Origin of the sequence: Roseococcus sp., from assembly GCF_965227005.1 — a bacterium.
Lineage (GTDB): Bacteria > Pseudomonadota > Alphaproteobacteria > Acetobacterales > Acetobacteraceae > Roseococcus.
Map to the genome: position 1 here is coordinate 57,672 of NZ_CBDDFJ010000020.1, position 54,596 is coordinate 112,267.

At 68.5% G+C, this 54,596-nt stretch carries 56 protein-coding genes, 1 tRNA gene and 1 pseudogene (2 of these 58 cut by a window edge); 37 read left to right on the forward strand and 21 right to left on the reverse strand.

What is annotated here, in order from left to right; genetic code table 11:
• Positions 1–563, forward strand: the end of a protein-coding gene (locus tag ACO057_RS10530; protein ID WP_421991389.1) for an acetyl/propionyl/methylcrotonyl-CoA carboxylase subunit alpha. Its footprint begins 1,450 nt before the window's first position; only the last 563 of its 2,013 coding nucleotides appear in the window; its start codon lies beyond the left edge, outside the window; the stop codon is at positions 561–563.
• Positions 564–654: 91 nt separating this feature from the next.
• The gene (locus ACO057_RS10535; protein ID WP_421991391.1) at positions 655–1,602 is read left to right on the forward strand and encodes a Bug family tripartite tricarboxylate transporter substrate binding protein; all 948 of its coding nucleotides are present in this window, start codon (positions 655–657) and stop codon (positions 1,600–1,602) included.
• Positions 1,603–1,612: 10 nt separating this feature from the next.
• Here the strand turns inward: ACO057_RS10535 and ACO057_RS10540 are convergent, their stop codons facing one another.
• Together ACO057_RS10540 and ACO057_RS10545 are read right to left on the reverse strand one after the other, a co-directional pair.
• Complete coding sequence (locus ACO057_RS10540) at positions 1,613–2,383, reverse strand: ABC transporter permease (RefSeq protein ID WP_421991393.1); 771 nt, start codon at positions 2,381–2,383, stop codon at positions 1,613–1,615.
• Positions 2,383–3,306 carry an ABC transporter ATP-binding protein gene (locus ACO057_RS10545; RefSeq protein WP_421991395.1) on the reverse strand — a complete coding sequence of 308 codons (924 nt, stop codon included), beginning with the start codon at positions 3,304–3,306 and terminating at the stop codon, positions 2,383–2,385. The genes ACO057_RS10540 and ACO057_RS10545 overlap by 1 nt, the downstream gene beginning before the upstream one ends.
• A 176-nt stretch (positions 3,307–3,482) precedes the next feature.
• On the opposite strand from ACO057_RS10545, the gene ACO057_RS10550 reads away from it, so the two are divergent.
• From ACO057_RS10550 to ACO057_RS10585, 8 genes are all read left to right on the forward strand, one after another.
• Positions 3,483–4,367: an alpha/beta fold hydrolase gene (locus ACO057_RS10550; RefSeq protein ID WP_421991397.1), complete on the forward strand. Its 885-nt coding sequence runs from the start codon at positions 3,483–3,485 to the stop codon at positions 4,365–4,367.
• 89 nt (positions 4,368–4,456) lie between these two features.
• Positions 4,457–5,584 carry an ABC transporter substrate-binding protein gene (locus ACO057_RS10555; RefSeq protein WP_421991399.1) on the forward strand — a complete coding sequence of 376 codons (1,128 nt, stop codon included), beginning with the start codon at positions 4,457–4,459 and terminating at the stop codon, positions 5,582–5,584.
• A gap of 45 nt (positions 5,585–5,629) precedes the next feature.
• A complete protein-coding gene (locus tag ACO057_RS10560) occupies positions 5,630–7,450 on the forward strand; it encodes an ABC transporter permease (RefSeq protein WP_421991401.1) in 1,821 nt (606 codons plus the stop codon).
• Positions 7,450–8,280: an ABC transporter ATP-binding protein gene (locus ACO057_RS10565; RefSeq protein ID WP_421991403.1), complete on the forward strand. Its 831-nt coding sequence runs from the start codon at positions 7,450–7,452 to the stop codon at positions 8,278–8,280. Before ACO057_RS10560 ends, ACO057_RS10565 begins: the two co-directional genes overlap by 1 nt.
• The gene (locus tag ACO057_RS10570) at positions 8,273–9,016 is read left to right on the forward strand and encodes an ABC transporter ATP-binding protein (RefSeq protein ID WP_421991405.1); all 744 of its coding nucleotides are present in this window, start codon (positions 8,273–8,275) and stop codon (positions 9,014–9,016) included. The genes ACO057_RS10565 and ACO057_RS10570 overlap by 8 nt, the downstream gene beginning before the upstream one ends.
• A 9-nt stretch (positions 9,017–9,025) precedes the next feature.
• Entirely contained in the window at positions 9,026–10,039 is a 1,014-nt protein-coding gene (locus tag ACO057_RS10575) for a putative FMN-dependent luciferase-like monooxygenase (protein ID WP_421991407.1), read from the forward strand.
• A gap of 28 nt (positions 10,040–10,067) precedes the next feature.
• A complete protein-coding gene (locus tag ACO057_RS10580; protein ID WP_421991409.1) occupies positions 10,068–10,649 on the forward strand; it encodes a CMD domain protein in 582 nt (193 codons plus the stop codon).
• Positions 10,650–10,660: 11 nt separating this feature from the next.
• A complete protein-coding gene (locus ACO057_RS10585) occupies positions 10,661–11,257 on the forward strand; it encodes an alkylhydroperoxidase domain protein (protein WP_421991411.1) in 597 nt (198 codons plus the stop codon).
• Between the two features lie 120 nt (positions 11,258–11,377).
• On the opposite strand, the gene ACO057_RS10590 is transcribed toward ACO057_RS10585, so the two are convergent.
• From ACO057_RS10590 to ACO057_RS10605, 4 genes are read right to left on the reverse strand one after another with little or no spacing between them, the layout of a single operon-like run.
• A complete protein-coding gene (locus tag ACO057_RS10590) occupies positions 11,378–11,740 on the reverse strand; it encodes a DUF2155 domain-containing protein (protein ID WP_421991413.1) in 363 nt (120 codons plus the stop codon).
• Positions 11,737–11,949 (reverse strand): hypothetical protein, encoded by a 213-nt coding sequence (locus tag ACO057_RS10595; protein WP_421991415.1) that lies wholly within the window; start codon positions 11,947–11,949, stop codon positions 11,737–11,739. The genes ACO057_RS10590 and ACO057_RS10595 overlap by 4 nt, the downstream gene beginning before the upstream one ends.
• On the reverse strand, positions 11,946–12,488 hold the full coding sequence (mlaD, locus tag ACO057_RS10600; RefSeq protein ID WP_421991417.1) for an outer membrane lipid asymmetry maintenance protein MlaD: 543 nt from the start codon (positions 12,486–12,488) through the stop codon (positions 11,946–11,948). Before mlaD ends, ACO057_RS10595 begins: the two co-directional genes overlap by 4 nt.
• A gap of 52 nt (positions 12,489–12,540) precedes the next feature.
• Positions 12,541–12,894 carry an NADH-ubiquinone oxidoreductase subunit NDUFA12 family protein gene (locus tag ACO057_RS10605; protein ID WP_421991419.1) on the reverse strand — a complete coding sequence of 118 codons (354 nt, stop codon included), beginning with the start codon at positions 12,892–12,894 and terminating at the stop codon, positions 12,541–12,543.
• 137 nt (positions 12,895–13,031) lie between these two features.
• On the opposite strand from ACO057_RS10605, the gene ACO057_RS10610 reads away from it, so the two are divergent.
• The 7 genes and pseudogenes from ACO057_RS10610 (at position 13,032) to ACO057_RS10640 (ending at position 19,793) form a co-directional block, all read left to right on the forward strand.
• On the forward strand, positions 13,032–14,543 hold the full coding sequence (locus ACO057_RS10610; protein ID WP_421991421.1) for a TSCPD domain-containing protein: 1,512 nt from the start codon (positions 13,032–13,034) through the stop codon (positions 14,541–14,543).
• Positions 14,544–14,556: 13 nt separating this feature from the next.
• A pseudogene (locus ACO057_RS10615) lies at positions 14,557–14,733 on the forward strand (RidA family protein); the annotation flags it as partial.
• 97 nt (positions 14,734–14,830) lie between these two features.
• Positions 14,831–15,022 (forward strand): RidA family protein, encoded by a 192-nt coding sequence (locus ACO057_RS10620; protein WP_421991423.1) that lies wholly within the window; start codon positions 14,831–14,833, stop codon positions 15,020–15,022.
• A 37-nt stretch (positions 15,023–15,059) separates the two neighbouring features.
• On the forward strand, positions 15,060–16,208 hold the full coding sequence (locus ACO057_RS10625; protein WP_421991425.1) for a GNAT family N-acetyltransferase: 1,149 nt from the start codon (positions 15,060–15,062) through the stop codon (positions 16,206–16,208).
• Between the two features lie 42 nt (positions 16,209–16,250).
• Positions 16,251–17,090 carry a DMT family transporter gene (locus ACO057_RS10630; RefSeq protein WP_421991427.1) on the forward strand — a complete coding sequence of 280 codons (840 nt, stop codon included), beginning with the start codon at positions 16,251–16,253 and terminating at the stop codon, positions 17,088–17,090.
• Positions 17,087–19,147, forward strand: coding sequence for a DNA/RNA helicase domain-containing protein (locus ACO057_RS10635; protein WP_421991429.1), 2,061 nt, complete (start codon positions 17,087–17,089; stop codon positions 19,145–19,147). Before ACO057_RS10630 ends, ACO057_RS10635 begins: the two co-directional genes overlap by 4 nt.
• A gap of 106 nt (positions 19,148–19,253) precedes the next feature.
• Entirely contained in the window at positions 19,254–19,793 is a 540-nt protein-coding gene (locus ACO057_RS10640; protein ID WP_421991431.1) for a hypothetical protein, read from the forward strand.
• A gap of 1 nt (position 19,794) precedes the next feature.
• On the opposite strand, the gene ACO057_RS10645 is transcribed toward ACO057_RS10640, so the two are convergent.
• The 4 genes from ACO057_RS10645 to ACO057_RS10660 all read right to left on the reverse strand — a co-directional run bounded on the left by ACO057_RS10645 (position 19,795) and on the right by ACO057_RS10660 (position 25,054).
• Positions 19,795–20,319 carry a GNAT family N-acetyltransferase gene (locus tag ACO057_RS10645; RefSeq protein ID WP_421991433.1) on the reverse strand — a complete coding sequence of 175 codons (525 nt, stop codon included), beginning with the start codon at positions 20,317–20,319 and terminating at the stop codon, positions 19,795–19,797.
• A gap of 15 nt (positions 20,320–20,334) precedes the next feature.
• Positions 20,335–22,014 (reverse strand): energy-dependent translational throttle protein EttA, encoded by a 1,680-nt coding sequence (gene ettA, locus ACO057_RS10650; RefSeq protein ID WP_421991435.1) that lies wholly within the window; start codon positions 22,012–22,014, stop codon positions 20,335–20,337.
• A 198-nt stretch (positions 22,015–22,212) separates the two neighbouring features.
• Positions 22,213–22,836, reverse strand: a complete 624-nt coding sequence (locus ACO057_RS10655) for a redoxin domain-containing protein (protein WP_421991437.1) — start codon at positions 22,834–22,836, stop codon at positions 22,213–22,215.
• 160 nt (positions 22,837–22,996) lie between these two features.
• Positions 22,997–25,054 (reverse strand): protein-disulfide reductase DsbD family protein, encoded by a 2,058-nt coding sequence (locus ACO057_RS10660; RefSeq protein ID WP_421991439.1) that lies wholly within the window; start codon positions 25,052–25,054, stop codon positions 22,997–22,999.
• A 175-nt stretch (positions 25,055–25,229) separates the two neighbouring features.
• Between ACO057_RS10660 and ACO057_RS10665 the strand changes: the two genes are divergently transcribed.
• Positions 25,230–26,384, forward strand: a complete 1,155-nt coding sequence (locus ACO057_RS10665; protein ID WP_421991441.1) for an OmpA family protein — start codon at positions 25,230–25,232, stop codon at positions 26,382–26,384.
• A 117-nt stretch (positions 26,385–26,501) separates the two neighbouring features.
• On the opposite strand, the gene ACO057_RS10670 is transcribed toward ACO057_RS10665, so the two are convergent.
• Entirely contained in the window at positions 26,502–28,619 is a 2,118-nt protein-coding gene (locus ACO057_RS10670; RefSeq protein ID WP_421991443.1) for a sodium-translocating pyrophosphatase, read from the reverse strand.
• Between the two features lie 174 nt (positions 28,620–28,793).
• Here ACO057_RS10670 and ppa point away from each other — a divergent pair, with 174 nt between their 5' ends.
• The 4 genes from ppa (at position 28,794) to ACO057_RS10690 (ending at position 30,086) form a co-directional block, all read left to right on the forward strand.
• Positions 28,794–29,327: an inorganic diphosphatase gene (ppa, locus tag ACO057_RS10675; RefSeq protein WP_421991445.1), complete on the forward strand. Its 534-nt coding sequence runs from the start codon at positions 28,794–28,796 to the stop codon at positions 29,325–29,327.
• A 69-nt stretch (positions 29,328–29,396) separates the two neighbouring features.
• A tRNA-Ile gene (locus ACO057_RS10680) sits at positions 29,397–29,470 on the forward strand.
• Between the two features lie 111 nt (positions 29,471–29,581).
• Entirely contained in the window at positions 29,582–29,767 is a 186-nt protein-coding gene (locus ACO057_RS10685; RefSeq protein ID WP_421991447.1) for a hypothetical protein, read from the forward strand.
• A 175-nt stretch (positions 29,768–29,942) separates the two neighbouring features.
• The gene (locus tag ACO057_RS10690; protein ID WP_421991449.1) at positions 29,943–30,086 is read left to right on the forward strand and encodes a hypothetical protein; all 144 of its coding nucleotides are present in this window, start codon (positions 29,943–29,945) and stop codon (positions 30,084–30,086) included.
• Positions 30,087–30,101: 15 nt separating this feature from the next.
• Here the strand turns inward: ACO057_RS10690 and ACO057_RS10695 are convergent, their stop codons facing one another.
• The 3 genes from ACO057_RS10695 to dnaG are packed head-to-tail and all read right to left on the reverse strand — an operon-like array spanning position 30,102 to position 34,439.
• Positions 30,102–30,683 (reverse strand): GNAT family N-acetyltransferase, encoded by a 582-nt coding sequence (locus tag ACO057_RS10695; protein WP_421991451.1) that lies wholly within the window; start codon positions 30,681–30,683, stop codon positions 30,102–30,104.
• A complete protein-coding gene (rpoD, locus tag ACO057_RS10700) occupies positions 30,680–32,596 on the reverse strand; it encodes an RNA polymerase sigma factor RpoD (RefSeq protein WP_421991453.1) in 1,917 nt (638 codons plus the stop codon). The genes ACO057_RS10695 and rpoD overlap by 4 nt, the downstream gene beginning before the upstream one ends.
• A gap of 55 nt (positions 32,597–32,651) precedes the next feature.
• On the reverse strand, positions 32,652–34,439 hold the full coding sequence (gene dnaG / locus ACO057_RS10705; RefSeq protein ID WP_421991455.1) for a DNA primase: 1,788 nt from the start codon (positions 34,437–34,439) through the stop codon (positions 32,652–32,654).
• 124 nt (positions 34,440–34,563) lie between these two features.
• Between dnaG and ACO057_RS10710 the strand changes: the two genes are divergently transcribed.
• From ACO057_RS10710 to ACO057_RS10725, 4 genes are read left to right on the forward strand one after another with little or no spacing between them, the layout of a single operon-like run.
• Positions 34,564–35,154: a GbsR/MarR family transcriptional regulator gene (locus ACO057_RS10710; RefSeq protein WP_421991457.1), complete on the forward strand. Its 591-nt coding sequence runs from the start codon at positions 34,564–34,566 to the stop codon at positions 35,152–35,154.
• A 3-nt stretch (positions 35,155–35,157) separates the two neighbouring features.
• Positions 35,158–36,504, forward strand: coding sequence for a cytochrome ubiquinol oxidase subunit I (locus ACO057_RS10715; protein ID WP_421991459.1), 1,347 nt, complete (start codon positions 35,158–35,160; stop codon positions 36,502–36,504).
• A 5-nt stretch (positions 36,505–36,509) separates the two neighbouring features.
• The gene (locus ACO057_RS10720; RefSeq protein WP_421991461.1) at positions 36,510–37,520 is read left to right on the forward strand and encodes a cytochrome d ubiquinol oxidase subunit II; all 1,011 of its coding nucleotides are present in this window, start codon (positions 36,510–36,512) and stop codon (positions 37,518–37,520) included.
• The gene (locus ACO057_RS10725) at positions 37,517–38,152 is read left to right on the forward strand and encodes a DUF2459 domain-containing protein (protein ID WP_421991463.1); all 636 of its coding nucleotides are present in this window, start codon (positions 37,517–37,519) and stop codon (positions 38,150–38,152) included. Before ACO057_RS10720 ends, ACO057_RS10725 begins: the two co-directional genes overlap by 4 nt.
• A gap of 13 nt (positions 38,153–38,165) precedes the next feature.
• Here ACO057_RS10725 and ACO057_RS10730 read toward each other — a convergent pair whose 3' ends face one another.
• Positions 38,166–38,309 (reverse strand): hypothetical protein, encoded by a 144-nt coding sequence (locus ACO057_RS10730; protein ID WP_421991465.1) that lies wholly within the window; start codon positions 38,307–38,309, stop codon positions 38,166–38,168.
• Positions 38,310–38,432: 123 nt separating this feature from the next.
• On the opposite strand from ACO057_RS10730, the gene ACO057_RS10735 reads away from it, so the two are divergent.
• Positions 38,433–38,651: a DUF3126 family protein gene (locus ACO057_RS10735; protein ID WP_421991467.1), complete on the forward strand. Its 219-nt coding sequence runs from the start codon at positions 38,433–38,435 to the stop codon at positions 38,649–38,651.
• Positions 38,652–38,760: 109 nt separating this feature from the next.
• Here the strand turns inward: ACO057_RS10735 and ACO057_RS10740 are convergent, their stop codons facing one another.
• Positions 38,761–39,213: a GatB/YqeY domain-containing protein gene (locus ACO057_RS10740; RefSeq protein WP_421991469.1), complete on the reverse strand. Its 453-nt coding sequence runs from the start codon at positions 39,211–39,213 to the stop codon at positions 38,761–38,763.
• Between the two features lie 98 nt (positions 39,214–39,311).
• On the opposite strand from ACO057_RS10740, the gene carA reads away from it, so the two are divergent.
• From carA to ACO057_RS10780, 8 genes are all read left to right on the forward strand, one after another.
• Positions 39,312–40,685, forward strand: a complete 1,374-nt coding sequence (gene carA, locus ACO057_RS10745) for a glutamine-hydrolyzing carbamoyl-phosphate synthase small subunit (protein ID WP_421991471.1) — start codon at positions 39,312–39,314, stop codon at positions 40,683–40,685.
• Positions 40,686–40,705: 20 nt separating this feature from the next.
• A complete protein-coding gene (locus ACO057_RS10750; RefSeq protein WP_421991473.1) occupies positions 40,706–41,455 on the forward strand; it encodes an SDR family NAD(P)-dependent oxidoreductase in 750 nt (249 codons plus the stop codon).
• A 2-nt stretch (positions 41,456–41,457) separates the two neighbouring features.
• Positions 41,458–42,087, forward strand: coding sequence for a LysE family translocator (locus ACO057_RS10755; protein WP_421991475.1), 630 nt, complete (start codon positions 41,458–41,460; stop codon positions 42,085–42,087).
• Complete coding sequence (locus ACO057_RS10760) at positions 42,087–42,734, forward strand: LysE family translocator (RefSeq protein WP_421991477.1); 648 nt, start codon at positions 42,087–42,089, stop codon at positions 42,732–42,734. Before ACO057_RS10755 ends, ACO057_RS10760 begins: the two co-directional genes overlap by 1 nt.
• On the forward strand, positions 42,734–42,991 hold the full coding sequence (locus ACO057_RS10765) for a hypothetical protein (protein ID WP_421991479.1): 258 nt from the start codon (positions 42,734–42,736) through the stop codon (positions 42,989–42,991). Before ACO057_RS10760 ends, ACO057_RS10765 begins: the two co-directional genes overlap by 1 nt.
• A gap of 71 nt (positions 42,992–43,062) precedes the next feature.
• Entirely contained in the window at positions 43,063–46,308 is a 3,246-nt protein-coding gene (gene carB, locus ACO057_RS10770; protein WP_421991481.1) for a carbamoyl-phosphate synthase large subunit, read from the forward strand.
• A 108-nt stretch (positions 46,309–46,416) separates the two neighbouring features.
• Entirely contained in the window at positions 46,417–46,887 is a 471-nt protein-coding gene (greA, locus tag ACO057_RS10775) for a transcription elongation factor GreA (RefSeq protein WP_421991616.1), read from the forward strand.
• Positions 46,888–46,891: 4 nt separating this feature from the next.
• Positions 46,892–48,094: a threonine ammonia-lyase gene (locus ACO057_RS10780; RefSeq protein WP_421991483.1), complete on the forward strand. Its 1,203-nt coding sequence runs from the start codon at positions 46,892–46,894 to the stop codon at positions 48,092–48,094.
• A gap of 86 nt (positions 48,095–48,180) precedes the next feature.
• Here ACO057_RS10780 and ACO057_RS10785 read toward each other — a convergent pair whose 3' ends face one another.
• The 4 genes from ACO057_RS10785 to ACO057_RS10800 form a co-directional block, all read right to left on the reverse strand.
• Positions 48,181–49,500, reverse strand: coding sequence for a TRAP transporter large permease (locus tag ACO057_RS10785; protein WP_421991485.1), 1,320 nt, complete (start codon positions 49,498–49,500; stop codon positions 48,181–48,183).
• On the reverse strand, positions 49,500–50,006 hold the full coding sequence (locus ACO057_RS10790) for a TRAP transporter small permease (protein ID WP_421991487.1): 507 nt from the start codon (positions 50,004–50,006) through the stop codon (positions 49,500–49,502). Before ACO057_RS10790 ends, ACO057_RS10785 begins: the two co-directional genes overlap by 1 nt.
• A 77-nt stretch (positions 50,007–50,083) precedes the next feature.
• The gene (locus ACO057_RS10795; RefSeq protein WP_421991489.1) at positions 50,084–51,034 is read right to left on the reverse strand and encodes a TRAP transporter substrate-binding protein; all 951 of its coding nucleotides are present in this window, start codon (positions 51,032–51,034) and stop codon (positions 50,084–50,086) included.
• Between the two features lie 141 nt (positions 51,035–51,175).
• The gene (locus tag ACO057_RS10800; protein WP_421991491.1) at positions 51,176–51,634 is read right to left on the reverse strand and encodes an Lrp/AsnC family transcriptional regulator; all 459 of its coding nucleotides are present in this window, start codon (positions 51,632–51,634) and stop codon (positions 51,176–51,178) included.
• A 158-nt stretch (positions 51,635–51,792) separates the two neighbouring features.
• Here ACO057_RS10800 and trxB point away from each other — a divergent pair, with 158 nt between their 5' ends.
• Together trxB and ACO057_RS10810 are read left to right on the forward strand one after the other, a co-directional pair.
• Positions 51,793–52,764 carry a thioredoxin-disulfide reductase gene (gene trxB, locus ACO057_RS10805; RefSeq protein ID WP_421991493.1) on the forward strand — a complete coding sequence of 324 codons (972 nt, stop codon included), beginning with the start codon at positions 51,793–51,795 and terminating at the stop codon, positions 52,762–52,764.
• Positions 52,764–53,657: a LysR family transcriptional regulator gene (locus tag ACO057_RS10810; protein WP_421991495.1), complete on the forward strand. Its 894-nt coding sequence runs from the start codon at positions 52,764–52,766 to the stop codon at positions 53,655–53,657. Before trxB ends, ACO057_RS10810 begins: the two co-directional genes overlap by 1 nt.
• A gap of 349 nt (positions 53,658–54,006) precedes the next feature.
• Here the strand turns inward: ACO057_RS10810 and ACO057_RS10815 are convergent, their stop codons facing one another.
• On the reverse strand, positions 54,007–54,596 hold the 3' portion of the coding sequence (locus tag ACO057_RS10815; protein WP_421991497.1) for a heterodisulfide reductase-related iron-sulfur binding cluster. The gene runs 256 nt beyond the window's last position; only the last 590 of its 846 coding nucleotides appear in the window; its start codon lies off the right edge, out of view; it ends in the stop codon at positions 54,007–54,009.

The window sequence follows — 54,596 nt, forward strand, 5'->3', positions numbered from 1 at the left end:
CGCGCGCCTCCGCCGACCCCTGGTCGCCCTGGGCGATGAACGATGCCTGGCGCCTCAACGGCGAAAGCTGCCAGGACTTGCGCCTGCGCCATGGCAGCGCCGCCGTCACGCTTCGGGCACACCCTCTGCGCGACGGCGGCTTCCGCATCGACCTGCCGGACGGCGCCGTGCAGGCGCGTCTGATCGAGGATGAGGGGGGCGCGCGGCTTCTGCTGGACGGCGTTTCTCGTCGGCTCGGCCTGGCGCGGAACGGCGCGGAGCTGACGGTCTTCCTGGCCGGACGCGGCCATGCGGTGACGCGCGAGGATCCCCTCGCCCCGCCGCGCGCCGAGGCCGTGGGCGGCGGGCGGCTGACCGCCCCGATCCCGGCCCGCGTCACACGGGTGATGGTCGTGGAGGGCGAGGAGGTGAAGAAGAACGCGGCGCTGCTGGTGCTCGAGGCCATGAAGATGGAGATCGTCCTGCGCGCGCCCGTGGATGGCACCGTCGCGCGGATTCACCATGCCGAGGGCGAGATGGTGGAGGAGGGTTCCGAGCTGGTGGCATTCACGCCTCACGCCTGATCGGCGGGCCCTTCGCCCGGCCCACTACAATGCGATAGCGTGGCGCGAAGCGGTCGCGAATGACGGCACGGACACGGGAAGGAAACCGACGATGACGATGAAGAGGCGCGTGTTCATGGCCGGCGCGGCGGCGGGCCTGGCGGCGCCGGCGGCCTTGGCGAACACCTGGCCGAACCGGCCGATCCGGCTCGTCATTCCCTTTCCCCCCGGCGGCGGCACGGATATCTGCGGGCGCATCCTCGGTGCGAAACTGGGCGAGGTCCTCGGCCAGCCGGTGGTCGTGGACAACCGCCCCGGGGCGGGCAGCATCATCGGCGTGCGGGCCGTCGGGCAATCGCCGGCGGATGGCTATACGCTGCTGTTCAACGGCACGGCCTCCATCGTCAAGGACGGCTTCGATCCGCGCACGGCGATCCATCACGTCGCGCGGGCCGCGATCACGCACAATATCCTGGTGGTCAACCGGACCGTGCCGTCCACGACCGTGCCGGAGTTCATCGCCTATCTTCGTGCGCGGCCAGGACAGGTGAATCATGGAACGGCCGGGCCGCTCACCTCGCAGCATCTCTCGGCGGTGATGTTCGACCTGATGGCCGGCACGCAGATGGAGAACGTGCATTATCGCGGCACCGGCCCCTCGATCGCCGGCATCCTGGGCAATGAGGTGCAGGTGATGTTCGCCTCGCTCAGCGCCGTGCTCGCGCTGGTGCAGGACGGGCAGGTCAGGCCCCTGGCCACGGCTTCGTCGCGCAAATCGGCCACCCTGCCGGACCTGCCGACGATGAGCGAGTTCCTGCCCGACTACGCGGCGGAGTTGAGCTATTCCTTTTCCACGCCGCTCGGGACTCCCGCTCCCGTCGAGCGGACCCTGGCTCAGGCCGTCCAGCGCGTCCTGTCGGACCCGGCGACGCTGACCGCCATGGCCTCCAACGGCTTCGAACCCTATTTCGCGAGCGGCGCGCCGCTCACCGCCGCGATCGAGCGTGACATGGCGCTCTGGGCCGACGTGCTGCGGCGCGCGGGCATCAAGCTCGATTAACGCCCGGCGGTCAGGACTTCAGCCGGTAACCCGTGCGGAAGATCCACCACAGCACGGCGAGGCACAGCGCCATGAAGCCCGCCGTGAAGCCGAGGCTCGCGGCCACGCTGACATCGCCGGTCCCGAAGAAGCTCCAGCGAAAGCCGCTGACCAGATAGACGACCGGGTTGAACAGGCTGATGGTCCGCCAGGGCTGCGGCAGCATGTCGATCGAATAGAAGGCCCCGCCCAGGAAGGTCAGCGGCGTGACCACCAGCGAGGGGATGATAGCGAGCTGCTCGAAGTTCCGCGCCCAGATGCCGATGATAAATCCGAAAAGGCTGAAGGTGATGCAGGTGATCAGCAGGAAGGCGACCATCCAGAAGGGATGCAGGATCTCGACCTTCACGAAGAAGGTCGCGGTCAGCAGGATGATCAGCCCGATCACGACCGATTTCGTCGCGGCCGCCCCGACATAGGCGACCACCGCCTCCAGGCCCGAAAGCGGCGCGGAGAGGATCTCGAAGATGGTGCCGGTGAATTTCGGGAAATAGATGGCGATGGAGGCGTTGGAGATGCTCTGGGTGAGGATCGTCAGCATGATCAGCCCGGGCACGATGAAGGCGCCGTAGTCCACGCCACCGACCTGCTGCATATGCGAGCCGATCGCCCCGCCGAAGACCACGAAATACAGCGCCGTCGTGATCACCGGCGTCGCGATGCTCTGCCAGACGGTCCGCAGGGCCCGCGCCATCTCGGTGCGGTAGATCGCCCAGATGCCGTTGCGATTGATCAGCGGCATCACGCGCGCCCCACCAGGCTGACGAAGACATCCTCGAGCGAGCTGCGCTCCGTCTCCAGGTCCTTGAAGTCGATGCCCAGTTCGCCGAGGCGGCGCAGCAGACCCGGTATACCGGTGCCCTCGCCCTCGGCGTCGAAGGTATAAAGGAGCTGATGGCCATCGGCCTGGATTTCGAGTGGCCATTCCGCGAGCTCGGGGGGCAGGCTCGTCATGGGCTTCCGCAGGGCGAGGCGCAGCCGGCGCTGGCCGAACTTGCGCATCAGGGCTGCCGTGTCCTCCACCAGGAGAAGGCGTCCCTTGTCGATGACGCCGACGCGATCGGCCATTTCCTCGGCCTCCTCGATATAATGAGTGGTCAGCACGATGGTGACGCCCTTGTCGCGCAGCTTGCGGACCAGCACCCACATGTCGCGACGGAGATTGACGTCGACGCCCGCGGTCGGCTCGTCAAGGAACAGCAGATCGGGCTCGTGGCTCAAGGCCTTGGCGATCATCACACGGCGCTTCATGCCGCCCGAGAGCTCGATGGTGCGGCTGTCGCGCTTTTCCCAGAGCGACAGGTCGCGCAGCAGCTGCTCCAGATAGGCGGGATCGGGCGCGCGGCCGAAAAGGCCCCGGCTGAATCGGACGGTGTTCCAGACGGTCGCGAAGATATCGAGCGAGATCTCCTGCGGCACCAAGCCGATGGTGGCACGGGCCGCGCGGTAGTCCCGCACCACGTCATGGCCGCCGACGCTCACGGAGCCCGCGCTCATCGTGACCGTCCCGCAAACGACGCTGATCAAGGTGGTCTTGCCGGCGCCGTTGGGACCGAGCAGCGCGAAGATCTCGCCGCGTTGGACCTCGAGATCGATGCCGCCGAGCGCGGTCAGGCCCGTCGGATAGCGCTTCTCGGCGCCGCAAATGGAGAGAATGGGGGGCATGAACGCGATCCTGGTGGAACCGCCGACCGGATGGGCGACGCTGCCAGAACTGGGGAGGATCGGCGTGGCCGCAACCCGTCCTCGAAGGCGCTCCCCCTTTCTGGACCTCGCCTTCGCCCTGTATCCTGCACGGGACCCGTAGCAGAAGAAGGCGGCCGAGGCCGAAGTTCGACACGATGCCCCATGCGACCACCGATGACGGCGTGAAGCTCTATTTCGAGGAGACGGGCAGCGGCACGCCCGTGATCTTCGTCCATGAATTCGCCGGCGACATGCGCAGCTGGGAGCCGCAGATGCGGCATTTCGGCCAGCGCTACCGCGCCATCTGCTACAATGCCCGCGGCTATCCGCCCTCCGACGTGCCGGCGCAGTCCTCCAGCTATTCCCAGGCCCGGGCGGCGGACGACATCCTCGCCGTGCTGGACCATCTGGGCATCGAGAAGGCGCATGTCGTCGGCCTTTCGATGGGCGGCTTCGCCACGCTGCATTTCGGCTTCCGCCATCCCACGCGCGCGCTGTCGCTCACCGTCTCGGGCTGCGGCTACGGCGCCGAGCTCGACCAGCAGGAAAAGTTCAAGGGCGAGGCCCAGGCCAGCGCGAGGATGCTGATGGAGGGCGGCATGGAGAAGTTCGCCCATCATTACGGCTATGGCCCGACCCGCGTGCAGTACCAGAACAAGGACCCGCGCGGCTTCGCCGAATTCGTGACCATGCTCGCCGAGCATTCCGCCCTCGGCTCGGCCAATACGCAGCTCGGCGTGCAGGGCTCCCGCCCCTCGCTCTACACGCTGGTCGATCAGATGCGCGCGCTGACCGTGCCGACCCTGGTGCTGACCGGTGACGAGGACTGGCCCTGCCTGCAGCCCGCGCTGCTGATGAAGCAGAACATCCCCTCGGCGGCGCTCTCGGTCATGCCGAATTGCGGGCACACCATCAACATCGAGGATCCCGACGAGTTCAACCGCCTGGTCGGCGCCTTCGTGGTGCAGGTGGATTGCGGCCGCTGGCCGATGCGCGACCCCCGGGCGGTTTCGGGCTCCATCACCGGGATGAAGAGCTGATATTTGGCGCTTGGCGGAACGATGGTTCCGGCTTCATGATGACCGCTCTGCGAAGGCGCTACACGGCCACCTGCCTGTAGGAGAGCATCATGACGTTGCATCGTCGGTCCGTCCTTTCCGCCGCTTTGGCCTCCGCCGCGCTGTCCCGCGCGGCGGAGGCCGCGCCGCCCGCCTTCGTCGGCGTCAGCGGCCCGCTCACCGGCCCGAACGCGCAATATGGCGCGCAATGGAAGGACTCCTTCGACCTCGCGCTGGAGGAGCTGAACCCGACGGCGCAGATCCCGATCCAATACGTCTTCGAGGACAGCCAGAGCGATCCGCGGCAATCCGTCGCCATCGCGCAGAAGTTCGTGAACGACCCACGCATCATCATGGAGCTGGGCGACTTCTCCTCGCCCGCCTCGATGGCGGCCTCGCCCATCTATCAGCGCGCGCGCCTGGTGCAATTCGGCTTCACCAACTCGCATCCCGATTTCACCAAGGGCGGCGACTACATGTGGAGCAGCTCCATCAGCCAGGCGGAGGAGCAGCCCAACCTCGCCGACTACGCCGTCAGCGGGTTGGGCAAGCGGCGGCTGGGCCTGATCCACCTCAACACCGATTGGGGCGTCACCAGCCGCAACCTCTTCCAGGCGGCCGCGACCCAGAAGGGCGCGGTGGTCACGCAGGCCGAGGGCTTCCTGCCCAATGAGCGCGACTTCCGCTCCACGCTGGTCCGCATCCGCGACAGCAATCCGGACTGCATCGTCATCATCGCCTATTACGCCGACGCGGCGACCATCGTGCGGCAGATCCGCACCCTCGGCCTGCCGCAGCCCATCGTGGCGGTCAGCTCGGTCTATTCGCCCAAGCTGATCGAGCTCGGCGGCGAGGCGGTGAACGGCGTGCACGTCATCACCACCTTTTTCCCCGAGGAGCCGCGGGCCGAGGTGCAGCGCTTCGTCTCCGCCTTCAAGGCCAAGTTCAACCGCGACCCGGACACCTTCAACGCCACCGCCTATGACACGATGGTCCTCGTCTCGACGCTGGTGAATCGCTACGGCGTCACGCGCCCGGCGATCCGCCAGGGCATCGCCCAGATCCGCGACGTTCCCAGCGTGATCTTCGGGACCATCCGGTTCGACACCGAGACCCGCCGCGTCGCGGGCGCGCGCTACAAGCGGCTGGTCGTGCGCGATGGGCGCTTCCAGCTCTTCGAGGGCGGTGCACCCGCCTGATGCCGCGCCCCGCAGCGGGGATGGCCCCCGCATGAGCGCCCCTTCATGAGCGCCTGGTTCGACTACACGGTGAACGGGTTCGTCATCGGCAATATCTACGCGCTTCTCGCGGTCGGCCTCGCGCTGATCTACGGCGTGTCGAACCTGGTGAACTTCGCGCATGGCTCGGTCTATGTGGTCGGCGCCTATGTGGGCTGGGCGGCCATCACCTATCTGGGCACGCCGCTGCCCCTCACCTTGTTGTGCGTCGTCCTCGTCTGCGGCGGGCTCGGCGTCGCGATCGAGCGGATCGGGCTGCGGCCCTTGCAAGGTGCCTCGCGCATCGCCCCGCTGCTCTCCACCATCGGCATCGGGCTGGTGCTCGACCAGTTGGTGCAGCTCGTCTTCTCGCCCGATCCGCGCGCGGTGCCGATGCAGGTGCCGGAATGGCGCATCCAGGTCGGCGGCGGGACCATCGGCGCGTTGGACCTGCTGATCGCCGGCATCGGCATCGTCTCGGCGGCGGTGCTTTACGGCTTCCTGCGCTTCACGAAGCTCGGCTGGGCGGTGCGCGCGACGGCGCAGGATTCCGACGCGGCGCTGCAGATGGGCGTGGACATCAACAAGGTGAACATGGCGGTCTTCGCCATCGCCTCGGCGCTCGGCGGGGTGAGCGGCCTGCTGGTCGGCATGTATTACAACCAGATCAATCCCGCGATGAGCTTCGAGGCGACGCTGAAAGGCATCGTGGCGCTGATCATCGGCGGCCTGGGCAATGTGCCCGGCGCCATCGGCGGCTCGCTGATCCTGGGGCTGACCGAGAGCTACGGCATCGCCATCTTCGGCACCTCCTACCGCAACCTCTTCGCCTTCGTGCTGCTGATCGCGATGCTGCTGTGGCGGCCGAACGGGCTGTTCTCCGGCCGCCGCGCCACACCGCCTGAGCCGATGACCGGCACCTTCATCGCCCGCTCCAAGCCCATCCGCGTGCCGAAATGGGCCGTGGCGGCGGTGATCCTGCTGGCGGCGCTGCTGCCGCTGACGGGGCATCCCTACCTGCTTCAGGTCGGGGCGAATTCCTTCCTCTACGCCATGCTGGCGCTCAGCCTGACGCTGGTGGCGGGCACCGTCGGCCAGGTCTCGCTCGGCCATGCCGCGCTGCTGGCGATCGGCGGCTATGCCTCGGGACTGCTGGCGCTGGATGCGGGCTGGCCCGTCGCGCTGGCGATCCCGATGGCGGGGCTGATCACCGCCGCGCTCGGCACCGCGCTGGTCTTCCCCGCCTTCCGGCTGACGGGCCACTACGTCTCCATCGCCACGCTGGGCATCGGCGAGATCGTCTCGCTGGTCATCCTGAACTGGAACGGGCTGACGCATGGCGCCATCGGCCTCGGCGGCATTCCGCCGCTGGAGATTTTCGGCCACGACCTCGGCTCGGTGGAAAGCACCTATTGGATCTCGCTCGGCGTGCTGGTGCTCCTGGCGATGCTCCAGGCGCGGCTGCTGAACTCGCATCTCGGGCGAAGCTGGCGCGCCATCCGCGACGACAGCGTGGCCGCGCGTTCCTACGGCGTGAGCGGCGATCGCTACAAGGCGCTGGCCTTCGCCTATGGCGGCTTCGCGGCCGGCATCAGCGGGGCCATCACCGCCCATGTCTATTCCTACATCAACCACGAGACCTTCGGCGCCAGCATCTCCATTCTCGCGCTGACCATGGTGATCCTGGGCGGCATGGGGAATGTCATCGGCGCGGTGCTCGGCGCGACGCTGCTCATCGCGCTGCCGGAGGCGTTCCGTGGCCTCGCCGAATACCGCATCCTGATCTACGGCGTGGTGCTGCTCCTGCTGATCCGCTTCCGCCCCCAGGGCCTGATGGGGACGGTGTGATGCTGCAGGTCCGCGGCCTCCAGAAAAGCTTCGGCGGCGTGCATGCCGTGAAGGATGCCGTGCTCGATCTGCGCGAGGGCGAGCTTCTCTCCATCATCGGCCCCAACGGCGCGGGCAAGACGACGCTGTTCAACCTCATCAGCGGGCTCGACCCGCCGGATGCGGGATCGGTGACGTTTCTCGGCCAGGACATCACCGGCGCGGCGCCGGAGAAGCTCGCCGGAATGGGCCTGGCGCGGACCTTTCAGCACGGGCGCGTCTTCGGCAATCTCTCCGTCCTCGACAATGTGCTGGTCGGCGCGCACACGCGTCTTGCCGCCGTGCGCCCCACCACGCCCCTCCTCGGCCCGCTGCTGGAATTCGCGCTTGCCGCCATCCGCCCCAAATCGGTGCGCGACGAGGAGGAGGCGCTGCGCGAGGAAGCCAAGGCGATCCTCACCCGCTTCGGCGAGCGCCTGACGCCGCGGCTGGACCACCCCGCCTTCAGCCTCTCCTACGCCAATCGCCGCCGCACGGAGATCGCCCGCGCTTTGGCCCTGCGCCCGAGGCTGCTGATGCTCGACGAGCCCACCGCGGGAATGAACCAGACCGAGACGGCCGAGATGCAGGAGATCATCCACGACCTCAAGCGCGGCGGCCTGACCATCCTGCTCATCGAGCACAAGCTGGAGATGGTGATGCGCCTGTCCGACCGGATCATCGTCATGGACAACGGCGCGCGCATTGCCGAGGGCCTGCCGCAGGAGGTCCGCAACGACCCCGCCGTCATCGAGGCCTATCTCGGCCATCGCGAGACCGGCACCCGTATCGAGGCCGCGCCCGATGCCTGATCCCCTGCCCAAGCTGCCCCTCCTCAAGCTGGATGGCATCAACTCCTTCTACGGCCCGGTGCAGGTGCATTTCGACCTGACGCTCACGGTGGAGCGCGGCCATATCGTCTGCCTGCTCGGCGGCAATGCCAGCGGCAAGTCGACGACGATGAAGACCATCCTCGGTCTCCTGCGCCCGCGCTCGGGGAAGGTCTGGTTCGACGGCGCGGATATCACCGGCCTGCCCACGCCGCAGATCATCCGGCGCGGCATCGGTTCCGTGCCCGAGGCGCGGCGGCTCTTCGGCGCGATGACCGTCCGCGAGAACCTGCTGATGGGCGCCTATACCCGCAGCGACAAGCCGGGAATCGCCCAGGACGAGGAGCGCGTACTCACCCTCTTCCCCCGCCTGCGCGAGCGGCTGAAGCAACGCGCCGGCACCATGTCCGGCGGCGAGCAGCAGATGCTGGCCATGGCCCGCGCCATGATGGGCCGCCCCAAGCTGATCGTGATGGACGAGCCCACCATGGGCCTCTCGCCACTCTTCGTGGACCGCGTGCTGGAGCTGATCCAGACCATCAACCGCGAGGGCGTGACCATCTTCATGGTGGAGCAGAATGCCAGCCTCGCCCTCGGCATCGCCCATTACGGCTATGTGCTGCAGACCGGCCAGATCGCGCTCCAGGGGCCCGCTAGCGAGCTGCTGCGCGACCCGCGCATCCGCGACGCCTATCTCGGCGGCGCGTCCGTGGCTTAGGATGCCTCCATGACCCGTCCCCTGCGCCTCGGCTTCTTCACGCGCCTGCTCGATGTCACCAGCGCGGCCGAGCGCTACCGCCTCGCGGCGGAGCAGATCCTGCATGCCGAGCGCTGCGGCTTCGATTCCGCCTGGATCGCCCAGCACCATTTCCATGAGGACGAGGGCGGGCTGCCCGCGCCCTTCGTCTTCCTGGGCAATCTCGCCGCGCGAACCTCGCGGATCCGCCTGGGCACCGGAATCGTCACCTTGCCGCTGGAGCTGCCGCTGCGCGTGGCCGAGGACGCCGCCGTGCTCGATCTGATGAGCGGGGGACGGCTGGAGCTCGGAATCGGGCCGGGCGGAAACTTCGCCGCCTTCAAGGCCTTCGGGCTGGACAGCGAAGAGCGCGGCCGGATCTTCGCCGAGAACACCCGCGCCATGATGGACGCCCTCGCCGGCCGGGCGCTGCCGGGCGGCGACACGCTCTATCCGCCCGCCCCGTCCAGCCTCATCGACCGCATCTGGCAGGCGACCTTCACGGTGGAGGGCGCCCGCCGCGCGGGGGCGGCCGGCGACGGGCTGCTGCTCTCGCGCACGCAGCCGCGCCCGGAGGGCCAGTCCCTGTCCGACGTCCAGAATCCGATGATCGACGCCTATCTGGAGGCGCTGCCGCCCGACCGCGCGCCGCGCATCCTGGCCTCGCGCTCGGTCTTCGTGACCGACGACCGGGCCGAGGCCCACCGCCTCGCCGATATCGGCCTCCAGCGTTTTCTCGCCCGGCTGGCGCGCCAGGGACGCGCCACCGGCACGGAGACGACCAAGGAGCTCATCGCCAGCATGGACGTGCATCTCGGCACGGCCGAGGATGTCGTCGCCTCGCTGAAGTCGGACAGCGCCCTCGCGCGCTCGACCGACCTCGCGGTGCAGATCCATTCGATCGATCCGCCGCACGCCTTCATTCTGCGGTCGATCGAGCTGGTGGCGGAGAAGGTGGCGCCGGAATTCGGCTGGCACCGCGAAGGCATGCGCCACGTCGCCTGACGCGGCGGGATTTGGGGAGAGAACGAACATGACCCTCGACGTGATCGACCAGCTCGTCGGCATCGCGCCGGGCTCGGCGATGGATGCGATCCGCGCCCAGCGGCCCGAGGCCCGCACCCATGCGCAGAAGAGCTATGACGCGCTCTTCACCCCCTCCGACCTGGCCGGTGCCACCGCCGCCGAGCGATTCGCTCTGGCCTGCTACGTCGTGGGCCTGCATGGCGAGGCCGAGACGCTCGCCTTCTACACCGCGCGCCTGACCGACGCCGCGCTGCGCGCCGCCGTCGAGTCGGCCGTCGCGCAGACCATCACCCAGGGGCCCTACGGCGCCTTCCCGGCAGGACCGCTGAGCCGCGAGGATGCCGCCGGCCCCGTCTATTCCGTGGATGCCGCGACCAAGGCCGCCCTCGGCCCGCGCCTCGCCGCCGCCTTCCCGCATGTGCACATGCTGGTCTTCCACCCCCGCGACGCCTCGGCCGAGTCGCTGGCCGGGGTGCTCGCCGGCGGGTGGACGACGACCGATCTCGTCACCCTGTCGCAGATCGTCGCCTTCCTGTCCTTCCAGATCCGGGTGGTCGCGGGCTTCCGCGTGCTGCTCCGCGCGTCCTGAGGAGTCCGAGCATGACCGACACCACCCTCACCCCGCCCGAGCACACGGCCCCCGTGGTCTTCACCCGCGCGCAGGTGGACTGGCTGCCCTGGCTGGAGCCGCTGGCCCCCGAGGACATGACCGAGCGCCACATCGCGGCCCTGGTCGATGCGAACCGGGTGAAATCACCCTATTTCCGGCTGCTGGCACGCGACCCCGACACGCTCGAGGCCCGCACCCGCGCCGACAAGGACATCTTCTACAACACCAAGGCCGGGCTTCCCCGCGCCGAGCGCGAACTCGCCGCCACGGCGGTGTCGCGCCTCAATGGCTGCATCTATTGCGCCTCGGTCCACGCGCGCTTCTCGGCCACCTATTCCAAGCGCGACGTCGACGTGGATCAGCTTCTGGCCGAGGGCGTGGAGACCGAATTGGGGAACAGCTGGAATGCGGTGGTCGAAGCCTCGGTCGCGCTGACGCGCACGCCGCTGGCCTTCGGACCTGAGCATATCGAACGGCTGCGCGCCGATGGGCTGGACGACCTCGCCATCGCCGACCTCATCCAGTCGGCCGCCTTCTTCAACTGGGCGAACCGTCTGATGCTCTCGCTGGGGGAGCCGGCGATCTAGAGCATCACCCGATCAGACGGAATCGTCTGGTCGGGTAAAGATGCTCGAAAAAAACAAAGAGCTAGAGACTTCGAAGTGAGCCCTGGCGAACGAAGAAGGCTCTAGAAGCGAGCCGCCGCCTCAGCGGCAGCTCAGGATCCGCAGGTCATAGACCGGATGCTCGAACATGTTCACGGCCGGGGCATCGGCGAACATCCAGCCTCGGAAGACCGGGCCGGCGCCGGCCGGGCTGCGCTCGTCGGTGATTTCCAGGAAGGCCGCGGCATCGGGCACCTCGTCGGCCGGGCGAGCATGGCAGGCGCGGACCAGGATGGTCAGCGTGCCGAAGCGCGCCGGCTCGCCGACCGTGGCGCGCAGGGTCAGGATGCGGGCATTCACCTTGTCCAGGGCCTGGATCTCGGCATTGCGGCGCGGCACCCATTCCTGGGCCGAGGCGAGTCCGGGGAAAGCCAGAAGCGCGGCCAGCAGGAGGGCGCGGATCATCGGCGCTTCGGGCTCGGCAGGCCGGCCACCATCTCGGTGAGAATGCGCCGCATCGCGGCCTCGTCCACGCCCATCAGGATCGCATCCTCGAAGGCATCCTTCAGCACCTGTTCCGCCTCCGCGTGATTCTCCGTCAGGACCTTCACCTTCTCGCGGCAGGAGACCGGCTCCCCATCGGCACCCGGCCAAAGGGCAGGCGCCGCGCTCATTGCGGGGCGGCCGGTGCCGTCGCGGGAGGCGGAGCGGCCGGCGGCGCGGCAGGATGGCTGCCCTCGGCGGCGGCGGCATTGGCCGCATTCACCTGCGTGACCGAGAAGATGAAGCGGCCGAGCAGGCTCTCCAGGCTCACCGAGCCCTGGGTCTCGGTGATGCGCCCACCATCGGCCAGCAGGCGGTCCGCGCCGCCGGGCACGATGGAGACGTATTTGCCGCCCAGCAGTCCTTCCGAGGTGATCTCGGCCGAGCTGTCATTGGGCAGGCGCAGATCGGAACGCACCCGCATCGCGACCTCGGCCTGGAAGGTCCGGGGGTCGATTCGCAGGTCGGTCACGGAGCCGATCTTCACGCCGCCGATACGAACATCGGCGCCCGAATTCAGCCCGTCGATGCGGTCGAACTGCGCGGTGAGCGCGATTCCGCTGGTCTGCGGCGACCGCCCGCTCTGCAGAACCGCATAGACGAGAAAAATGCCGGCCGCGGCCAGCACGATCGCGCCGGTTGCGACCTCAGCGATGCTGCGGCCCTTCATGCGATGCACATCCTCATGAGCTCATCCCTGCCATGGCCGGGGAGATGGCGCTTCAGGCGCCCGGCGTCCAGGCTTCGTAGTCGCCACCGGTCACGCGGCGCTGACCGCCGGCATAGTCATGCCCCTGCGGACGCCACGCCATCGGCGTTCCCGTCAGATTGGGCTGGTGGGGCTTCTGCCAGGCGTATTTCGGCGGATCGAGCGGCGCATCCGTCGTGTGATGCAGCCAGGCATGCCACTCGGGCGGCACGATCGAGCTGTCCAACCCACGCGCCAGAGCGACCGTGCGGCGCGTGCGGCCGTAGATCGGATCCGGCCGCTTGCTCTCGTAATAGGTGTTGCCGATGGCATCGCGCCCGACCTTGCGGGCGGTCAGCCTAGTGGAGAGGAGCTGAAGGAAGGACATGCCCCAGCATCGCATAAAACCGCGCCGCGGCAAAGCCGGAGCGGCCCGGAGTTTTCCACAAGATGTTGTGGGAGGTTCCGCATATGGCCACATCATACGGCTTCACCTGGAGGCAACCTCTCGCTAGGCTCCCCTCCATGGCACGTCTCGACGGAACCTTGTGGGAAGGGGTGGCGCTTCGGCGCACCCGCATCGGCGCGGACCCCGACGCGCCGCCTCGCGCCTTGGCGCTGCCCCTGAGCTGGGAGGAGGACGCCGCCGCCGCGCTGGCCGCTCTCGTTCCCGGAACCGGGCCGGCCACCTTGCCGCGCGTCGTCGAGGCCTGGATCGCCAGGGCGCTGGAGCGCGGCCAGAAGGCCGGGCTGCTCACGCCGGAAGAGGCGCCGCAGCTCGCCGAGGGCTGGCGCGCGCTGATCCTCACCCGTCGCGGCTCGCCCGGCGCCGAGGTCTGGCGCGGCGACGCCCGGGCCGAGCCCCGCTTCGTGCTGAATCTCCCCGCCTTCCTCGAGCCCGAGGGCGGCTTCGACCTGGAGGGCTATGGCGAGGCCTGCGCGCTCGCCGTGATGTTCCTGGACGCCATGTCCAGCGGCAAGGCGACTCGGCTGCGGCTGGGCTTCGCCGATCTCGCCGGGCTACTGGCCACGCTGAACCTCGCCTACGACAGCGCCGAGGCCCGGCAGGTCGCGGCCGGCATCGCCGCCCTGACCCGCGGCGCCGCCGAGTCCCAGAGCGGCCGCCTGGCCGCCCGTCTGGGCGCGCGCGAGCCGGTGGCGCTGATCTGGCCCACCCCGCCCGAGTCGACCCCCCTGCCCGGCCTCGCCGCCGCGGCCCGCGCCGCGCTCGACTCGGCCGCCGCCGCGCCCGGAATGCGCCATGCGGCCCTGGTGGCGCTGGCGCCGGCGGATGCCACCGAAGCATTGCTGGGGGCCGAGTCCGCCGGCATCGCCCCCGCCCCCGGCGCCACCCGTGCCGTCGAGACCGAGACGGGCATCGTGGACGTGCCGACCCGCGCGGCGATGCGCGCCCCGCCGGCCCGCGTGGCCGCGCTGCTCGGCCCGGTGAGCGACCGCTCGCGCCGCGCCATGCTCGCGGCCGTGACGCCCTTCCTGCACACCGCGCCCGCGGCGCCCGCCGCCATGCCGGCCGCCCCGCGCCCCGCCCCCACGCCGCGGCCCGTCCTGCGCCGACGCACCGGCCAGACGCTGCATGTCTCGGTCGGCGGCCATAAGGTCGCGCTACGCACTGCCGAAGAGGATGGCGTGCTGAAGGAAGTCGCCTTCAGCCTCTCCAAGGAGGGCGCCAACTACCGCAGCCTGATGGATTCCTTCGCCCAGGCGGTTTCGGCCGGTCTCGCGCGCGGCGTCTCGCTGGCGGAATATGTGGATGCCTTCGCCTATACGCGCTTCGGCCCGGCCGGAATCGTCGAGGGCGATCCCGATATCCCCCGCGCCACCTCGGTGCTGGACTGGGCCTTCCGCCGCCTGGCGATCGACTATCTGGGCGGTGCGCTGCCGCAGCCCGAGGCCGAGGACGTGACGCCCGACAGCGCCGCCCGCGCCGCCGAGCAGTCGCCGCTGCTGCCGCTCGACCTGCCCTCGGCTCCCTCCAAGACCCTGCCGCGGGCCCGTAACCTGCGCATTGTCGCCTAAAGGATTGAATGTGATGTCGAAGATCGAAGCCCGCCTTGCCGAACTGGGCCTGACGCTGCCCGAGGCCACCGCGCCCATCGCGAACTACGTCCCGTTCACGATCTCGGGGAAGACCGTCTACATCTCCGGCCAGGTGCCCCGTAAGGACGGCAAGATCTTCCCGGTCGGCCAGGTCGGCGACGCGATCTCGGTCGCCGAGGCCCAAGCGGCGGCCAAGGCCTGCATGCTCTCCATCATCGCCCCATGCGAAGACGGCGGCCGGCGGCAATCTCGACAAGATCGCCCGCGTGCTGCGCGTGACGGGCTATGTGAACTCCGCGCCGGGCTTCGGCGAGCAGCCGGCTGTCATCAATGGTGCCTCCGACCTCGCGGTCGAGGTTTTCGGCGAGGCCGGGCGCCATGCGCGCAGCGCCATCGGCGTGGCCGCCCTGCCGGGTGGGGCCGCGGTCGAGGTCGAGGCGATCCTCGAACTCGCCTGACCTGATTTTTTCGGCGAAGGGGTGCATATTCGGGGAGATGGACTCCCTCCCCGAGCTCACCCTCTCGCTGCACAAATCCATCGCCGAGATCCCTGCGGCCGATTGGGATGCCTGCGCGGGGGATAACCCCTTCGTATCGCATGCCTTTCTCGCGGCGCTGGAGGAAAGCGGCAGCGTGTCGGCCCAGACCGGCTGGCTGCCGCAGCATGCGGCACTGCGCGATGCCGGCGGCCAGCTCGTGGCCTGCGCGCCCTGCTACGCAAAGTCGCATTCCCAGGGCGAATACGTCTTCGATCATGGCTGGGCGGAGGCCTATGAGCGCGCCGGGGGACGATATTACCCCAAGCTCCAGGTGGCCGTGCCCTTCAGCCCAGTGCCGGGACCTCGGCTGCTACGGCGCCCGGGCGTTCCGGTGGCGGCGCTGGCACAGGGACTCGCCCAGGCCATGCGGGCCATCGAGTGCTCCTCGGTCCACATCACCTTCTGCACCGAGGAGGAATGGCTGGCCCTCGGCGAGGCCGGATGGCTCCAGCGACTCGGCCTGCAGTTCCATTGGCACAACCAGGGCTACACGGATTTCGACGACTTCCTCGGCGCTCTGAGCAGCCGCAAGCGCAAGGCCTTGCGGAAGGAGCGGCGCGCGGTGCTGGAATCCGGCCTGACGCTTCGTACCCTGCGCGGCGCGGAGATCACCCCCGCGCATTGGAAGGCCTTCTACCGCTTCTACCGCAACACGGTGGACGGCCGCTGGGGCGGCGCCTACCTCACGAAATCCTTCTTCCCGCTGATGGCCGAGAAGCTCGGCGACCGCGTCGTGCTGATGTGGGCCGAGCGCGACGGCGAGCCCGTCGCGGGCGCGCTGAACCTGCTGGGCGACGAGGCGCTCTACGGCCGCAACTGGGGCTGCAGCGAGGAGGTCCCCTATCTGCATTTCGAGCTGTGCTACCTGCGCGCCATCGATTTCGCGATCGCGCACAAGGTCGGCCGGGTCGAGGCCGGGGCGCAGGGCGAGCACAAGATCCAGCGCGGCTACCTGCCCGCGCCGACCTATTCGGCGCATCTCATCGCCCATCGCGGCCTTTCGCGCGCCGTGGCGGAGTTCCTGGAGGCCGAGCGTCCGGCGATGCTGGAGCGCATGGCGGAGCTGGCGACCCTCTCCCCCTATAAGCGCGACGGCGAGGCCTGACGCATTCCCATCCGCCTCGCCTATGCGCAGCTGGCGCTCGCGATGATCCTCGTGGGCGCGAATGTCGGCGTGGCGAAGATCCTGGCGGGGGCGTTGCCGATCGCGCTCATCGCCTTCCTGCGCTGCGTGCTGGCGGTGGCCGTGCTCTGGCCGCTGGCGCGCGGACTGGAGGGGCGGGTGCGGCTCTCGGGCACGATCCTGCGCAACCTGGCGCTTCAGGCTTTGTTCGGAACCGCCGTCTACAATGCGGGGCTGCTGGCCGGCTTGCGGCTGACCTCGGCGCTGGAGGGCGGAATGGTGCTGGCCACCCTGCCGGCAGTGGTGGCGATCGGCAGCTTCTTCTGGTTGCGGGAGAAGCTGACGGGGCGGCAGTGGATCGCGGCGGCGCTGGCCGGCTTCGGCATGGCGGCGATCACTCTGGCCCGGCTGGATGGCGGCGGTCACGGCTCGGCGCTGGGCAACCTGCTGATCTTCCTCGGCGTCGGCGGCGAGGCGATTTATGTGCTGCTGGCCAAGCGTATCGCGGGTGCGGTGCCGGTGATCACCGCCTCGCTCTGGATGCAGGTCTTCTCGGCACTCGTGATGCTGCCCTTCGCGGCGCCAGGGCTGGGCGCCGTCGTGGCGCTGGCGGATCCGACGCTGCTGGCGCTGCTGCTCTTCCACGCGCTGACGGCGAGCGTGCTGTGCCTGCTGCTCTGGTATAACGGGTTGAAGCGCGTCCCAGCCGGAATCGCGGGCGTCTTCACGGCCTTCCTGCCGGCCAGCGCGGCGGTGACGGCGGTGCTCTTCCTGGGTGAGAGCTTCGGCGTCGTTCATGTCGCGGGCTTCGCGCTGATGATGGCGAGTGTCATGCTCGCCACCTGGCCGCGGAGAACGGGATGAGAGCCTGGTTGGCGCTGAGCGTCCCTGAACTTCTGCAACGCCCGCCGGCCGGCATCGCGGCCGACCTCGCGGCCCAGCAGATGTCGCGACGCCTGAGCGGCGAGCCGGCGCAGCTGCGTGCCTGGGAGGCCGAGGTCGCATTGCTGCAACAGGTGCTGGCAGCGCCCGTCTGGCGCGGCGCCACCGTCGCCCTCGAATACGACATGCTGCGGCTGGAGCGGCGCATCGACGCCGTGCTGCTGACCGAGCGCGCGATCTTCGTGCTGGAGTTCAAGGTGGGCGAAGGCAGCGTGAGCCGTGCCGCCCTCGCCCAGGTCGAGGATTATGCCCAGGACCTCTGGGATTTCCACGCGGAGAGCCGTGCTTATCCCATCCTGCCGGTGCTGGTGCTGACGGAAGCCGCTCGCACCGCGCCCGTTCAGTTCGGCCTGCCCATCGCTGGCGTCGCGCCCGTCGTGCAGGCGAATGCCGCCAATCTCGCCCAACGGCTGGAAGAACTGCACGCGGCCCTGCCGCTGCCGGCGCGCCCGCTCATCGGCCGCAGATGGCTGGAGGCGGCCTATAAGCCCGTGCCCACGATCGTCGAAGCGGCCGCGCGCCTCTTCTCGCGCAACAGCGTGGCCGAGATCGCCGAAGCTCGCGCCGACACCGCCAATCTGGGCGTCACCACCGACGCCATCCTGCGCGCGCTCGATCTCGCCCGGTCACGGCAGGAGCGTGTCGTCATCTTCGTGACCGGCGTGCCGGGGGCGGGCAAGACCCTGTGCGGCCTGAACATCGTCTTCGGCGAGGAGCGGCGGGACGGAACGGCCTTCCTCACCGGCAATGCGCCCCTGGTGGCCGTCCTGCGGGAGGCCCTGGCCTGCGACCGCGCGGGCATCAGCCTCGCCCTCGGCCCGAGCAACGACCCCGAACGCCGCATGCGCTCCGGCAAGCTGCGCCAGGCACGCCACGAGACCTCGCAGGCACTGCAGAACGTGCACCGCTTTCTGGCCGACAACGCGGGATCGCGGATCCCGCCGGCCGAACGCATCATCGTCTTCGACGAAGCGCAGCGCGCCTGGAACGCGGCGCAGGCCAGCCGCGACACGCAGCGCCGCAAGAGCGTGCTGACGATGAGCGAGCCCGCCCATGCCCTGGCCATCATGAGCCGCCACGAGGGCTTCGCCGCCATCGTCGCGCTCATCGGCAATGGCCAGGAAATCAACACGGGCGAGGCGGGACTCGCCGAATGGGGCCGCGTGATCGCGGCCACGCCGGGCTGGCGGGCGGTGGCGGCGTCGCGCAGCTTGCAGGCCCCGGAGCCGGCTCAGCGCCTGAGCGACGAGGCCGCGCCCTGGCTGACCCTCGACGATTCCCTGGACCTCACCGTGCCCATCCGCAGCGTCCGCACGACGGCGGGCGCATCCTGGGTCGATGCGGTGCTGCGGGGCGATGCCGCCGCGGCCGCGCGCATCTCCGCCGAGGCCGGCGGCGTGCCCTATGTCGTGACGCGCTCGCTCGACGCCGCCCGGGTCGCCTTGCGCGACATGACGCCGGGGCTGCGGCGCGCCGGCTTCGTGCGCTCCTCCGGCGCGCGGCGGCTGCGGGCGGAGGGTTTCGACGCGCAGCTCATGGGAACGGAGGAACCCGTGGCGTGGTTCCTGGAGCGCTGGCCCGACATCCGGGCCTCCGACGCGCTCGAGGTCTGCGCGACGGAATATGCCTGCCAGGGCCTCGAACTGGATGCGGTGGGCCTGGCCTGGGGCGGCGATCTGATCCGGGCGGGCGCGAACTGGCGCTGCCGCAGCTTCGCCGGGCGGGGCTGGCAGACGGTGAAGGCCGCGGAAGAGATCGAGTTCATCCGCAACACCTATCGAGTCCTGCTCACCCGGGCGCGCTACGAGACGGTGATCTGGGTGCCGGGGGGCAGCGCGGAGGATGATCCCTTCCACGACCCAACGCGCCCCGCCGCCGAAATGGATGCGCTCGCCCAATACCTGATCGCCTGCGGCGCCCAGGCCCTCGATGCCGCGAGCCAGCCCACTCGTCTCCCGGAGCTGGCGACCATTTTCTGACCTTGCTCACGCTTCGTTAAGAGATTCCACCGCATTCAGAGGGGGCCGCAAAAGGGCGGCACCTGAGGAGGCGATCCAGCCTGCCGGGCGACAGCGGGAAGATCCCATGCCCCATTCCACCGAGCTGCAAACCGCCACCAGCAACATGGCGCAATCCGATGCGGCGCGTCTTCTCGGCCTGGTCCTGCGGACATGCCAGGCGCTCCAGGCGATGGTCGCGAGCCTGGAGGCCCTGGACAGCGTGCTCCTGCGTTTCGAGCAGCTGGCCACCCCAGGCGAACGGCCGACGGAGCTTCTGGCCGGCACCTGCGACACCGTCGCGCGGGTGATTTCGCTGCTCCGGCGCGAAGGGCCGCCTTTGCTGTTCCGCGCCCAGGCACTGCGGCTACGGCTGCGCCTGCAAGGCTACGCCTCCGCCAGCCCGGCGACGGTCGCGATGCGCAGGCTCCACGCGGATCTCGATGGGCTGGCCGCCTTCCGGATGGAGGATGCCGCACATTGGGGTTTCATCGTGCGGCGTCTGCGGACCAACACCATGGTGCTGCTCGCCGAATTCGACGCTCAGCGACGGGGCATGAGCCTGCCCGAGGCGCAACCGGCGCCCCCGCCCTTGGAAGCGCCCGCGCCCATCGCCCTCGCGCGCTGAATCAGCCCGGAGCGAGGCTCTCGAAGACCAGCATGCGATGGCCGCGATTCTCGAACTCGTCGCACTCGCGCATGCCGATATCCATCAGCACCGCGCGCGAGGGGTGGTTGCTCTCCCGCGCCACGCCGATGATGCGCGGCAGCCCTGCCGCATGGCCGAATTCCACCCCGGCCTTGGCCGCCTCCCGCGCATAGCCCTTGCCGCGGCAGGCCGGCCAGAGCGCGAAGCGCACCGCGATGCCCCGCCCGTCGGGGCGTTCCATCAGCCCGGCGATCCCGAGGAAGTCCCCGGTTTCGCGCAGGAAGACGCTCCAGGTGCCATAGCCGCGCACCTGCCAGAAGGCGATGTCGTCCTCGAGCTCCTCGCGCACGCGCTCCATGGAACGCGCGCCGTGCAGCATATAGCCGAACACCGTCTCGTCGGTCTTGAGGCGGATCAGATCCGGCAGTTGTTCCAGGCCTGGCGGCAGAAGGGACAGCCGCGCGGTCGTGATGATCCGCGGCGAACTCAGCAGACTGCGATGCATAATGGCATCTCCGCGTTACCGAACGAGGGGCCGGTACTTGATCCGATGGGGCTGGTCCGCGTTGGCGCCGAGTCGTCGCTTCTTGTCGGCCTCGTAGGCCTGGAAGTTGCCCTCGAACCACTCGACATGGCTGTCGCCCTCGAAGGCGAGGATGTGGGTCGCGAGACGGTCGAGGAACCAGCGATCATGGCTGATGACCACGACGCAGCCGGCGAATTCCATCAGCGCCTCTTCAAGCGCGCGCAGCGTGTCGACGTCGAGGTCGTTGGTCGGTTCGTCGAGCAGCAGGACATTGTGCGGAACCGCCAGCATCTTCGCGAGATGCACGCGATTGCGCTCACCGCCCGAGAGCACGCCCACGCGCTTCTGCTGGTCGCCGCCCTTGAAGTTGAAGGCGGCGGTATAGGCCCGCGAGGCGATGCTGCGCTTGCCGATGTTGATCATGTCGTCGCCGCCGGAGATTTCCTGCCAGACGGACTTGGTGTCATCCAGGCTGTCGCGCGACTGATCGACGTAACCCAGCCGAACCGAATCGCCGACCTTGAGCGTGCCGGCATCCGGCTCCTCATTGCCGGTGATCATGCGGAACAGCGTGGTCTTGCCCGCGCCGTTCGGCCCGATGACGCCGACGATGCCGCCCGGCGGCAGCTTGAAGGTCAGGTCGTCGATCAGCAGGCGGTTGCCATAGGCCTTGCGCAGCCCCTCGGCCTCGATGACGATATTGCCCAGGCGCGGCGGCGGGGAGATGAGGATCTCGACCTCGCCCAGGCCACGATCCTGGCTCGCCTCCAGCAGCTCCTCGTAGCGCGAGATACGCGCCTTGCTCTTGGCTTGGCGGGCGGAGGGGCTGCGCCCGATCCACTCCTGCTCGGCGGCCAGGGTGCGGATGCGGGCGGTGTCCTCGCGATTCTCCTGCTCCAGGCGCTTACGCTTCTGCTCCAGATAGGCGGAGTAGTTGCCCTGGTAGGGGAAGCCGCGGCCGCGATCGACCTCGAGGATCCAGTTGGTCACGTTGTCGAGGAAGTAGCGGTCGTGGGTGACGATCAGCACGGCGCCCGGATAGTCGCGCAGCGTGTGCTCGAGCCAGGAGACGCTCTCGGCATCCAGGTGGTTGGTCGGCTCATCGAGCAGCAGAAGCTCGGGCTTTTCCAGCAGCAGACGGCACAGCGCCACGCGGCGCCGCTCGCCGCCCGAGAGGTTCTCCACCGAGGATTCCGCCGGTGGGCAGCGCAGCGCGTCCAGCGCGATGTCCACGCGGCGGTCCAGCTCCCAGCCGTCGGCGGCGTCGATGGCCTCCTGCAGTTCGCCCTGCTCGGCGAGGAGCGAGTTCATCTCGTCCTCGGTCATCTCCTCCATGAAACGCTCGGAGATCTCGTTGAAGCGCTTCAGCTGCGCTTCCAGCGTCGCGAAGGCCGCGCGGACGTTCTCGCCGACGTTCTTGGTGGGGTCGAGCTGCGGCTCCTGCGCCAGGTAGCCGACGCGCGCGCCCTCGGCGACCCAGGCCTCGCCGCCATAGTCCCGGTCCAGGCCGGCCATGATCTTCATGAGGGTGGACTTGCCGGCGCCGTTGGGGCCCAGCACGCCGATCTTCACGTCGGGCAGGAAGGACAGGGTGATGCCCTTGAAGACCTCGCGGCCACCCGGATAGGACTTGGTGAGGTCCTTCATGACATAGACGTATTGGTATGCGGGCATGGCGCGCGGAGCCTCGGAGCTGAAAGGTTGCGGCGCTTCTACCGCCTGAGGGCCAAGCGGGAAAGCATGGGCCAAGCGTCATGTGGCCACAGCGCCGCCGCAGCGCAACACAGACGCGCCCGCCATTCCTGCCGCGCGCTCTTCTCGGCCGACCTGCGCCTGACGATTTTCAGCCCGAGGGCGCTTTTGCGATCGGCCTCAGGCGTCCGAATACTTGATCGCGCAGCCATAGGGCGGCGTCACCGCGCGCGCGATCTGGCGGCCATCGCGGACCGCGATCGTGGCATCGCGCAGGTAAGGCTCCGCACGGGCCACATCCTCGACGCGGGTCGAGCGGATGCTGTCGATCGCGCCCATGTAGCGCAGTTGCCCCTCGGCATCGATCACATACATCCCCGGCGTCGTCGTCGCGGCATAGGCGCGCGCGGCCTGGCTGCGATGATCGAGAAGCACGGCCAGAGGAGCGGCATTGCGGCTGGCGGTGAGCGCCTTGGCCTCCGGGCCCGTGACATGCCCCTGCTCGCCGACCGGCGAGGCCGCGACGGAGAGCCAGGCGATGTTGCGGGACGCCGCTTCGCGCTGAAGGCCCTGCATATTGCCGCTGTTGTAGTGCTTCCGCACATAGGGGCAGTCGTGATTGGTGAATTCCAGCACCACCACCCGCCCCCTGAAATCCGAAAGGCGGCGAAGCGTGCCGTCCTGGTCCGGCAAGGCGAAGTCGGGCGCCGGCGCGCCGATCGCAGGCGTGGTCGAGGCAAGGCCCGGCATCATGGGCAGGGTGGCGGCGGCCAGCAGGGCGCCGCGTCGGGTCAGCTTGGCCATCGTATTACGCCTCGATGAAGGGGAAGCAATCCATATCGTGCCGATCGGGGCCTCCGCAATGTGATTCAGGAGGCCCTTCCGTGACAGGAACTTAGCGGCCACTCTCCCTCGAAGCGGCCCGCCACTCCGGGAAAGGAAAACCTGCCCGCGAGGGCCGCCGCTAGACGCGCGAGGTCGCCGCGGCGATGGCCCGCAGCATGATGCCCTCGGTGAGGATCTGCGGCAGGATCGCCGGCGCGCCGCCGCCCGCTGGATAGAGCAGATAGAGCGGAACCCCGTCGCGGCCCTGGGCGCGGAGCAGGGCGGTGATGGCCGGGTCGCCATTGGTCCAGTCGCCGGTGAGCACGGTCACATCCCCGGCGGCGAAGGCGGCCCGCACGGCGGCGGTGTCCAGCGCCACACGCTCATTCACCTTGCAGGAGATACACCAGGCCGCGGTCAGGTTCACGAAGACGGGCCTGCCCTCCTCGCGCAGCGCGTCGAGACGGGGGGCGCTCCAGGGCTCGCCGAGCTGGGCCGAGGCGGCGGCGCCACCCGCCGTGCCGGATTTGAGCAGGGGCAGGAGGGCCAGCGCGGCGATCAGCGACAGCGCCGCGCCGCCGATGAACCACCGCCGGGCGGAACCTTGCTGCGCGAGGCCGAGCGCCCAGGCCGCCATGCCCAGCAACACGCCGCCGACCAGGACGAGCAGGGTGCCGTCCGGCCCCGCCTGCTGGGCGACGACCCAGACCAGCCAGGCAGCCGCCAGGTACATCGGGAAAGCGAGAAACTGCTTCAGCCGGTCCATCCAGGCGCCCGGCCGCGGCAGGACTCGCGCGAAGCTGGGAAAGACGCCGAGCAGCGCATAGGGCAGCGCGAGGCCCAGGCCCATCGCCCCGAAGATCGCCAGTGTCTCCAGGGGCGGCATGGCCAGCGCCGCGCCGATCGCCGCCGCCATGAAGGGGGCCGTGCAGGGCGTGGCCACCAGCACCGCCAGCACCCCGGCGAAGAAGCTCCCCGCCCGGCCGCCTTTGGCCGCCAGCCCCGAGCCGACGCCGACCGGCCCGCCGATCGCATAGACGCCCGAAAGGTTCAGCCCCACCGCCAGCATCAGCCAGGCCATGCCCGCCACGAAGAAGGGTGAGGTGAACTGGAAGCCCCAGCCCGCCAGGGAGCCCGCCGCGCGCAACCCCAGCATCGCCCCGCCGATCGCCAGGAAGGACAGGACGACGCCCGCCGTATAGGCCGCCGCATGGGCGCGAACGACGCTCCGCTCCGCGCCGGCGAGCCGGGCCACCGCGATGGCCTTCATCGCCAGGATCGGGAAGACGCAGGGCATGAGGTTGAGGATCAGCCCGCCCAGCGCGGCGAAGACCAAGGCCTGCCAAAGTGCCAAGGCGGCCCCCGTGCCCGGCATCGGGCCGGGGACGGCGCTCACCCAATAGGCGCCGCGCACCCCGGCGGCGTCGGTGATGGCGACGACGCCCTCGGCGGTCGCGGGCATGGGGCCGGAGGCACGGGTCAGGCCCAGGGTGAAGCCGCCCTCGCGCGCGGTCAGCGGCTGGGGCGTGGCGTTCTCGACGACCATCTGCTCCAGCGGGAAGAAGAAGGCCTCGCGCAGCGCGCCGGGCGAAAGACCCGGCCCTTCGAGGCTGATCGCGCCCCGCATGCCCTCGAAGCCGATACGGGCGGTGAAGGCGGCGGCGCGCGGCAGGGCGGCCTCGGCGGCGGCGAAGAGAAGCGGCGCGGAGGGGCGCGCGTTCGCCTCCACCGGGATGTCGAGGGTGAAGCGCCCCTCCTCGGGGATGCAGACCCGCTCGCAGATCAGCCAGTCGGCGCTGGCCTCGATGCGCTGGGTCTGGCCGGGGACCAGGTTCGCGGGCGGGCGGACCTCCATGAGGAAGATGGCCTCGTCCTCATATCCGAAATTCACCAGCGGTCCGAAGGGGATGCGGTGCGGCGCGGGGAATTGCAGCTCGCCGGCCGTCCAGCCCTCCGGCAGCTCCAGCCTCAGCTCCGGCGGCTGGCCGGCATCTCCGGGGTTGCGCCAATAGGTGTGCCAGCCAGGGGCCATCTTCTGGCGCAGGGCAAGCCGGAAGGGCTGGCCCGGCGCGATGGCCGCCGCCTCCGAAACCAGGGTCACCGTCGCGCGAGGGGAACGGACCGGCGCGGACTCCAGGGCGAGGGCGGGGCCGGCCGACAGAAGAAGAAGGGTGATGAGGGCGAGAAAGGCGCGCATCGGCCACCTGCTACCGGCTGGCGCCCCTCCACGGCAAGGATGAACTTCGCCGCCAACCTTACGACGATGGCGTGACAGAAATATCACGTCGCATGCGAGTTTCCGGAAACCCGGAAACTGTGACCCTATATGGAGGTTGAGACGCTCGACCACCCGCGTTTCCGGAGAGAATAACATGTCACCCTTCAAGACTTCCCTACTGGCCGGCGCCTCCCTGATGGCCCTGCCCGCCTTCGCCCAGGCGCAGAGCTTCGTGGACCAGTTCCGCCTCGCCCCGCAGCAGACCGTCAGCGGCGTGTATATCGGTGCCGGCGCCGGCGTGAATCTGATCGAGAACAGCGCGCTCCGCAGTGACGCCACCCTGGCTCAGGGCCTGCGCAACAACGGTATCGGCGGCCGCGGCCGTGCGATCTTCGAGCCCGGCTATACCGGCGTCATCTCCGCCGGCTGGGGCTTCGGCAACGGCCTGCGCGTCGAGGTGGAAGGCAACTTCCGGCAGAACGACATCGACAAGGTCAGCGGCTTCAACGGCGCGGGCCTGGGCAACCGTGCGGGCGGCATCCAGCGCACCTACGGCGCGATGGCCAACGTCCTCTATGACTTCCGCATCCCCGGCGCTCCCTGGGTTGTCCCCTATATTGGTGGTGGCGTGGGTTACGCCTGGCGCCAGTGGGACGGCCTGAGCAGCAACAGCCCGCGCGGCCCGATCCTGTCGAGCGGCATTGAAGGCGGCTTCGCCTACCAGGCCATCGGTGGCGCGGCCTTCCCGATCGCGGCCGTTCCCGGCCTCGCGGTGACGGCCGAGTATCGCTACTTCGCGACCGATATGAGCGACATGAACACCCGCGCGGTGAACAGGAACAACGTCGGCGTGGCCGGTGGCCAGCTGCGCAGCGCCAACGAGAACCACTCGGTCCTCGTGGGTCTCCGCTACGCCTTCAACCAGCCTGCGCCCCCGCCGCCGCCGGCGCCCGTCGCCGCCGTCGGACAGCCCGCTCCGGCCCGCACCTACCTGGTCTTCTTCGACTGGGATCGCGCGGACCTGACGGATCGTGCCCGCCAGATCATCACCGATGCCGCCCAGAACGCGCGCACGGTGGGCTCGACCCGCATCGAGGTGGCCGGCCACGCCGACCGCACCGGTACGGCCGTCTACAACCAGCGCCTGTCCGTGCGTCGCGGCGAGGCGGTGGCCGGCGAGCTGGTTCGTCACGGCGTTGCCCGCGACCAGATCTCGGTCCAGGGCTTCGGCTTCGATCGTCCGCTGGTCCCGACGGCGATGGGCGTGCGCGAGCCGCAGAACCGTCGCGTGGAAATCGTCCTGCGCTGATCGCGCAAGCCGAAACGAAGGGGGCCGCCGGGAAACCGGCGGCCCCTTTTTCGTATGCGGCGGCGGATCATGAAAAAGGCCGGCCGGGTTGCCCCGGCCGGCCCGATCCAGCCTGGATCAATGCGCCAGGATGGCCAGCAGCAGCAGCGCGACGATGTTGGTGATCTTGATCATCGGGTTCACGGCGGGGCCCGCCGTGTCCTTGTAGGGGTCGCCCACCGTGTCGCCGGTCACGGCGGCCTTGTGGGCGTCGCTGCCCTTGCCGCCGTAATGGCCCTCCTCGATGTACTTCTTGGCGTTGTCCCAGGCGCCGCCGCCCGTCGTCATCGAGACGGCCACGAAGAAGCCGTTCACGATCACGCCCAGCAGCATCGCCCCCAGCGCCGCGAAGGCCGAGGCCTTGCCGGCGATGGCATAGATCAGGAAGTACCAGACGATCGGGCTGAGCACCGGCAGCAGCGAGGGGATGATCATCTCCTTGATCGCCGCCTTGGTCAGCATGTCCACCGCGCGCCCGTAATCGGGCTTGTCGGTGCCCTGCATGATGCCCGGCTTCTCGCGGAACTGGCGCCGGACCTCCTCCACCACGGCCTGGGCCGCGCGGCCCACCGCCGTCATGGCCATGCCGCCGAAGAGATAGGGCAGCAGCCCGCCGAAGAGCAGCCCGACCACGACATAGGGATTGGCCAGGGAGAAATCGACGACCCCGATGCCCGCGAAGTACGGATAGAGCGTCGGATTGGCGATGAAGTGGTTCAGGTCCTGCGTATAGGCCGCGAAGAGCACCAGCGCACCGAGGCCCGCCGAGCCGATCGCATAGCCCTTGGTCACCGCCTTGGTCGTGTTGCCCACGGCGTCCAGCGCGTCGGTGATGACGCGGGTTTCCGGCGGCAGGCCCGCCATTTCCGCGATGCCGCCCGCATTGTCCGTCACCGGACCGAAGGCATCGAGCGCCACGATCATCCCGGCCAGGGCCAGCATGGTCGTCGTCGCGATCGCGATGCCGTAGAGGCCCGCGAGGCTGAAGGAGCAGATCACGCCCGCGATGATGATGAGCGCGGGAATGGCCGTGCTCTCCATGCTGACGGCCAGGCCGCGGATCACATTGGTGCCGTGGCCGGTCTGCGAGGATTCCGCGATGCTCTGCACCGGGCGGAACTGGGTGCCCGTGTAGTATTCGGTGATGATGACGATCGCCGCCGTCACGCCGAGTCCGACCGCCCCGCAGAGGAACAGGTGGATGGCGCCGAAGGTATGCCCCCCCGCCGAGACCGCACCTGTGCCAAAGAAGATATAGGACAGTGGCAGAAGTGCCACGAGGCTCAGAACGCCCGTAACGATCAGCCCGCGATACATCGCGCCCATGATCGACTGGCTGGCCGGCAGCTTCACGAAATAGGTGCCGACGATGGAGGTCAGGACGCAGACGGCGCCGATCGCCAGGGGGAAGAGCATCGCATTAACGCGGCCCGCCTCGGTGAAGCTGATCGCGGCCAGGACCATGGTGGCGACGGCGGTGACGGCATAGGTCTCGAAGAGGTCGGCCGCCATGCCGGCGCAATCGCCGACATTGTCGCCCACGTTGTCGGCGATGGTGGCGGGGTTGCGGGGGTCGTCCTCGGGAATTCCGGCCTCGACCTTGCCGACCATGTCGCCGCCGACATCGGCGCCCTTGGTGAAGATACCGCCGCCGAGGCGGGCGAAGATCGAGATGAGGGAGGCGCCGAAGCCCAGCGCCACGAGGCTGTCGATCACGACGCGGTCATTCACCGCATGGCCGCTGATCACGACCAGCACGAAGAAATAGATGGCCACACCCAGCAGCGCGAGGCCGGCGACCAGCATGCCCGTGATGGCGCCCGACTTGAAGGCGAGGTCCAGCCCCGCGGCCAGGCCATGGGTGCTGGCCTCGGCGGTGCGGACATTGGCCCGGACCGAGACGTTCATGCCGATGAAGCCCGCCAGGCCCGACAGCACCGCGCCGATGAGGAAGCCCACCGCGACCGTCCCGCCCAGGAAGACATAGACGAGAATGAAGAGGACCGCGCCCACCGCGCCGATGGTCATGTACTGGCGCTTCAGATAGGCGGACGCGCCCTCCTGGATGGCCTGGGCAATCTCCTGCATGCGGGCATTGCCGGCCGGCTTGGCCATGATTTCCTTGGTCGTGATCCAGCCATAGGCGAGCGACGTCGCCCCCAGCAGGATCACAAGCAATAACGTGACTGTGATCACCTAGACTTTCCCTTTTCCTGTAAGTCCGCCGCCTTATCGCGGCGATTCCTTCGAGGTTAGGCCGTGCCCGCGACGCGGCGCAACAAGCGCGGCAACCCGCTGCTGCCCTCGCACACGGAACGTTTTTGTGGTTTGTCCTGCGCCAGTTCGTAATCCGCCCACCCGGAGCCTCAGATGAATCTCGACGCCATCCCCATCGGCAAGAATCCGCCGGAAGACCTGAATGTCATCATCGAAGTCGGGATCGGCGGCGAGCCCATCAAGTACGAAATGAACAAGGAGGCCGGCGCCCTCTTCGTCGACCGCTTCCTGCACACGCCCATGCGCTACCCCGGCAATTACGGCTTCGTGCCGCACACGCTGAGCGATGACGGCGACCCGATCGACGTGCTGGTGGCCAATACCCGCCCCATCGCGCCCGGCGCGGTCATCAACGTGCGTCCCGTGGGCGTGCTGAAGATGGAGGATGACGGCGGCGGCGACGAGAAGATCATCGCGGTCCCCTCGCCCAAGCTGACCAAGCGCTATGTGGACGTGCACACGATCACGGACCTGCCGCAGATCACCCTCGACCAGATCCGCCACTTCTTCGAGCACTACAAGGATCTCGAGCCCGGCAAGTGGGTCAAGGTCCTCGGCTGGGGCGGGGCCGACGAGGCCAAGGAGCTGATCCTTCAGGCCATCGAGCGCGCCAAGAAGGCGGGCTGATTTTCGGGGCGATCCAGGCGCGGCGTCTTGCCGCGGCGCCTGGATCGCCCCAAAAGCGACAATCCCTTTGCGCCCGTAGCTCAACTGGTTAGAGCGGGCCGCTCATAACGGCTTGGTTGCGGGTTCAAGTCCTGCCGGGCGCATGGGAATTCCTGCGCGAATACTGCAAAGCACGCCCCTCCCGACAACCTTCCCTCCGCCCCGGGGTTGTCCCCTCAGACGCGCCGGCTGGCGCCGAGCCATGGGAGGGCAGAATGCTCGACGGAAATGCCTGTCGCACCGCCCAGGACCACGACCCGCAAGACCTTGGGATCCTGACCACCGCAAGGTCCGAGGGACGGGGGGAAGGCTGGATGGTGGTGCGGGCCCTGCTGCTCATTCTGGGAGGGATCGCCATCGTCAGCTACGTGATGATGACCATCGCTCGTGCGGGGGGCTGAAAACCATGCGAAGGAACGCACGTTAAAGGAGAAATCTTCCTAGACATGCAACCTATGGTAATCTACTTAGGTTGTCATCGTTGGTCGGGCCGTCGTCTGATCAGCGAATGAAGGGCTTCTCCCCCTTCTCGGAGTTTCGACCGTCATGCCTCAGCCCCGCCCCGCCTCACCGGCGATGATCCCCAGCACGCGGCGGACGCGCATCATCCGTTCGAGCAAACCCGAAGAGGGCTCGATCGAAGGCGAATTCTGGGTGGTGGCCCGTGCGGTCGGCCTGTTGATCGGTGGAATCGTCTTGCTCGGATGGCTGATGAGCTGACGCTCGCAGCCGAGCTTAAGCCCGCTGGATCCTGAGACGCTCCGGGATCGGCAGCCCCAGCCGGTTGGGCACCGGCCATTCCTCGCGCACCGTGCGGATCTTCTCGAAACCGGCCTTGATATAATTGGGCAAGGCGCGCGGATGGTCCGCCGTGCAGGTGTTCACCGTCAGAGCCGAGCAGCCCTCAGACCAGGCCGTGTCGATGGCATGGTGCAGGAAGGCCATGCCGACGCCCTGACCGATCCCCCGCCCCATCAGCCCGAAATAGGCGAGGTTGATCACCGGCCAGCTGCGGCGGTCCAACTCGTAGAAGCCCAGCTCCCCCTCCGCGTCGCGCAGCACGCTGATGCTGATCGCGCGGTCCCGCAGGATGGAATCGAGCTCGCCGTCGCTGATCGTCCGGCGCAACCACCAGACATATTCATGGCCGACCGCCGCATAGAGCTGCCGGTAATGCGCCACGTTGCAGCGAGGGAAGAGCCGCTCCACCACATGGCCCGGCGGCAAGGCCGGGGCCCGCCGGGTGGGGGCCTCGTCCATGCGCAGGAAAGTGACGTCCACCGCGATCCGGGTGGTGGGCTCGACGAGACGGATCATGTTTCCAGGAAGCTGCGGAGCTTGCGGGAGCGGCTGGGGTGCTTGAGCTTGCGCAGCGCCTTGGCCTCGATCTGGCGGATGCGCTCGCGCGTCACGTTGAACTGCTGGCCGACCTCTTCCAGCGTGTGGTCGGTGTTCATGCCGATGCCGAAGCGCATGCGAAGCACGCGCTCCTCACGCGGCGTGAGCGAGCCGAGCACGCGGGTCGTCGCCTCGCGCAGATTGGACTGGATCGCGGCATCGAGCGGGATGATCGCCGCCTTGTCCTCGATGAAGTCGCCGAGGTGGCTGTCTTCCTCGTCGCCGATGGGCGTTTCGAGGGAGATCGGCTCCTTGGCGATCTTCAGGACCTTGCGGACCTTCTCCAGCGGCATGCCAAGCTTCTCGGCGAGTTCCTCGGGCTGCGGCTCGCGGCCAATTTCGTGCAGCATCTGGCGCGAGGTGCGGACCAGCTTGTTGATCGTCTCGATCATGTGGACCGGGATGCGGATGGTCCGCGCCTGGTCGGCGATCGAGCGGGTGATCGCCTGCCGGATCCACCAGGTCGCATAGGTCGAGAACTTGTAGCCGCGGCGGTACTCGAACTTATCCACGGCCTTCATCAGGCCGATATTGCCCTCCTGGATGAGATCCAGGAACTGCAGGCCGCGGTTCGTGTACTTCTTGGCGATGGAGATCACGAGGCGAAGGTTCGCCTCGATCATCTCCTTCTTCGCCTGGTTCATGTCCCGCTCGCCGGCGGAGACCGTCTTGTAGACTCGGCGGAACTCGGCGACCGGCAGGCCCGTCGCGGCGGCGATGGCGCCGATCTCGACGCGCACCAGTTCCAGGTCGTCGCGGGCCTTGAGCACGAAGGCCGGCCAGGCCTTGCCCTTCAGCTTGGACACGCGGTCGATGAAGCCCGGATCGAGCTCGGAGCCGATCCAATGCTCCAGGAAGTCCTCGCGGCGGACCTTCTGGCCCAGCGCCATGCGAAGCACCTGGCCGTCAAGCGTGTTCAGCTTGCGGTTCAGCAGCTTGAGCTGCTCGACCAGCTCCTCGATGCGGTTGTTGTGGAGATGCACCTTCTCGACGAGCAGAACCAGCTCGGAGCGGGACTTCTCGTAGGTCTTCTCCGAGCGGCCGATCAGCTCCTCGCCGGAGGTGTAGAGGTCCATCCGCTTCGAGGAGAGCTTGGTCAGCTTGGTGAGGACGGTCTGAATGGCCTCGAAGTTCGCGAGAACCTCCGGCTTCAGCTTCTCTTCCAGGGCCGAGAGCGACAGGCCGACGTTCTCGCCCTCCTCGCCTTCCTCGAACTCCTCGGGCTCCGGCGGCGTGCCGTCGGGATTGTCGGCGTTGTTCGTGGCCTCGAGGTCGATCACGTCGCGCAGGAGCATGCGCCCCTCGCGGACCGCGTCATGCCAGGCGACGATGGCCTTGAAGGTGAGCGGGCTCTCGCAGAGACCGCCGATCATCATGTCGCGGCCGGCCTCGATGCGCTTGGCGATCGCGATCTCGCCCTCGCGGGAGAGCAGCTCGACGCTGCCCATCTCGCGCAGGTACATGCGGACGGGGTCGTCGGTGCGGCCGAGGCTTTCCTCGTCGACGTTGCCGCCCGACTCTTCCTCTTCCTTCTCCTCGCTCCCCTCGCCCTCGGCCTTGGGGGTCTTGGTCTCGCTCTCCTCGCCCTCCTCGGCCTCGACGACGTTGATGCCGGCTTCCGAGAGGGAGGACAGCGTGTCCTCGATGAATTCCGAGCTCACCGTCTCCTGGGGCATGGCGGCGTTGACTTCGTCATAGGTGACGTAGCCGCGCTCCTTGCCCCGGGCGATGAGCTTCTTGACGGCAGCGGAGGTGATGTCGAGCAGCACGCCCTCGACCGCTTCCTCGCGGGCCTCGGCCGTCTCGCCGCCATTCGCCGTCTTGCTCGCCATCCGCTGCTCCATCGCCACTAAAGTCTTACTCTTGGGGAGAACCCCCCACGCTATACTAAAACATCTCGTCTGGCTCGGCCTCAGCCTCGCCACGCCGAAGCGCACTCAGGGCCTCGGTCAGGCGGATCAAACGGGTCTGGGCCGCGACGTCATCCAACGCCGCAGCATAAGCCGCTTGTGCCGCCCGAGCATCCTCGGCCAGATCCGCCTCGCCCCGCAGGAAACCAAAGAACTGCCAGAACGCATCGAGCGCCTCCTTGGGTTGGCCCCCTGCCCCTGCCTCGTGGGGCAGGTCAGGCGCCTTCAAGACCCATTGGCTGGCTGATGCGGCCCCGCTGCTGGCGAGGTGGGCGATCAACTCCTTGGAGTCAAGGCGTGAACCCTCCGGAACCCAGGCCAATAGCGCATTCCTCACCTGTTGGAGCGGCCCTTCCGGCAGATCGATCAGGGAGAGGGACTCCTCCACATCGTGCAGAAGCTCCGGGTGATGAAGGCAAATGGCCAGCACGATCCGCGCCCTTTCGGCCCGCACGACGCCCTGGTCGGGGACCGGGCGGGGGTGGCGCGGGGTGGCCCGCATCCCCGGACGCTTGGTGAGGCCGAAGAAACGATCGAGCAGGGAACGGCGGAATTCGGCGGCCAGCGCCTTGTCGGGAATGGTCTGGGCCGCGGCGGAGAGACGGTTGCGCAAGGCCGCCCGGCCCTCGGGCGTCGCGGGCACCTTGCCGCCGACGATCAGCCCGAACAGCGCCTCGGAGAGCGGCTGGGCGGCGTCGAGCGCGGATTGGAAGGCGCGCGGGCCGCCCTTGCGGATCAGCGTGTCCGGGTCCTCGCCGACGGGCAGCGTCACGAAGCGCAGGGTCTGCTCGGGCGAGATCATGGGGAGGGCCAGCTCCGCCGCGCGGGCGGCGGCGCGGGTGCCGGCGGCATCGCCGTCGAAGCAGAGGACCGGCTCGGGGCTCACCTGCCACAGGGCCTTCATCTGATCCTCGGTCAGCGCGGTGCCCAGCGGGGCGACCGCGCCCGTGAAGCCCGCCTGGTGCAGGGCGATCACGTCCATATAGCCTTCGGAAACGATCAGCTTGGCGCCGCGGAAGACGCCCTCGCGCGCCAGGTCCAGTCCATAAAGGTTGCGCCGCTTGGAGAAGAGGGCCGTCTCCGGCCCGTTCACGTATTTCGGCTGACCGTCGCCAAGGATGCGGCCGCCGAAGCTGACGCTGCGCCCGCGCCGGTCGCGAATGGGGAACATGACCCGGTTGAAGAAGAGATCGACCGTGCGGCCCTCCTCGCGCTCCTGCAGCAGGCCGGCTTCCAGGAGCTGCTGTGGCTGGATGCCCTCCTCGCGCAACTCGGCGCCCAGGGCGCCGCGCCCCGCGCCGGACCAGCCGAGGCCGAATTTCGCGATGGTCTCCTCGGTCAGGCCGCGGCCGCGGAGATAGGCCAGCGCCTCGGCGCCCTCGGGCATGCGCAGCCGGCGGGCATAGGCGGCCTCGGCCGCCTGGAGCACCCCATGGAGGTCGCGCGCGCGCCGGTCGCGGGCGGCGGCCTCGGGGGTGGGCTTGGGGACATCGAGCCCGGCCTCGCCGGCCAGCCGCTCGACGGCGTCCATGAAGCCGCCGCCCTCGGCGCGCATCACAAAGGCGAAGGCATCGCCATGCGCGCCGCAGCCGAAGCAGTGGAAACTGTCCTCGTAGACGTAGAAGGAGGGCGACTTCTCGTTGTGGAAGGGGCAGAGGCCCTTCCAGTTGCGGCCGGACTTGGACAGCCGCACGCGCCGGCCGACGAGGCTCGCCATGGGCGTGCGGACGCGCAGCTCGTCGAGGAAATTGGGAGGGAGGGACATGGCTCTGCCTTCGATATAGCCCGGCGCCCGCCCGAATCCGACCCGCCCGCGCGAATCATCTGCGCCACGCCAGGCGACGTCAGCCGTCTTGAGTTTTCAGAAATTCCTGAACATACTGTTCGTTATGGATCTCCCGCCCGCCACCGCCGCCTTCGTCCTCCATTTCGGCGAGATGGGCTCGCGATGGGGCATCAACCGCACCGTCGGCCAGATCTACGCCCTCCTCTTCCTCTCCCAGCGCCCGCTCAACGCCGACGAGATCGTCGCCTCCCTCGGCTTCTCCCGCTCCAACGTCTCCATGGGCCTCAAGGAGCTCGAGACCTGGCGCCTCGTGCGGCTCCAGCACCTCCCCGGCGACCGGCGCGAGCATTTCTCCACGCCCGAGGATGTCTGGCAGATCGTGCGCATCCTCGCCGAGGAGCGCCGCAAGCGGGAAATCGACCCCACGCTGTCCCTCCTGCGCGACGTGCTCATGCAAAAGCCGTCCACAGAAGCCGAACGCCATGCCCAGGCCCGCATGCACAGCCTGCACGACGTCATTTCCCTGCTGACGGGCTGGGCCAACGACGTGCAAGGTCTCCCCGACGAACGGCTCATCGCCTTGCTGAAGATGGGCGGTCGCGTCGCCAAGGTCCTGGAGGCCACCGACCGCTTCCAGCAGATCGTCACCGGCAAGGGCCGCCGCAAAAAGACGGCCGAGAAGAAGGACGCCTGACCGATGGACCCAATCGTGCTCGCCCGCATGCAGTTCGCGGCCAATATCTCGTTCCATATCCTTTTCCCAACCGTGACCATCGCGCTCGGCTGGGTGCTGCTCTTCTTCAAGCTGCGCTTCGACCGGACCAAGGACGCGGCCTGGATGGACGCCTACAAGTTCTGGGTGAAGGTCTTCGCCCTGTCCTTCGCCCTGGGCGTGGTCTCGGGCGTCACCATGAGCTTCCAGTTCGGCACCAACTGGCCCGGCTACATGGAGCGCGTGGGTAATATCGCGGGGCCGCTGCTGGCCTATGAGGTCCTCACCGCCTTCTTCCTCGAGGCGTCCTTCCTCGCCGTCATGCTCTTCGGCTACGGGCGCGTGCCGAACTGGGCGCATACCCTGGCGACGGTGATGGTGGCGGGCGCCACCACCCTGTCCGCCTTCTGGATCCTGGCGCTGAACTCCTGGATGCAGACCCCCGCCGGCTTCGAGCTCCGCGACGGCGTCGCGCATGCGACGGATTGGGTGGCCATCGTCTTCAACCCCTCCATGCCCTATCGCCTGTCGCACATGCTGCTGGCCTCCGGCCTCACCGTCGCCTTCCTGGTGGCGGGGCTTTCCGCCTGGCGCTGGCTGCGCGGCGACCGCGCCGCCGGCGTGGAGCGCGCGCTGAAGACCGGCGTGATCCTGGCGGCGATCCTCATCCCCATCCAGATCTTCGCCGGCGACCAGCACGGGTTGAACACGCTGCACCACCAGCCGCAGAAGGTCGCGGCGATGGAGGGCGTCTGGGAGACCGAGCGCGGCGCCGGGCTGCGTCTCTTCGCCATCCCCGACGAGGCGACGCGCAGCAACCGCTTCGAGATCGTGATCCCCTATCTGGCGAGCTGGATCCTGACCCATTCCTCCGATGGGGAGATCCGCGGGCTCAACGAGTTCATCGGCAACCATCCGCCCGTCGCGCCCGTCTTCTTCGCCTTCCGCATCATGGTCGGCGTGGGCGTGCTGATGCTGTTGGTCTCCTGGTGGGGCGCCTGGGTGCTGCGCCGGCGGGGCGTCACGACCTGGCTGGCGCGGGCGCTGATCCCCATGACCTTCTCGGGCTGGGTGGCGACGCTGGCCGGCTGGTACACGACCGAGATCGGCCGCCAGCCCTGGCTCGTCACCGGCATCCTGCGCACGGGCGAGGCGGCCGGCCCCCTCCCCGCGACCACGATCGGAACCTCGCTGGTGCTGTATGTCCTGCTCTATGCGGGGCTGCTGCTCGCCTATGTCCTGACCCTCATGTACCTCGCCCGGCGCCCTGACGCGCCGGAACCCGAGGAGACGGGCAACCGGGATCCCCTCAACCCCGCGCCGGCGGAGTGACGATCATGGACACCCTTCCCGATGGCGCCTGGCTGCCCATCACCTTCGCGGCGCTGATGGCCATCTCCATGCTGGCCTATGCCATCCTCGACGGCGCCGACCTCGGCGTCGGCATCTGGCTGCGCAGCACCTCCGACGAGGCCACCCGCGATCGCATGATCGCCAGCATCGGCCCCTTCTGGGACGCCAACGAGACCTGGCTGGTGCTGGGCGTGGGCATCCTGCTGACGGCCTTCCCCAAGGCGCACGGGCTGGTGCTGACCGCGCTCTACATCCCCGTGATGCTGATGCTGTTCGGCCTGATCATCCGCGGCGTCGCCTTCGAGTTCCGCGCCAAGGCCCCCCCGGCGCAGAAGCCGCGCTGGGACTTCGCCTTCCAGGCGGGCTCGATCGTCGCGGCCTTCTGCCAGGGCTGGATGCTCGGCTCCTACATCCTGGGCTTCGCCGAGGGCTGGGGCCCCTTCCTCTTCGCCATGCTGACCGGCGCCTTCGTCGTGGCCGGATATGCGCTCGTCGGCGCCTGCTGGCTCGTCTGGCGCTGCGAGCACGACCTGCAGGACATGGCGGCGCGGCTGGCGCGGCGTGCCCTCTACGCCACCTGGATCGGCGTGATCGTGGTGAGCGCCGCCACCCCCCTGGTGAGCCAGCGCATCTTCGAGCGCTGGTTCGGCCTGCCGCAGATCATGGGGCTGGCGCCCATCCCGCTGGCGAGCGGCGCGCTCTTCCTGCTGCTGCACATCTTCCTGCGCCGCTTCCCGCGCAGCGACACCTCGCTCGACTGGGTGCCCTTCGTGGCGACCGCGACGATCTTCGTGCTCTGCTTCCAGGGGCTGGCCTACAGCTTCTGGCCCTATGTGGTGCCGGATCGCCTCACCATCTTCGAGGCGGCGAGCGCCCCGGAATCGCTGATCGTCATCCTCATCGGCGCGGCGGCGGTGCTGCCGATGATCGGCATCTACACCTTCATCATCTGGCGCATCTTCGGCGGAAAGGCGCAGGAGCTGAAATACTATTGAGCCAGCTTCCCCGCCGCGCCCTCCTCGCGGGCGCGGCCGGCCTCGCCGGCTGCGCCACCCTGCCTCCCCCGCACGGATGCCCCACGGGTGAGAACCGCATCCGGGTCGTCTCGCGCTCCTGGCACACCGAGATCGCGGTGCCGGCGGAAGCCATGGGCAGCTTTGCCGCCACCTATCGCGGCGCGACCACGCTGATGTTCGGCTTCGGCAAGCGCAACTTCATGATCACGCCCGCGCGCGGGCTGGCGGAATGGCTGGCGGGCCCCTTCGCCGGGCCCGGCATCATGCAGGTCACCGCGCTGTCCGTGCCGCCGGAGGAAGCGATGGCGGCCACGGTGCTCACGCTGCCGCTCGACGACGAAGGCCTGCGCCGGCTGACGGAGTCGCTATGGGACAGCTTCCGGCTCGATGCCGGCGGGCATCCCGTCCATGTCAGCCAGATCCGCGGAAGCGATTTCTACGAGGCCGCCCGGGGCTACAGCCTGGACCATACCTGCAATGCCTGGACGGCGGAGAAGCTCGCCGTGGCGGGCTTCCCCGTCGTCTCCGAGGGCGTTCTGCTCTCGGGCGACGTCATGCGGCAGGTGGCGCGCCTGCAGGGCGCCTGCCGACCCATTCTCGCCCGGGTTTGATCAGTGGCCCCGATCAGCGCGTCGGCGCGGGACCGGAGGCCGCGACGACACGATCCTGCGAGGGGGCCGAGCCGAGGCTCAGGCTCGGGCTGCAGGCGGAAACGAGGAGTAGGGCGGCGAGGAGCGACAGGCTCGTCGAGACGCGGAAACGGATCATCACTTATCTCCCAAGAGGCGTTCGGTCAGGGAATTCCCGCTGGGCGAAAAGGTTGCGCCCGATCGGGACGCCACGCCCATCGATTCGATTGCCAAGCGGCGTCGAGGGGGCTAAGCGGCCGGCATGAAGCCCGCTGAAATCCAGGCCGTCCAGGCGCACCTCCGCAAGCTGCTCGGCAGCCCCAGCCTCATGATCCGCGCGGCGCAGACCCGCAACGGCCCGATCGAGCTCCTCGCGGGGGCCGAGACGATCGGCACGGTCGATCGTGACGCCGAGGATGGCGAGGTCGCCTACCACGTCACCATCACCGTGCTCGCCGAGGACCTGCCGAACATCCAGTAGGTCCGGCGACCCGCGGCGGAGCCGCCCAGTCGGCGAAATCCCACCCATGGAAAACGGCCCGCCCCTCAAAAGGCCGGGCCGTTTTTCATTCCGGTCCCCGGACGGCGCCTCAGCTGCCCAATGCGGCCTTCACGGCCGGGCCCGCCTTGGCCATGTCGAGGCTGGCGGCGTGCTTCGCCTTCAGCGCGGCCATCACCTTGCCCATCTCCTTGATGGAGGTGGCGCCCGTCTCGGCCACGGCCTCGGCCACGGCCGCCTGAAGCGCGCCTTCGTCCATCTGGGCCGGCAGGAAGCCCTCGATCACGACGATCTCGGCCTCCTCCTTGGCCGCGAGTTCCTCGCGGCCGCCCTGGCGGTACATCTCCACCGACTCCCGGCGCGACTTCGCCATGCCGCGCAGCATGGCGATGATGGCGGGATCCTCGATCGGCGGGCCCGGACGGGCCGCGATGTCGGTGTCCTTCAGCTTGGCGGTGATCATGCGCAGCGTGCCGGTGGTCGCGGCGTCACGGGCCAGCATGGCGGTCTTGAGCTCGGCGGTGAAACGGCTCCGGAGGTCCATCGTCGAATTCCCTATATAAATCATGATTCTGTAGCGAAATTCCCAGCAGGCGGACTCTTCGCTTGAACTGGGAAAAGATTTCCCACATAGTCTAGCCCATGCGCAGCGTGGAAGACATCCTCGCCCTCCTGGGTGGGGCCGAGGCCGCGGCCGGCCAGCTCAAGGTCGGCACCGAGGCCATTCGCAAGTGGCGTCAGTCCCGGACCATTCCGGCCAAGCACTGGCCCATTATCCTGGCCGCCACCGGCCTCTCCCTCTCAGACCTCACCGGGCAGCCCGCCAGCGCGCCCGCCCCTTCGCAGGATCCGACCATGCCGAACCTCCCGCCCGAAGGCGCCACCGCCTGCCTCGTGCTCGACGACGGCGCCGTCTTCTGGGGCCTCGGCTTCGGCGCGCACGGCACCAACGTCGCCGAGATCTGCTTCAACACGGGACTGACCGGCTATCAGGAGACGCTGACCGATCCGTCCTATGCCGGGCAGATCATCAACTTCACCTTCCCCCATATCGGCAACGTCGGCACCAATGTCGAGGACATGGAGGCGACGACCCCCGTCGCCCGCGGCCTCATCGTGAAGCAGGACGTCACCGAGCCGGCCAGCTACCGCAACACCCTGCATTTCCAGGAATGGCTGAAGCGCCACAACATCCCCGGCATCTCGGGCGTGGACACCCGCGCGCTCACCGCCCGCATCCGTGACGGCGGCGCGCCCAACGGCGTGCTGAGCTTCCCCGCCGATGGCCGCTTCGACATCGCGGCGCTGGTCGCCCAGGCCAAGGCCTGGCCGGGCCTCAAGGGCATGGACCTCGCCCGGGAAGTCACCACGCGCCAGGCCTATAAGTGGGACGAGACCCTCTGGTCCTGGGGCAAGGGCTTCGGCAAGCAGACCGCGCCGACGCATCGCGTGGTGGCGATCGACTACGGCGCCAAGCGCAACATCCTCCGCTGCCTCGCCGATGCCGGCTGCGCCGTGACGGTGCTGCCCGCGACCGCGACCGCCGAGGACATCCTGCGCGAGAAGCCGGACGGCGTCTTCCTCTCCAACGGCCCCGGCGACCCGGCGGCGACCGGCGTCTATGCCGTGACCGCCATCCAGGGCGTGCTGGAGGCGAAGATCCCGGTCTTCGGCATCTGCCTCGGCCATCAGCTCCTGGCGCTGGCGCTGGGTGCCAAGACCTACAAGCTCGACCGCGGCCATCGCGGCGCGAACCAGCCGGTGCAGGATCTGACCACCGGCAAGGTCGAGATCACCAGCCAGAACCACGGCTTCGCGGTGGATTCCACCTCCCTGCCCGAGGGCGTGAGCGTCACCCACGTCAGCCTCTTCGACGGCTCCAACGAGGGCATCGCCGCCCCCGCGCGGCAGGCCTTCTCGGTGCAGTACCACCCCGAGGCCAGCCCGGGACCGAGCGATTCCCACTACCTCTTCCACCGTTTCGTGGGGATGATGGACAAGGCCAAAGCGGCCTGAACCAACAGGGAGAAATGCGGATGTTCGATCTCAGCGGGCGCGTCGCGCTCGTCACCGGCGGCAATGGCGGCATCGGACTTGGGCTCGCCAAGGGCCTCGCGGCCAGTGGCGCGCGCGTCGTGATCACCGGACGCGACACCGAGAAGAACTCCGCCGCCCTGAAGGAGCTGGGCGGCGACGCCCATGCCATCGCGGCCGACCTCGCCCAGCCTGGCGAGACCGATCGCGTGCTGGCCGAGACGCTGGCGCTCGGCGGCGGCCTCGCCATCCTGGTGAACAATGCCGGCACCAACCTGCGCGCCCCGCCCCATGAGGTGACGGACGAGCAGTGGCAGACCGTGCTCGAGATCAATCTCAACAGCATGATGCGCCTGACGCGCGCGGCCTATCCGGCGCTGAAGGCGAGCGGGCATGGCCGCATCGTCAACACCGGCTCGATGCTCTCCATCTTCGGCGTGCTCTTCTCGCCGGCCTATGGCGCGAGCAAGGGCGCGGTGGTGCAGTACACCAAGTCGCTCGCGGTCGCCTGGGCCAAGGACGGCATCACCGCCAATTCCATCCTGCCCGGCTGGATCGACACCGACCTCACGCGCCGCGCGCGGCAGTATTCCGGCACCCTGCACGACAGCGTGCTGAACCGCACGCCCATGGGCCGCTGGGGCGATCCTTCCGACTTCATCGGCATCGCGGCCTTCCTGGCCAGCGACGAGGCTGCCTTCATCACCGGAACCGCCATCCCGATCGATGGCGGCTTCTCCACGCAAGGCTGAGCATGCCCTCGCTCGAAACCCTGCTGCTCTTCGCGGCCGTCTCGCTCGGCATGGTGCTCACGCCCGGGCCGAACATGGTCTATCTGGTGAGCCGCTCCATCTCGCAGGGGCGGCTCGCGGGAATGATGTCGCTCGCCGGCGTGGCGCTGGGTTTCGTCTTCTACATGCTCTGCGCGGCGCTCGGCCTCACGGCCTTCCTGGCCAGCGTGCCGCTCGCCTATGACGCGGTGCGCTTCGCCGGGGCGGCCTATCTCGCCTACCTCGCCTGGCAGGCCTTCACCGGCCGTTCCTCGCCCTTCGCGCCGCGCGACCTGCCGCGCGACGACGCGCGGCGCCTCGTGGCGATGGGCTTCCTGACCAACCTGCTCAATCCCAAGATCGCGGTGATGTACCTCTCGCTGCTGCCGCAGTTCATCGATCCCGCGCGCGGCGGCATCTTCGGGCAGGTCGTGGCTCTGGGCTTCCTGCAGATCTGCGTGAGCGTGGCGGTCAACACCGCGATCGTGCTGGCGGCCGCGCGCGTGGCCTCCTTCCTCGCGGGGCGCCCGCTCTTCGCGCGTATCCAGCGCTGGATCATGGGCACGGTGCTGGCCGGGCTCGCCGCGCGCATGGCGGTGGAGGCGCGGCCCTGATGCCCCCGATCGAATCCCTGCTGGTCTTCGCCGCCCTGTCGATCGGCCTCGCGGTCACGCCGGGGCCGAACATGCTCTACCTCGTCAGCCGCGCGCTGGCGCAGGGGACGCGGGCGGGGATGATCTCGCTGGCCGGCTGCGCCTTCGGCTCGGCGGCCATCATGATCTGCGCGGCGGCGGGAATCACCGCGGCGCTGGTGGCCATCCCCTATGCCTGGGATGCGATGCGCCTCGGCGGCGCGGCGTATCTGGCCTGGATGGCGTGGCAATGCCTGAAGCCCGGCGCCGAGCCGCTCTTCGCGCCCCGTGAACTGCCGCGCGAGCCGGACGGGAAGCTCTTCGTGGTCGGCTTCGCGACGGCGGCGCTGAACCCCAAGGTCGCGCTCTTCTACATGGCGGTGCTTCCGCCCTTCATCGATGCCTCTGCCGGCAATGTGCTGGTGCAGGGAGCGATCCTGGGCGCGCTGCAGGTCGGGATCGGCGCGATCTTCGACGCGCTGCTGATCTATGGCGCGGCCGGCGCGGCGCGCTTCCTCGCGACGCGCCCGGTCTGGCTCGCCGCCCAGCGCTACGTGCTTGGCGTGGCCCTCGCGCTCATCGCCGCCAAGCTGGCCTTCGGCGACGGCTTCCGCGGGGTGCGCGGCTGATGCCCTCCGCCTTCGCCTGGATGGGCGGGACCTTCGTCGCGATCTTCGTGGCGATCGTGCTCACCACCGCCATCCGCCGCCTGCTGCCCATGCTGGAGGCCGCGCTCGGCCTGTCCATGTTCGCCATGGGCTGCGCGCTGCACCTGTCGGGCTTCTTCGCCGGCGCCGGTCCCTGGCCGGTCTTCCTCATCGTCGCCGTGAGCCATGCCGTCGCCGGCCTCGCCATCCGGCAGCGCGAGAGGATCCGCGGGATATGAGCCCGCCCATCGCGCCCTTCGACTTCGCCTTGCCCGCTTTCCTTTTCTTTTCGCCTCAGAGGCCCTGACCCATGCCCAAGCGCACAGATATCAAGTCCATCCTCATCATCGGCGCCGGCCCCATCGTGATCGGCCAGGCCTGCGAGTTCGACTATTCGGGCGCCCAGGCCTGCAAGGCGCTCCGCGCCGAGGGCTATCGCGTCATCCTGGTCAATTCGAACCCGGCCACGATCATGACCGATCCGGGCCTGGCGGACGCGACCTATATCGAGCCGATCACGCCCGAGATCGTCGAGAAGATCATCGCCAAGGAGCGCCCCGACGCGCTGCTCCCCACGATGGGCGGCCAGACCGCGCTGAACACCTCGCTGAAGCTCGCCGAGACCGGCGTGCTGGAGAAGTACGGCTGCGAGCTGATCGGCGCGAAGGCCGAGGTGATCGACAAGGCCGAGGATCGCCAGAAGTTCCGCAACGCGATGACCAAGATCGGCATCGAGAGCCCCAAGAGCGAGATCGCACACACGATGGAGGAGGCCTGGGCCGGCCTCGCCATCGTCGGCCTGCCCTGCGTCATCCGCCCCAGCTTCACCCTCGGCGGCACGGGCGGCGGCATCGCCTATAACCGCGAGGAATTCGAGCAGATCGTGGGCTCCGGCCTCGCCGCCTCGATCACCAGCGAGGTCCTCGTCGAGGAGAGCGTGCTGGGCTGGAAGGAATACGAGATGGAAGTCGTCCGCGACACCGCGGACAACTGCATCATCGTCTGCTCCATCGAGAACCTGGACGCGATGGGCGTGCACACCGGCGACAGCGTGACCATCGCCCCGGCGCTCACGCTGACCGACAAGGAGTATCAGCGCATGCGCGATGCCTCCATCGCCTGCCTGCGCGAGATCGGCGTGGACACCGGCGGCTCGAACGTGCAGTTCGGCATCAACCCCAAGGACGGCCGCATGGTCGTCATCGAGATGAATCCGCGCGTCTCGCGCTCCTCAGCCCTGGCCTCCAAGGCCACGGGTTTCCCCATCGCCAAGATCGCGGCCAAGCTCGCCGTCGGCTACACGCTGGACGAGCTCAAGAACGACATCACCATGGTGACGCCGGCATCGTTCGAGCCGACGATCGACTATGTGGTCGTGAAGATCCCCCGCTTCACCTTCGAGAAGTTCCCCGGCACGCCGGCCACGCTGACCACCTCCATGAAGTCGGTCGGCGAGGCGATGGCCATCGGCCGCTCCTTCGCCGAAGCCCTGCAGAAGGGCCTGCGCAGCCTGGAGACGGGCCTCTCGGGCCTCGATGAGGAACTGCCCCCCGGCGACGGCAGCAAGGAGGCCTTCCACGCCTCGCTCGCCATTCCGCGGCCGGACCGCATCCTCACTGTCGCCCAGGCGCTGCGCGCCGGCGTCTCGGTCGAGGACATCCACGCCGCCTGCAAGTTCGACCCCTGGTTCATCCGCGAGATCGAGCGGATCGTGATCGCGGAGAAGGACATCAAGGCCAAGGGCCTGCCCGCCACCGCGCAGTCCATGCGCGCGGCCAAGGCGCTGGGCTTCTCGGACAAGCAGCTCGGCAAGCTCACCGGCCAGGCCGAGACCGCCGTCTTCGCGGCGCGCGAGAAGCTGGGCGTGCGCCCGGTCTATAAGCGCATCGACACCTGCGCGGCCGAATTCGCCGCCGACACGCCCTATATGTACTCGACCTATGAGGGCGGCTTCGGCGAGCCGGTCTGCGAATCCCGCCCGACGGATCGCCAGAAGGTCGTCATCCTCGGCGGCGGTCCGAACCGCATCGGCCAGGGCATCGAGTTCGACTATTGCTGCGTCCATGCCTGCTACGCGCTCAAGGAAGCGGGCTTCGAGACCATCATGGTCAACTGCAATCCCGAGACGGTCTCGACCGACCCCGAGACGGCCGACCGCCTCTATTTCGAGCCGCTGACCAACGAAGACGTGATCGCCCTGATCCGCAAGGAACAGGAGAGCGGCACGCTGCTCGGCTGCATCGTGCAGTATGGCGGCCAGACGCCGCTCAAGCTGTCCCAGGCGCTGGACAAGGCGGGCATCCCCATCCTGGGCACCTCCGCCGAGGCCATCGACATCGCCGAGGACCGCGAGCGCTTCCAGGTGCTGCTGAAGGGCCTGGGGCTGCAGCAGCCGCGCAACGGCATCGCCCGCAACATCGAGGAGGCGATCGTCGAGGCCGCGCGCATCGGCTATCCGGTCGTGGTTCGCCCCAGCTACGTGCTGGGCGGCCGCGCCATGGAGATCGCCTATAACGCCGAGCAGCTGCGTCGCTTCGGCGCCGAGGCCGTGCGGGTCTCGGGCGAGAACCCCATCCTCATCGACCAGTATCTGCAGGACGCCATCGAGGTGGACGTGGACTGCGTCGCCGACTTCGACGGCGCGGTCTATGTGGCCGGCGTGATGGAGCACATCGAGGAAGCCGGCATCCATTCCGGCGACTCGGCCTGCTCGCTGCCGCCCTATTCGCTCCCCCCCGCCATCGTCACCGAGCTCAAGGCCCAGACCGAGGCGATGGCGCGCGCGCTGAAGGTGCGCGGCCTGATGAACACCCAGTTCGCGGTGAAGGACGGCGAGATCTTCGTGCTCGAGGTGAACCCGCGCGCCAGCCGCACGGTGCCCTTCGTCGCCAAGGCGACGGGCGTGCCGGTGGCCAAGATCGGCGCGCGCGTCATGGCGGGCACGAAGCTCTCCGAGTTCAACCTGGACGACGACGCCGTCGCCAAGCATGTCGCGGTGAAGGAAGCGGTCTTCCCCTTCAACCGCTTCCCCGGCGTCGACGTGCTGCTGGGTCCGGAGATGAAGTCCACCGGCGAGGTCATGGGCCTTGACACCAGCTTCGAGCGCGCCTTCCTCAAGTCGCAGCTCGGCGCCGGCGTGAAGCTGCCCGAGAGCGGCACGGCCTTCGTCTCCGTCCGCGAGAGCGACAAGGCCGCTGCCGTGACCATCGCGCGCCGGCTGGCGGGTCTCGGCTTCAAGATCATGGCAACCCGCGGCACGGCGGCGCGTTTGCGCGACGCCGGATTGGACGTCGTCGAGGTGAACAAGGTCCTGGAGGGCCGGCCGCACTGCGTCGACGCCATCAAGTCCGGCGAGATCCAGATCGTGATCAACACCTCGGGCGGCGGAAGGAGCGTGTCGGACAGCTTCGATATCCGCCGTTCGGCGCTCACCCAGGGGGTTCCGCACTACACGACCATCGCGGGCGCGAGGGCCGCGGCAGGGGCGATTGAGGCCCTTCGTGCGGGAACACTTGATGTGGCGCCGCTCCAATCCTACTCTACCGCGTCATTCTGACACCGGATGGGGGCGATCAGGCCCCCATCCACCTCCTCGCTCTCCGGCATTCTTTTTTGCAACGGAGTTGCCGGCGGGAGAGGTATCGCTGCGAAGGAAGACCCTGCCGTGCAGAAGTTCCCCATGACCGCCGAAGGACTGGCGAAGCTGGAAGAGGAACTGAAGCAACTGAAGTCCGTCGAGCGCCCCGCGATTATCGTGGCGATCGCGGAAGCGCGCGCGCATGGCGATCTCTCCGAGAACGCCGAATATCATGCCGCGCGTGAGCGTCAGTCCTTCATCGAGGGCCGCCTTGCGGAGCTCGAATCCATCATCCCTTCGGTCGAAGTCATCGACGTCTCCAAGATGAGCGGCAGCCAGGTGCGCTTCGGCGCCCGGGTCACCATCATCGACGAGGAGACAGAGAAGCAGACGACCTACCGCATCGTCGGCCAGTATGAGGCCGATATGAAGGCCGGCTCGATCTCGCTTTCCTCCCCTCTCGCCAAGGCGCTGATGGGCAAGAAGGTGGGCGACAGCGTGGAAGTGCCCGCACCCGGCGGCGCCCGCGCCATCGAGATCACCGCGGTCGCGTTCTAGGAGCATGCCTGTATCCCTGGCCGATGTGCGCGCCGCCGCGGCGCGCATCCACGGGCGCGTCCTGCGCACGCCGACCATCCAGAACCCGGCGGTGGACCGCGCCTGCGACGCCTCCGTCTTCCTGAAGCTCGACAACCTTCAGGCCAGCGGCGCCTTCAAGGAGCGCGGGGCGGCCAACCGTCTCGCGCTGCTGACGGAGCGCGAGCGGACGGCGGGCGTCATCGCCATGTCCGCCGGCAACCATGCCCAGGCCGTGGCGCGGCACTCCACCCTGCTCGGCATCGCCGCGACCATCGTGATGCCGAAGTTCACCCCCGCAACCAAGGTCATGCGGACCGAGGGCTTTGGCGCGCGGGTGGTCCTGCACGGGGAGACCCTGGCCGAGGCGGCGGCGCATGCCCACCACCTCGCGCTCGAGAACGGCCTCACCTTCGTCCATCCCTATGACGACGCGGCGGTGATCGCGGGCCAGGGCACCATGGCGCTCGAGATGCTTGAGGACACGCCGGAGCTCGACGCCATGATCCTGCCCATCGGCGGCGGCGGCATGGCCGCGGGCTGCGCCGTGGTGGCGGCCGGGCTGCGGCCAAGCATGAAGGTCTATGGCGTCGAGGTCGAGGGCTACCAGGCCATGCGCCAGCGCCTCGCCGGGCAGCCCGTGAGCGTGGGCGGGCCGACCATCGCCGAGGGCATCGCCGTCCGCGACGTGGGCGAGCAGCCGGTCGAGATCCTGAAGCGCCTCGGCGTCGAGGTGCTGGTGGTGACCGAGCGCGCCGTCGAGCAGGGCATCGCCTTGCTGGCCGAGGGTGCGAAGACCGTCGCCGAGGGCGCGGGCGCGGCTGGCGTGGCGGCGATCCTGAGCTATCCGGAGCTCTTCGCCGGCAAGCGGATCGCCACCTCCATCTGCGGCGGCAATATCGACCCGCGCATCCTCTCCAACGTGCTGCTGCGCAACCTGCTGCGCGATGGGCGGCTGCTGCGGCTGCATCTGGACATCCCCGACCGGCCGGGCGTGCTGGCGGATATCGCCACACGCGTGGCGGCGGCCGGCGGCAATGTCATCGAGGTCAGCCACCAGCGGCTCTTCGCCGCGCCGTCGGTGCAGACGGCGGAGCTCGAGCTCATGATCGAGGTGCGCGACCAGGCGCAGGCGGATGCGATCGTGGCGAAGCTGGAAGCGGGCGAATACGTGGTCCGGCGGGGGTAGAGCGCGATCCGTTTCGATGGACTCGCCTTCCCGGCCAAGGCTGAAGCGTGATCCGGGGTGCGCATCACGCTTCAGCCCACCGTCTCTCACCGCATGAAGTCAGGCTCGATCAGTCGCGGCAGAAGCAGGGCCATGTCGGGCCAGACGATCAGCAGGGCCAGCACCGCCAGCATGGGGATCAGCATGATGCCGGTGTCCTTCAGGGCGTCCACCACCCGCATCTTGGCCACCGCGCAGCTGATCAGCAGGCACAGCCCATAGGGCGGCGTCACCAGCCCGAAGGCGAGGCTGACGATCCCGATCATCGCGAAATGCACCGGGTGCAGCCCCGCCTGCATCGCGCTGGGCTGCAGGATGGCGCCCACGATGATGATCGCGGGGATCGCGTCCAGGAAGCAGCCCACCACCAGGAAGACGCCGGCGATGAAGAAGCCCGTCGCGATCGGGCCCATGCCCCAGGCCATCACCCCCGACATCAGCGCCTGGGGGATGTTGTAGAAGGCCAGCATCCAGCCGAAGGCGCTCGCCGTGCCCACGCAGAACAGGGTGATGGCGGAAAGCTTCCCCGTCTCGCTGAAGGCCTCGTAGAGCTGGCTGCGGCCCATCTCGCGATAGACGATCAGGGATAGCGTGCCCGCATAGAGCACCGCGATGCAGGCGCTCTCCGTCGCGGTGAACCAGCCGAAGATCTTGCCGCCGATGATGATGAAGGGCGTCATCAGCGCCGGGATCGAGACGAGGAGGGACGCCCCCACCTCGCGCAGGCTGGCGCGCGGATAGGTGGGATAGCCGCGCCGCACCGCATAGACATGCACCGTGCCCATCTGCGCGAGGCCGATCAGCAGGCCCGGCAGGATTCCCGCCAGGAAGAGCGCACCGATGGAGACGGTCAGCACGCCGCCCCAGACGATCATCAGGATCGAGGGCGGGATGATCACCGCCAGCACCGCCGAAACGGCCGTGATGGCGACGGAGAAGCTGTCGTCATAGCCCTCCCGGCGCTGCGCCTCGATGAAGAGCTTCGCCTGGCTCGCCGCGTCGGCCGTGGAACTGCCGGAAATGCCGGCGAAGAAGATCGACAGCACCACGTTCACCTGCGCGAGGCCGCCGGGGAAATGCCCGACCAGCGAGCGCGAGAAGCGCAGCAGGCGGTCGGTGATACCGCCGACATTCATCAGATTGGCCGTCAGCAGAAAGAACGGCACGGCCAGGAGGATGAAGCTGTTATAGGCGTTGAAGGTCTCCTGCAGCAGGACCATGGGCCACAGATGCGGCTCGATCAGCAGGATCGGCAGGCAGGCCAGCCCCAGCGCGACCGCGACCGGGACGCGCAAACCCAGAAGCGCGAAGAAGACGCCGAAGAGAATCCAGGCCGCCTGCCCGGCCGAGAGGACAGAAGCGCCCATCACGCATCTCCCCGTCCGCGGAGGATCTGCACGTCATCCCATATTCGCTCCCCGGCGAAGAGCAGCCAAGTGAAGCCCGCGAGGGGCCAGGCGACATGGATCATCCACAGCGGCCATTCGGCGAGTTCGCTGATGCGGTAGCGGGCGAATTCGGTGAACTCGATGCCCCACCAGAGGAAGACGGCCCCGAAGATCATCACGAAGACGCCGGAGAGGATGTCCAGCGCCGCCTTCCTGCGCCCCTCCAGCGAAGGGAAGAGGTCGACCACGAAATGCGTGCCCTCGCGGACGCCGATCATGGCGCCGATCATGATCATCCAGATCAGCAGGAAGCGCGCCGCCTCCTCGGTCCAGAGATAGCGCGGCAGCCATTCGGTGAAGCGCGAGAAGACCTGGAGCGTGACGGGGATGATGAGGATCCCCACGGACGCGACCATCACCAGGTCTAGGAAGCGGCTATAGGCGGAGGTCATGCGGCGGAAGGCGCCGCGGGCCGGGTGAGACATGTCGCTCCGATCGGGCAGGAGGGCGCAGGCGCGGGAGAACCCGCGCGGCTGGGCCGCGCGGGCCGGAAGGGCTCCGGTTAACCGGTGACCGCGTTGATGCGGTTGAGCATGTTTTCGGCCTCGATCTCGCGCGCATAGGCGGCCATGACGGGCGCCACCGCCGCCTGCATCTGGTCGCGCCCGCTGAAGGGAATGCGGCGCAGCTTGCCCTCGCCTTCCAACCTGGCGAGCGTCGCCTCGTCCTCGGTGCTCTCCGCCTGGCGGCCGAAGGCGCCGGCCTCCTTCCCCGCGCGGCGCACCGCCTCCTGCACCCCGCGCGGCAGCCGCGCGAAGGTCTGAGCCGAGAAGCAGATCGGCCGGATGGTGATGGCGTGCTGGGTCAGCGCCAGATGCGGCGCCACTTCGAAGAAGCGCATGTGCAGCACGCCGGCGGCCTCGTTCTCGCCGGCTTCCAGCACGTTGTTCTGGATGGCGTTGTAGATCTCGTTATAGGCGATCACCTGCGGCGCCATGCCGGCGGCCTGGAAGGTGCGGTTCCAGATCGCCGCGCCCTGCACCCGCACGCGCAGCCCCCGCAGCTCGGCCGTGTTCGAGACCGGCTTATTGGCGAAGATGTTGCGCACGCCGCCGCCCGCATAGCCGATCAGCATGACGCGGGCACGCCGCTCGATCTCGGTCGCGACGGGAGCCAGCAGGTCCTGGTCGATCACCTGGTTCCAGTGGTTCAGGCCGCGGAAGAGGAAGGGCGCGTCGATGAAGGGGGCGGCACGGCTGAAGGTGGACATATGCGCAGGTGACACGATTCCGTAATCCACCGCGCGGCCGGCCGACATGTATTCGAAATACTGCTTTTCCAGCCCGAGGCTGGAATTGCGGTGAAGGATGAAGTTGATTGGCTGGTTAGAATACTGCTTCACCAGCTCCTCGAAGCGGAGCAAAGCGCGGTTGAAGACGTGGTCGTCGTTGAACTGGACCGCGCCATTCAGGGTGATGGGCTGTTGGGCGCGCAGCACGTTGGGCGCAGCCAATAGGCCGGCAGCAGCGGTTGCCGCAAATACTCGGCGTTCCATGTTGTTCTCCCGGTCGTCCCCGAGCGCTGTTTCGCGCCTTAGGGAGCCGAGCCTATGACGTTCTCGTCATGAAATGGAAGGTTTCTGTTGTCCGTACCTTCAGAACGGCACGCCCGCCGCATTCTTCGCCGTCCGGATGGTCTGCAGCGTCTGCACCTTGAGCACATTCGCCGCGCCCGTGAGGCGGTTGGTCAGCTCGTTCTCATGCGGCGTGCCCCGCGCCACCAGTCGCAGCAGGAAATCGCCCCCGCCGCGGATCATGTGGCACTCGCGAACCTCCGGCCAGGCGATCACCTCGGCCTCGAAGGCGTCGAGGATGGCCTGCTTCTGGCTCTCCAATCCGACGATGGCGAAGAAGGTGACCTCGAATCCGAGCGCCCCCGGCTCCACATCGGCGTGGTAGCCTCGCAGAACGCCCGCCTCCTCCAGCCGCCTCACGCGGCGAAGACAGGGCGGGGCCGAAAGGCCCACCCGACTCGCGAGTTCCACGTTCGTGATCCGACCGTCCGCTTGGAGTTCCGCGAGAATCCGCAGATCGATCGCGTCTAGTTCTGCCATGTGTCCCCAGGTTGGTTTACGGCGCGTTGATTCGTTGCCTGATTTCCACCTGTCGCGCAATATCATTGCGGATGCGCGGATATGCAAGTCGCGGCCTTGTCCCGCAGGGCAAGATGGGCAGATATGCGCCCAACACACGCCAACTCTTGGATTTTGCCGTGCCCGCGAATGTCTCGACCCAACTTCTGATCATCGGCGCTGGTCCCGCCGGATATACTGCCGCGATCTACGCGGCCCGCGCAGGCCTGAAGCCCGTGCTGGTCGCCGGCATGCAGCCGGGCGGCCAGCTCACCATCACGACCGATGTGGAGAACTACCCCGGCTTCGCGCAGGGCATCCAGGGCCCCGAGCTCATGGAGCAGATGCGCGCGCAGGCCGAGCATGTCGGCACGGAACTGAAATACGACATCGTCACCAAGGTCGATCTCTCGCACCGCCCCTTCCGCGCCGAATGCGACAGCGGTGACGTGTACCTGGCCGAGACGATCATCGTCGCCACGGGCGCCCAGGCGCGCTGGCTCGGCATCCCGGGCGAGCAGGAGCTCTCGGGCTTCGGCGTCTCCGCCTGCGCGACCTGCGACGGTTTCTTCTTCCGCGGCAAGGACGTCGCGGTGATCGGCGGGGGCAATTCCGCGGTCGAGGAAGCGCTTTATCTCGCGAATCTCGCGAAACACGTCACCCTCGTGCATCGCCGCGACACGCTGCGGGCCGAGCGCATCCTGCAGCAGCGCCTCTTCGCCAAGGAGAACATCACGGTGCTCTGGGACATGGCCACGGAGGAGATGCTCGGCACGGATGCCGCGCGTCCCGTGGCCCGCGGACTGGGCCTGCGCCACATGAAGACGGGCGAGCGCCGCGAGCTTGCCGTCGACGGCATCTTCGTCGCGATCGGGCACGACCCCGCGACCAGCCTTTTCCGCGGCCAGCTCGACATGGATGAGGGCGGCTATCTCGTCGTCACGCCGGGCGGCACGCGCACGAACGTCACCGGCGTCTTTGCCGCCGGCGATGTCGCCGACAAGATTTATCGTCAGGCCGTAACGGCGGCCGGAACGGGCTGCATGGCGGCCCTCGATGCGGAAAAATTCCTGGCCGAACAGGATCATGCCCAAGAGAAGGCCGCCGCCTGATGCCATTGGACTGGGATAAGCTTCGCGTTTTCCACGCGGTCGCCGAAGCTGGCAGCTTCACCCATGCGGGTGAGACGCTGGCGCTCTCGCAATCCGCCGTCTCGCGGCAGATCCAGGCGCTGGAGGAGGCCCTGTCGGTGCCGCTCTTCCACCGCCATGCCCGCGGCCTGATCCTCACGGAAGCCGGCGAGACCCTCAACCGCACCGTGCGCGAGGTCTTCGCCAAGCTCGCCATGACCGAAGCGCTGCTGACCGAGGGGCGCGAGCGCCCGGCCGGCCGCCTGAAGGTGACCACGACCACCGGCTTCGGCGCGTCCTGGCTCTCGCCGCGGCTGCACCGCTTCCTGGAATCCTATCCGGAGATCAACGTCTCCGTGGTGCTGGACGATGCCGATCTCGATCTCGCCATGCGCGAGGCCGACGTCGCCATCCGCATGCACCCCCCCCGCCAGCCGGACCTGATCCAGCGGCACATCGCCACCTTCGGTTGGCGCATCGTGGGCAGTGCCGACTACCTCAAGAAGCACAGCACCCCGCAGCGCCCGGAAGAGCTGGACGCGCATCGCCTCATCATCTGGGGCGACTACCGCCCGCCGGTGGAGGAGATCAACTGGCTCGCCGAGGTGGGCCGCCGGCCCGGCCAGGCGCGGCGCGGCACGGTGGAGGTGAACAGCCTCACCGGCATGCTGCGCGCGGTTCAGTCGGGCCTCGGCCTCGCCGCCATGCCCGACTACATGGGCCATGAGCTGGACGGGCTGGTCGCGGTGCTTCCCGAGCTCAAGGCGCCGAAGATCAACGCCTATTTCGTCTATCCGGAGGAGATGCGTTCCTCGAAGCGGGTCTCGGTCTTCCGCGACTTCCTGGTGACGGAACTGGCCTCGAGCTCCCATTGAGTGTGTGCATGCGTTCGGTGCAATGCTGATGCAAGCAAAGCTATCTTACGCATCGCGGTAGATTGCCTAAATCTACGTTATCGGCGCTACGGCGCTGATAGGGTCTCCCGATCCTGCGTCTTTCAGACGTGAAGTCTCCCTGTATGACTGCCCCGCTTGGCGAAAGCCTCGCGGGGCTTCTTTTTGTCTGGGCCGGATCGTCGTGGCGATGCCGTGCTCCCTGGCCCTGGGGCCAGCCTGATCCCTTGTCATAATGAACAGTCGCGGCGGCCGAGGCGGCGCTCTACCGGGCCAGTCCCGGCGGGCGGAACCGCATGGAGAGCCTGAACCTCGACCGGCCGCGCGCCGGTCAGATCACCGGCGGCCGCGTCAGCTCCGGCAGCACCAGCTTACGCACGGCGACCTCGCCGGCGGCCGCCACGCGCTCGGGGCCGATGGCCGCCAGCGGGTCCTCGGCATTGCGCCAAGCCTTGTATTCGTCCTCGTAGGGGATCCCCATCGCCTCGGCGAGGAGATGCACCCAGTTCACCACGCGGATGCCGTGATCGCGCTCCAGCCCGATCATCTCGCGATGGCAGGAGTGGAAGATGGTGACGAGCGTGTCCGCCCCCGTCTCGCGCATCGCCGCCAGGGTGGCGCGCTGCACATCGGCCAGGGCGCCGGGGATCGGCGCCAGGCTGAAGCACATGTAGCTCGGCGCGCGATAGGCGTGGTCGACGAAGCTCGCGCCGGGGATCATCGACAGGAGTTCGGGGATGAGCTCGTTCACCGGCACCCGGCCGTTGAAGCCGACATGGCGGTCCACCAGGAAGCGCGCCTTCACCGGATGGGTCAGCAGCGGCGCCAGGGCGTCGCGCCGCTCGTGCAGCGCCTCGCAGAGATGCCGGCTGTCGAAGTTCCGGTCGTTGGTCTGGCCCATGAAGTCGTCGAGATTCATGT

What these genes read in the sequence shown, in the direction of transcription:
- ACO057_RS10535 (WP_421991391.1), top strand. Translation starts at nt 655, where the DNA reads ATGACGATGAAGAGGCGCGTGTTCATGGCCGGCGCGGCGGCGGGCCTG.
- ACO057_RS10540 (WP_421991393.1), bottom strand. Translation starts at nt 2,383, where the DNA reads ATGCCGCTGATCAATCGCAACGGCATCTGGGCGATCTACCGCACCGAG.
- ACO057_RS10545 (WP_421991395.1), bottom strand. Translation starts at nt 3,306, where the DNA reads ATGCCCCCCATTCTCTCCATTTGCGGCGCCGAGAAGCGCTATCCGACG.
- ACO057_RS10550 (WP_421991397.1), top strand. Translation starts at nt 3,483, where the DNA reads ATGCCCCATGCGACCACCGATGACGGCGTGAAGCTCTATTTCGAGGAG.
- ACO057_RS10555 (WP_421991399.1), top strand. Translation starts at nt 4,457, where the DNA reads ATGACGTTGCATCGTCGGTCCGTCCTTTCCGCCGCTTTGGCCTCCGCC.
- ACO057_RS10560 (WP_421991401.1), top strand. Translation starts at nt 5,630, where the DNA reads ATGAGCGCCTGGTTCGACTACACGGTGAACGGGTTCGTCATCGGCAAT.
- ACO057_RS10565 (WP_421991403.1), top strand. Translation starts at nt 7,450, where the DNA reads ATGCTGCAGGTCCGCGGCCTCCAGAAAAGCTTCGGCGGCGTGCATGCC.
- ACO057_RS10570 (WP_421991405.1), top strand. Translation starts at nt 8,273, where the DNA reads ATGCCTGATCCCCTGCCCAAGCTGCCCCTCCTCAAGCTGGATGGCATC.
- ACO057_RS10575 (WP_421991407.1), top strand. Translation starts at nt 9,026, where the DNA reads ATGACCCGTCCCCTGCGCCTCGGCTTCTTCACGCGCCTGCTCGATGTC.
- ACO057_RS10580 (WP_421991409.1), top strand. Translation starts at nt 10,068, where the DNA reads ATGACCCTCGACGTGATCGACCAGCTCGTCGGCATCGCGCCGGGCTCG.
- ACO057_RS10585 (WP_421991411.1), top strand. Translation starts at nt 10,661, where the DNA reads ATGACCGACACCACCCTCACCCCGCCCGAGCACACGGCCCCCGTGGTC.
- ACO057_RS10590 (WP_421991413.1), bottom strand. Translation starts at nt 11,740, where the DNA reads ATGATCCGCGCCCTCCTGCTGGCCGCGCTTCTGGCTTTCCCCGGACTC.
- ACO057_RS10595 (WP_421991415.1), bottom strand. Translation starts at nt 11,949, where the DNA reads ATGAGCGCGGCGCCTGCCCTTTGGCCGGGTGCCGATGGGGAGCCGGTC.
- mlaD (WP_421991417.1), bottom strand. Translation starts at nt 12,488, where the DNA reads ATGAAGGGCCGCAGCATCGCTGAGGTCGCAACCGGCGCGATCGTGCTG.
- ACO057_RS10605 (WP_421991419.1), bottom strand. Translation starts at nt 12,894, where the DNA reads ATGTCCTTCCTTCAGCTCCTCTCCACTAGGCTGACCGCCCGCAAGGTC.
- ACO057_RS10610 (WP_421991421.1), top strand. Translation starts at nt 13,032, where the DNA reads ATGGCACGTCTCGACGGAACCTTGTGGGAAGGGGTGGCGCTTCGGCGC.
- ACO057_RS10625 (WP_421991425.1), top strand. Translation starts at nt 15,060, where the DNA reads ATGGACTCCCTCCCCGAGCTCACCCTCTCGCTGCACAAATCCATCGCC.
- ACO057_RS10630 (WP_421991427.1), top strand. Translation starts at nt 16,251, where the DNA reads ATGATCCTCGTGGGCGCGAATGTCGGCGTGGCGAAGATCCTGGCGGGG.
- ACO057_RS10635 (WP_421991429.1), top strand. Translation starts at nt 17,087, where the DNA reads ATGAGAGCCTGGTTGGCGCTGAGCGTCCCTGAACTTCTGCAACGCCCG.
- ACO057_RS10640 (WP_421991431.1), top strand. Translation starts at nt 19,254, where the DNA reads ATGCCCCATTCCACCGAGCTGCAAACCGCCACCAGCAACATGGCGCAA.
- ACO057_RS10645 (WP_421991433.1), bottom strand. Translation starts at nt 20,319, where the DNA reads ATGCATCGCAGTCTGCTGAGTTCGCCGCGGATCATCACGACCGCGCGG.
- ettA (WP_421991435.1), bottom strand. Translation starts at nt 22,014, where the DNA reads ATGCCCGCATACCAATACGTCTATGTCATGAAGGACCTCACCAAGTCC.
- ACO057_RS10655 (WP_421991437.1), bottom strand. Translation starts at nt 22,836, where the DNA reads ATGGCCAAGCTGACCCGACGCGGCGCCCTGCTGGCCGCCGCCACCCTG.
- ACO057_RS10660 (WP_421991439.1), bottom strand. Translation starts at nt 25,054, where the DNA reads ATGCGCGCCTTTCTCGCCCTCATCACCCTTCTTCTTCTGTCGGCCGGC.
- ACO057_RS10665 (WP_421991441.1), top strand. Translation starts at nt 25,230, where the DNA reads ATGTCACCCTTCAAGACTTCCCTACTGGCCGGCGCCTCCCTGATGGCC.
- ppa (WP_421991445.1), top strand. Translation starts at nt 28,794, where the DNA reads ATGAATCTCGACGCCATCCCCATCGGCAAGAATCCGCCGGAAGACCTG.
- ACO057_RS10685 (WP_421991447.1), top strand. Translation starts at nt 29,582, where the DNA reads ATGCTCGACGGAAATGCCTGTCGCACCGCCCAGGACCACGACCCGCAA.
- ACO057_RS10690 (WP_421991449.1), top strand. Translation starts at nt 29,943, where the DNA reads ATGATCCCCAGCACGCGGCGGACGCGCATCATCCGTTCGAGCAAACCC.
- ACO057_RS10695 (WP_421991451.1), bottom strand. Translation starts at nt 30,683, where the DNA reads ATGATCCGTCTCGTCGAGCCCACCACCCGGATCGCGGTGGACGTCACT.
- rpoD (WP_421991453.1), bottom strand. Translation starts at nt 32,596, where the DNA reads ATGGCGAGCAAGACGGCGAATGGCGGCGAGACGGCCGAGGCCCGCGAG.
- dnaG (WP_421991455.1), bottom strand. Translation starts at nt 34,439, where the DNA reads ATGTCCCTCCCTCCCAATTTCCTCGACGAGCTGCGCGTCCGCACGCCC.
- ACO057_RS10710 (WP_421991457.1), top strand. Translation starts at nt 34,564, where the DNA reads ATGGATCTCCCGCCCGCCACCGCCGCCTTCGTCCTCCATTTCGGCGAG.
- ACO057_RS10715 (WP_421991459.1), top strand. Translation starts at nt 35,158, where the DNA reads ATGGACCCAATCGTGCTCGCCCGCATGCAGTTCGCGGCCAATATCTCG.
- ACO057_RS10720 (WP_421991461.1), top strand. Translation starts at nt 36,510, where the DNA reads ATGGACACCCTTCCCGATGGCGCCTGGCTGCCCATCACCTTCGCGGCG.
- ACO057_RS10730 (WP_421991465.1), bottom strand. Translation starts at nt 38,309, where the DNA reads ATGATCCGTTTCCGCGTCTCGACGAGCCTGTCGCTCCTCGCCGCCCTA.
- ACO057_RS10735 (WP_421991467.1), top strand. Translation starts at nt 38,433, where the DNA reads ATGAAGCCCGCTGAAATCCAGGCCGTCCAGGCGCACCTCCGCAAGCTG.
- ACO057_RS10740 (WP_421991469.1), bottom strand. Translation starts at nt 39,213, where the DNA reads ATGGACCTCCGGAGCCGTTTCACCGCCGAGCTCAAGACCGCCATGCTG.
- carA (WP_421991471.1), top strand. Translation starts at nt 39,312, where the DNA reads ATGCGCAGCGTGGAAGACATCCTCGCCCTCCTGGGTGGGGCCGAGGCC.
- ACO057_RS10750 (WP_421991473.1), top strand. Translation starts at nt 40,706, where the DNA reads ATGTTCGATCTCAGCGGGCGCGTCGCGCTCGTCACCGGCGGCAATGGC.
- ACO057_RS10755 (WP_421991475.1), top strand. Translation starts at nt 41,458, where the DNA reads ATGCCCTCGCTCGAAACCCTGCTGCTCTTCGCGGCCGTCTCGCTCGGC.
- ACO057_RS10760 (WP_421991477.1), top strand. Translation starts at nt 42,087, where the DNA reads ATGCCCCCGATCGAATCCCTGCTGGTCTTCGCCGCCCTGTCGATCGGC.
- ACO057_RS10765 (WP_421991479.1), top strand. Translation starts at nt 42,734, where the DNA reads ATGCCCTCCGCCTTCGCCTGGATGGGCGGGACCTTCGTCGCGATCTTC.
- carB (WP_421991481.1), top strand. Translation starts at nt 43,063, where the DNA reads ATGCCCAAGCGCACAGATATCAAGTCCATCCTCATCATCGGCGCCGGC.
- ACO057_RS10780 (WP_421991483.1), top strand. Translation starts at nt 46,892, where the DNA reads ATGCCTGTATCCCTGGCCGATGTGCGCGCCGCCGCGGCGCGCATCCAC.
- ACO057_RS10785 (WP_421991485.1), bottom strand. Translation starts at nt 49,500, where the DNA reads ATGGGCGCTTCTGTCCTCTCGGCCGGGCAGGCGGCCTGGATTCTCTTC.
- ACO057_RS10790 (WP_421991487.1), bottom strand. Translation starts at nt 50,006, where the DNA reads ATGTCTCACCCGGCCCGCGGCGCCTTCCGCCGCATGACCTCCGCCTAT.
- ACO057_RS10800 (WP_421991491.1), bottom strand. Translation starts at nt 51,634, where the DNA reads ATGGCAGAACTAGACGCGATCGATCTGCGGATTCTCGCGGAACTCCAA.
- ACO057_RS10810 (WP_421991495.1), top strand. Translation starts at nt 52,764, where the DNA reads ATGCCATTGGACTGGGATAAGCTTCGCGTTTTCCACGCGGTCGCCGAA.